Origin of the sequence: Ravibacter arvi (assembly GCF_039540405.1) — a bacterium.
Lineage (GTDB): Bacteria > Bacteroidota > Bacteroidia > Cytophagales > Spirosomataceae > Ravibacter > Ravibacter arvi.
Genome location: NZ_BAABEY010000020.1, coordinates 1 through 57,671 on the forward strand (window position 1 = coordinate 1; position 57,671 = coordinate 57,671).

A 57,671-nucleotide genomic window follows, 5' to 3' on the forward strand; every position below is an offset into this window, starting at 1 on the left:
GAGAGGGTGTATTTATATCAACAGGAGATCCTTCGACTCCGCTGCGCTCCGCTCAGAATGACCATCCGGCAGATGCGCTACCATTGACAACAACAGGTTTAGCGCCGCTCCAACCGGAGGGTCATCCCGACCGCAGCGGAGGGATCTCCCGCTCCCTGCACCAAATCCCTCCGGTTAACCGTTTACTTTTCTTTCAGAAGGAAAACCTGCAGATAAGTTTTACCGTCGGCAGCCGGCAGATGGCGGTTATACGCCAGCGTCTTGCCATCGTGCGACCAGGACACCGCCCCGGTAGGTGCGCTTTCTTCAGGATATTTTTGACTCACTCTCTCGGTAGCGCCCGTTGCAACATCAGTCACAAAAACACTATTACCCGAAAGATAAGCCACACGCTTGCCGTCGAAGCTGAAATTAATAGGACTGGTAATAGAAGATTCCAGGCGGGTTACCTGCTTCACAGGCCCGCCATTGGGCGATACCGTATGGAGTTGGATAATTCCCTGGTCATCGGCCGCCAGGAAACCGATCAGGCTGCCGTCCGATGATGAGCGAAGCCAGTGGCGCGGCGTATTGCTCACGCCCTGCTTCAGATCGGTGATACGTCGAGTTACCAGTGCCCCGGAAACCGGCAGCCGGGTACCGGAATCAGGCGAAATCTCAAAAACGTCGGCCTTTTCGACGATATCTTCCGGAATATCAACGACAAAAATCTCAGTTTTGAGGTTCCCGTCCTTGTCCCGCGTGTTTCCCTGGTAAGCAATGGCATGACGCTGCCTTGCACCATCGGGCCGCAGGTAACCGTTGCTTCCTATCCAGCACTCGTCATACGCCTTGTCAATTTCGTCGGAACCCGGCTGGGGATTGTCCTTTACTTCTGCAACAATCAGGGAGAACATTTCCCCGCTATTGTTTTCACCAGTGCCGTCGTCAGTCACCGATACCGGTTTTCCGGGGACCGAAATACCGATGGTTCTCAGATCCTTCGCAGCGCCGCCATTTTTTGCGCTTTGTTCCAGCAGGTAATCATTGTAGGTGTAGCTGATCCATCCGTCGCTGCTCCACGTATGGGCGTGAGTCCCACCGCGGAGCGCTCCGGACGTATAGGGGGGGGTTATGTTTCTGGCATCGATAAAGATGGGCACCATCGGCCGGTTGATGTCCACGGCAACTCCGGTACGGCGCGTGAACGAATAAGGTTTCTCTTCATTCGCGTTGCGCACACCGTGGATGAACAGCACACGGTCGCCCTTGGGTGAAAACGTAACCGCCCCAACTCCGGGCCCGAAACCTGTCTGATTCTTTGTTTTATAAAGCGTTTTTATTTCGCCGGTCTGCGTATTCACCATAGCAACTTCACCGGCAGCGCCGATACCGGAGTCAACGAGCCTTGAATCGTATACGATCCATTGATCATCTGGCGAAAAAACAGCCGTGGAGTTGATACAATGCCCCGAAAGGTCATTGGTCAATTGAATTTCCTGATAAGACTTCATACTCGGTTGCGTAGTGCAGGCAGTAACCAGCAAAGGCAGAACGGCCTGCACAATTTTAAAATTTCGGGTGAAAGTCATGGCGCTGACTTTGAATGGGTCCTAAGCAAACTGGATGTCTGTCAATCCGATTTCGGCTTTCAGAGCCTGGTACCTGTCGTAAAACGCATCCAGGTCGCGGGCTATTTCCGGGGTAAAAACACCTACGTCGCGCCGGGTAGCAAGACCGATATCGAAACCTCTCTTCTGAAGGAAATACTTGGCAATAATGGGGTATACATGGTGCATTACGTCCATGTTGTCCACAAAGAACCGCTGTACGATATCCACTTCCTTCTGTTTCGCCGCATCGGCAAAATGATCGCATATCCATACCACCAGCTCCGGGACAAAATTACCCTGGATACAGGACAGACCCGCTGCACCCGCTACCTGCGATGATACCGCATTCACCATATAGGCGTCATAGAGCTCAAATGATTGGCCTTCGGTAAGCTGTACCTTCCGGGTTACGGACGCTATATCCAGCGAAGTATCCTTGTGGTACACCACGCGACCTGTGTCGACGTACTTTTTCAATTGCTCAGGACTCAGCACGCGCTTATAGGGCACCGGGCATTCATAAAATCCCAGGGGCACGGTTTCGGTACGCTCAATCAGCTCTGCAACCCGCGCGTCGAGTACGTCGTCCGATTCATTTTCGGCGGCAAGCAAGCTGGTAATGGCAATGACCGCATCGGCTCCTGCTTCATGAATTTTCTTCACGAAATCTGCCTGTTTGCTGATCTCGCCCCCAAAAGTACCCGTAGAGACAACGGGCACGGCACCGGCGGCCACGTCCACTACATGCCTGGTAATCTGAATCCGCTCCTCCTCCGACAGCTCGAACATTTCGCTCGATAGACAATTGGCAAACAGCCCTTTTGCCCCGGCGTTCAGGTAGAACTCCGTCAATGCCGTCAGCTGTTTGTAATCGATTTCCTTGTTCTCCTTGAACGGAGTGATCATTACGGGGATATATTTTCCTTTACGCGACATAACTAATTAACAATAGAACCTTTTAAAACAATTACTTGAAACTTTTATGCGGACGGGCATCACGCCTTCCTCCTCATTTTTGTCAGGATCACCCCTACCAGGAAAATGGAAAGCGTACCGACCACGATGATCATGTTGACATGAAGCGGATTTTTGAACTGTGCATATTCTTCGGGCATATACTTGGACAAAGTCATCCAGAGAATGACGAGGATACCGATCAGGGCAGCCGTGAGACCTTCATGACTGTTGGTTCGCTTGCTGATCATCCCCAGGAGGAAAATCCCGAGCATACCGGCCGCAAAAATCCCGGAGAGCTCCCACCACATATCCAGGATACTCTTCGCACCGATCATTGCGATGCCGGTGATCATACCTGCCAGGCCAAACAATACCGTACCGATGTAAAGCACCCGCATTTTCTGGCTGTCATTCGCGCTTTTGTTGAAATACCGCTGATAAATATCTTCCGAGAACACGGTAGCAGACGCGTTCATACCGGAGCTGATGGTGCTCATGGCTGCCGCGAGAATTGCCGAAACGATTAATCCTACCAGCCCGGTCGGAATTTTATTAACCATGAAATAGGGCATTACCTTGTCGCCGTAGTCGGCCGGTTGAAGCGTAGCCGCCAGTTGTGCTATTTCCTGGGCGGACGCACCCGCAGGCAGCCTTTCGGCCGCTGCCTGCCCTTTTACTACCTCCAGCAGCTCGGGATGTACCTGGAAGTAGGCGAATAAACATGCGCCAATAGCAAAGAATACGAGTGAAACCGGGACATACAGCCACACGCAAAGCCAGATGGAAGAAACCGCTTCTTTTGGGGAACGGGCTGTATGATAACGCTGAACATAATTCTGGTCCATCCCGAAGTTGTTAAGGTTGATAAAAAAACCATACAACAAAATCACCCAGAACGTAGAGCTGGTAAAATCGGGAGAGAAGCTGCCCAGGCTGAATTTATCGGCCGATTTGCCTATTTCAACAATTTTGGAAACCCCGCCCGGCACACCCTGTATGACCAGGTACATGATCAGCAATGCGCCGAGTGTTTTCACGACGCCCTGCACCACCTCAGTCCAGATAACTGCCTCAATTCCACCCAATACCGTATAAATGATAATACAGATCCCGACCACGATCATGATGGTGCTCATGGAAATCCCGGTCAGGGCCTGGAGGCTCAGAGCGATCCCGAAGAAAATTGAACCCATTCTCGCCAACTGCGTCAAAAGGAAACAGGCCACCGCGTAGGTTCTGGCCCAGGGGCCGAAGCGGTGTTCCAAATGCGTATAGGCTGAAACCTCACCGGTGGTCCTGTAGAAAGGCACGAAATACTTGGCCGCCACCCAGGCGGAAAGCGGCATGGACAGACTAAAAACAAAAGCATTCCAGTTGGAACCGAAGGCCTTTCCCGGAACGCCGAGAAAAGTGTTGCTGCTCAGGAACGTTGCATAAATAGAAAGGCCGATCGCCCAGCCCGGAATAGCGCCTCCGGCCTTGGTAAACTGCTCGGCCCCTTGTGATTTCCTTGAAAAATAGAAACCTACCAGCACCATCGAAAGCAAATAAACACCAATGATCGCCAGGTCAATAAAGGGTAAGTTATTCATACTAAAAAAATGAGAAGATGTCTTATGGAAAGTATTACCCGGATTGGTCCACAAAAGTACCTCTCTGCCGGGGTCTTTTATTTTATCTTTTTTGCAATTTATTGTAGGATACTATCATAGATCATATTGAACAAAAGCATTATATTAAATTAACATATCCGGAGGCACGCCTGTAGTAAATGTCAATCCATTCTACAAACGACAATATAAAATATTCATTTTCAGTTAAATACATTCAATACAATTAACCTATCACTTAAAACTATGGAAGAATAGACAGCAAAAACTGTTATTTCAGAATTCTGATAAGATTTTGGTATAGGTATATCGAAAATGAACGAAACGGTCGGGCACAACGCAGAAAGGAGGCGAAGCGCACAATAAACACTATCTTAGCAGCCTTCAAAAAAATACAGTTCCAATCCCAAAAAACTTACCCATCGACACGATCTTTATGACGCTCACCGGTTTTTTCAAAAAACTCCTGTTCTTTAGCTGCTTTTGCCTGTTTTATCAACCGGCTCTTCGGGCGCAAAGCACAATACACAATCAAAAGATAAACGGCTATAAAGGCATCTGGTTTGCACTGGGGCAACGCTCGGATTATGGAGACAAATATTCCGGCGGCCTGGCTACTTACACGGCCAAGCATATCCCGCTGGCGATTTATGCCGAAAAAGTCAATAAAACCTTTTTCGTGTACGGCGGCACCACTGGTCCGCATGACAAGTACCTGCTTTGTATGGCGGGCGTTTTTGACCATGCAACGGGCAGGGTGACGCGCCCGACGATCGTTTTCGACAAACTGGGAGTTGAAGATCCGCACGACAACCCGTCGATCGCTATGGACGACAAAGGCCATATCTGGGTGTTTGTAAGCGGCAGGGGACGGTCGCGCATGGGTTACAAATACCGCAGCAAACTCCCTTACTCCGTAGATGGCTTCGACCAGGTCCGGGAGGAAGAAATGACCTACCCGCAACCCAAATACGTAACGGGCAAAGGCTTTCTTCACCTTTTCACCAAATACACCGGCACGCGGGAACTTTACTTTGAGACCTCGCCCGACGGTATGACCTGGAGTGAAGACCGGAAGCTGGCCGGCATGAAGCGCCCCGGGGATAAAAACAGCGGGCACTACCAGATCAGTGGGCAGTGGGGCGAAAAAATCTGCTTTTTCTTCAACTGGCACCCGGACGGTAATGTGGATCTGCGAACCAATATTTACTACATGCAGACCACCGACTTCGGCAAAACCTGGACCACCATTGAAGGAAAAACCCTGCCTCTCCCCCAGGACAAGACCGATTCGCCTGCGTTGGTAATGGAATACTTCAGCAAAGGCAAAAATGTATACATCAAAGACGTCAGCTTTGATGAAAAGGGAAACCCCGTAGCGCTTTACCTGGCAGGGCCGGGTCATGAGCCGGGCCCTGTCAACGGTCCGCGGCAGTGGTACGTATTGCATTGGAACGGAACCTCCTGGGAAAATCACCCGATCACGACGTCGGACCATAACTACGACACGGGCAGCCTTTTCACGGACGGACCGGCCTGGACCTTCATTGCACCTACCGAAAATACACCTCAGCAATGGGGCGCCGGCGGTGAGGTCGTGATGTGGACGAGCACCGATAAAGGCAAAAGCTGGACACGAGTGAAGCAGATCACCCGGCGCAGCGAACGAAACCACAACTACGTACGGAAAGTGATGGGCGGCACCGACCCTTTCCGCTATTTCTGGGCCGACGGGAATCCCGACAAAATGAGCGAATCGCTCCTGTATTTCGGCGACAGCAAGGGCAATGTATGGCAGCTTCCGTATGACATGGTGGCTGACGAGCAACTTCCGGTGAAGGTCAAGTAAAAAAAGTCAGAAAATTTTTTTTGCGGTAACTTTAAGTACACCAGACTTTTACCGGACCAGCCAAAAAAATACCTCAAGTTTTTTCGCAACGCCGCTTGCATCTTAAATTAAAACCGCACACCTTTGCACCGCGTTTGAACGAAACGCCTAGTGAATTCAGGAGAGCGTCACAAATCGCTACGAAGTAGGAGTACCAGTCGGCCCATTCGTCTAGCGGTTAGGACACGACCCTTTCACGGTTGAAACAGGGGTTCGATTCCCCTATGGGTCACAAAGCCTCGCAGCAATGCGGGGCTTTTGTGCTTTTTGGAGTGCCCGCTCTATTCTCCCAAAATACGGATCAAGCGGGATCAAGCGTAATTTCTGGGGGGAGGTTTATACATATATCTTAGCCAGCCTGAACATGAAGAACGGAATACTTCTGACTCCCCTGAACTGACTCCTCAGCGCCTTTATTTTTGCATTGAAAGATTCTGCCGAGGCATTGGTTGATCGATTATCAAAATAATTAAGGATGTTCGTGTAATGATTCTGAATCGTTCTGGCCAGTGTTCCAAATGACTTTAAACCAGCTATTTCGACCTGATTATACCATTGTGCCAGCCGTGTAAAAGCAACTCCTTTTTCTTTGGTTGTCGTGAAAATATTCGACAAGTTCCGACTTAAGCGGTAGGCTGTTTGCAGTACCGGGTACAATCGGAAGAGAATTTCAGCCCTATGAGACTGGGAGGGTGTCCATTTTGATTCATCCTTAAATAACAAATGACGACTTCTGGCTAGTAGTTGTTTTAAAGAGTCTCCGTTGGCAAATACTTCCAGAACATGCTGATTTCCAGTTTCCCGGGCAAGCTCCATTTCCTGATTTTCCTGTTCAATGCGCCTTGTTATTGACGGAGAAACGAAACAACCGGTTTCGGATGGAAAAAACTATGGCATAAAACTATCGCTATTCCCTCCCGCCTCCAGAGGGAAGTTCAAACTCGCCACTTATATATTATCTCCTGATCCACTTGTAGATGCAGCAGCTGTCCTATTGGCCAAAGGGGAAAACACAATTCCTCTTCCCGGTCGGGTTGATTCGGGCACCTTGGAAATTACCAGCTTAACACAGAGTGAAGTCGCTGGTACATTCGAATTTGACGCTGTAGCTCTTGTTGAATACGGCCACCCTATCAAGTATGACACCATAACCGTCAGAAATGGCAAGTTCAGAGTTCCAATAACATCTTATGGAGAAGAGTAGCTCCAAATAGCCACGGCTTGTTGCTCTCACCTTGAAAAAAGACTAGCTTGAAGTATAGAGGATGTTGTTAACCCAATACCCTCTCAATCATGTCGCTAAGAAAATCGTAAACTACCAGGCTGCTGTCTAGCTAGATGGAAACAGAAGGTTTGAAATTATTTTGGGCCGGGAAAACAAGGATGGTCCGACTCTTCGTATGAAGATGATAAACTGACAATGAAATAGGATTACGCTCACACTCAAATAGTGTTTGACTTGACGAACAAGCGATGGAAAGCGATGTAATCGCCCTGCACGATTTCCCGTCTTCATTCGGTGTCGATTATTGTAGTTTGAGACTCGTTTATTGTCGATTGGGTTAGCAGATCCTCGACCAAACATAATCGTGTAATTACTTTTGGAAATCAATGTCACGTTATTAGCCAAAGATTACATGTCGTTTAATTATCAAAAAGCACTTTATACAGCAGCGTTCCTATATTCAATATTTATACTCGTAGGCTGTACTTCATCAGCAGAAAAACCCGCCGAAGAGGCCGCTCCGCAAACGCGGATTGTAACAACTTTACAAGACACCTCAGTAACCGTGAGCCAGGATTATCCGGCCCGCATTGAAGGGAAAGTCAATGTCGATATTCGCCCGCAGGCTGATGGTTATCTGGAAAAAATCTTCGTCGAAGAGGGTGCATTCGTAAAAAAAGGTCAGCTGCTGTTCAAGATTGCGGACTCGCCTTACCAGGAAGCCCTGAATTCCGCAGAGGCAGGCCTGGCCGCTGCCAAAGCGGAGGTGACCAGCGCCGGTTTACAGGTAGAAAAATTCCGGGAGCTCAGCCAGAGCCGCGTGACTTCCGAATTTCAGCTGAAAACGGCAAAAGCTGCCATGGAAATCGCAAAAGCAAATGTCGCCTTACAGGAAGCTGCGGTGGCTTCGGCAAAAATCAATCTTGGGTTTACGCTGGTCAAAGCGCCGGTGAGCGGCTACATTGGCCGCATCCCGAAACGAATTGGCAACCTTACTTCGAGGACCGACGCCGAACCGCTGACTACGTTGTCGGACATCAGCGAGGTGTACGCCTATTTCTCTCTGACCGAGCAGGACTTTCTACGGCTCAGCCAGACTTCCGACCAGTCACTCACGGCTACCATTCAAAAATTGCCGGACGTAAAGCTCGTTTTGGCCGACGGGAATACCTTCAAAGAACCTGGCAAAATCCAGATGGTTGACGGGAAATTTGACACCGGGACGGGTAGTATCAGCGTCCGTGCTGCGTTTAGCAATCCGCGTTATCTGCTGCGCTCGGGCAATACAGGTAAGATCATTTTGCCGGAAACCCACCAGAAAGTACTACTGATTCCCGTACAAGCCACAACGGATATTCAGGACAAAATCTTTGTTTTCAGGCTTAACAAGGCGAATCAGGCCGAGCGAATTGCCATTCAAACCAACGGAAAAAGTGGCGACAACTTCATCCACGCAGGCGGCCTGAATGCAGGCGACCGCATTATTGCCAAAGACGCCGCGCTGGTGCAGGAAGGTGAAAAAGTACAGCCCGCTAGCCGGTAATTCCCATTTAGTTTTTCAGGATTATGCTTCAAAATATCATACACAGACCGGTTTTGGCAACCGTGATTTCCATTGTACTGGTGCTGCTCGGGCTGATTTCGCTCACGCAGCTGCCGGTCATGCAGTTCCCGGACATTGCTCCGCCCACGGTTTTCGTCGCCGGTACTTATCCCGGAGGTAACAGCGAAAGCGTGACGCGCTCGGTGATCACCCCACTCGAAGAGGCTATTAATGGCGTCGAGAAAATGCAGTACATTAAATCGACCGCAGGTAGCGACGGTTCGTTCTCGATCCAGGTGATTTTCAACCAGGGAACTGACCCGGATCAGGCGGCGGTGAATGTGCAAAACCGCGTGGCGCAGGTCAACAGCCAGATCCCGGCCGAGGTAACCCGCGCCGGGATCACCACCACCAAGCAGCAAAACAGCAACATCATGTTTTTCAACGTCCTGAGCGAGGATTCGACGAAATTCGATGAGCTTTTCCTGCAAAATTATGCGAAGATCAACCTTACGCCCGCGCTGAAACGGATTCCCGGAATCGGGAATGTGCAGGTCTTCGGGGTGAAGGATTATGCGATGCGGATCTGGCTGAATCCGCAGAAAATGACTGTGAACAGCCTCGTTCCGCAAGACATTGAGACTGCGATTTCAAACAGCAGTCTGGAAGCCTCGCCGGGAAAACTGGGCGAAGAATCCGAGGCGCCTTTACAGTACATTATCAAGTACAAAGGCAAGCTCAACCGCCCGGAGGACTTTGAACAGATCATCCTCAAAGCCAAGCCCGATGGCTCCATGCTCCGCCTTCGCGACGTGGCGCGTATTGAATTCGGCTCGGCATTTTACGACAGTAATAATAAGGAAGATGGTAACCCGGCGGTGACGCTCGCGATCCAGCAGGTTTCCGGTTCTAATGCAAACGAAATAGAAATTGCAGTTCGCAAACAGCTCGACGAAAGTGCCAAAACTTTCCCGAAAGGCGTTAAAATCGACATTATCCAAAGCGTAAAAGAGCGGCTCGACCAGTCGATCAACCAGGTAAAAGCGACGCTGATCGAAGCATTTATCCTGGTCTTCATCGTCGTATTCCTCTTTTTGCAAGACTGGCGCTCGACGCTGATCCCGGCCATCGCGGTGCCGGTAGCGATCATCGGTACTTTCTTTTTCCTGAATGTGATTGGTTTTTCAATTAATGTGCTCACGCTCTTTGCATTGGTACTCGCGATCGGGATTGTGGTCGATGATGCGATTGTGGTCGTCGAGGCGGTGCATTCCAAAATGGAGAAGGAACATCTGGGCGCCAAAGAGGCGACGGTTTCGGCCATGCAGGAAATTACCGGGGCGATTTTGTCGATCACATTGGTGATGTCGGCGGTGTTTTTGCCGGTCGGATTCATGAGCGGTCCGGCGGGGATTTTTTACAAACAATTTGCATTTACGCTTGCCAGCGCGATTTTAATTTCCGCGGTTAATGCATTGACGCTCAGCCCGGCATTGTGTGCATTGCTTTTGAAACCGCATCACGAAGGCGCCGAAAAGCAGACTTTCGCCAGGCGTTTCAGCACAGCGTTTAACACTGGTTTTGAAAGTTTTACATCCAAATATGTAAAAAGCATCCAGTTCCTGATTGCCAGGAAATGGCTGGGATTAGGACTGTTGGCCGTCGTCACTTTTTTTGCCGTTTTCCTGATGAACCGCGCTCCGAAAGATTTTGTACCGAATGAGGACGACCGCTTTTTGGTGTATGCGCTGTCGCTTTCGCCGGGGAATAATTTAAAATTTACCACGGTTGCATTGCATCGTATAGACGCAGCTTTGAAAAAAATGCCGGAAGTCGAATCAGTGACCAGCATTTCGGGCTTTAACTTGCTGAGCAACAGTGCCGGGCCGTCTTACGGAGTTGGTTTTATCCGCTTGAAAGCCATTAATGATCGTGGCGACATCAAGGATATGGATAAGATTATCGAAGCGATGACGGGGCGGCTGCAAAGTGTGAAAGAGGGCGACCTGACCTTGTTCCGCTTCCCTCCTGTGGAAGGTTTCGGGAGCGTGAACGGAGCCGAACTGGTGTTACAGGACAAGACGGGCGGCAGTCTCGACGCATTTAATGCGAAAGCACAGGACATTATCGCTGCTTTGAATCAAAATCCTGCGGTAGGCGCCGCTTTTACGACTTTCCGCAGTGATTTTCCGCAGCTGGAAGTGGTCGTGGACGAAGACAAGGCATTCCAGCTCGGCACCACGCCACGCGAAGTGATGACTACCTTGCAGCTCTTTTATGGCGGCGCCCAGTCGGGTGATTTTGTTCGCTTTGGTAAATTTTATCGGGTTAATGTGAAGGCGGAAGGTCAGTATCGCATGGACGAAGCTTCTCTGAACCAGGTTTTTGTCAAAAATAGCAACGGCGAAATGATCCCGGTTGGAAACCTGGTGAAGCTTCGCAAAGTATATGGGCCGGAGGTAATCAACCGCTACAATTTATTTAGCAGCATTACAGTGAATATTCTAAGCAAAGACGGTTTCAGCAATGGTCAGGTAATGCATGCGACGGAGCAGATTTTGAGCGAAAAACTGCCCGCGGGCTTTGGTTACGAATGGAGCGGCCTGAGCCGGGAAGAGAAAGAATCGGGTGGACAAATGGTCCTGATTTTCGGGATGTGCGTGATTTTCACCTACTTCCTTTTGGCCGGACAATACGAAAGCTACCTGCTGCCGCTGGCTGTCATTTTCTCGATCCCGACGGGTTTGCTCGGCGTATACCTGGCGATCGGTGCGGCGGGCATTACCAATAATATATATGTGCAGATCGGTTTGATCATGCTCATCGGTTTGCTCGCCAAGAATGCGATCCTGATCGTGGAGTTTGCATTGAAAGCGCGGAAGTCCGGAATGGACATTGTCGAAGCAGCCGTTGAAGGTGCACGCCAGCGTTTTCGCCCGATCCTGATGACTTCGCTGGCATTTATCGCCGGTCTGGTACCGCTGATGTTTGCCACTGGCGCGTCTGCGGCGGGCAACCGGTCGATCAGTACAAGCGCTGCAGGCGGAATGTTTACGGGCGTAGTGCTTGGCCTGCTTGTTGTCCCGCTGTTGTTCGTGGTTTTTCAAACGATTCAGGAAAAATTCAGCAGCAAACCAACGCCGGTGGCTCCGGCCAAAGCTTAATATCTGACATTCATGAAGTACAATCCTATCATATCCATTACCTTGCTCGTGCTGGCAGGCTGCCGGCCCGGTAAGGAGCAGCTGAAACCGGATGTGGCGTTGCCACAGGAGTTTCGGGTTCCCGCGGGGCAGGAGGCCCGATTGGAGGGCGGCGCGGATTCGCTCAACCGGACGCTGCCTTCGCTCAGTAGTTTTTTCAATAATCAAACTTTGCGCGCGCTGATTGACAGTGCATTAGTCAACAATAACGACTTGCGATCCGCGATCAAAAACATTGAGCTCGCCCGGACGACCATGCGCCAGGTAAAGCTTAATTACCTGCCTGATATTGATGCTCAGCTTGCAGTCACACGTAACAAATCTGCCCGTAATAGTTTCGCCGGCCTTGGAAATGAAGCATTTATCGGGAGGCTGAGCGTCAATGATTTTAACTTAAATCTTGGCGTGAATTGGGAGATCGATATATGGGGAAGAGTAAAAACACAAAAAGAGGAAGCGCTTTCTGTTTTTTTACAAAATCAGGAAATCAAAAAAGGCATTCAGACGCGCCTGGTAGCGGATATCGCCAGCGGCTACTATAATTTGCTGATGCTCGACGAACAACTGCGTATTGCCCGGAACAGTCAACAGCTCGCAGACAGCACGTTGACGATCATCAACGCGCAGTACCGCGTGGGCGAGGCTTCACTTCTGGCGATCCAGCAATCCAAAGCGCAACTCGACGCCGCGCGGCAGCTGGTCCCACAGATTGAACAAAGCATTGTCCAGCAGGAAAACGCGGTGGGCCTGCTCGCCGGACAATACGCGAAGGCGATTATTCGCAATCCGGAGCAGGAAGGCGAATTTAACATCGATCCAAAGTCCGGCTACGACGTGTCGCTGCTCGCGGCCCGGCCGGATGTGCAGCAGGCGGAATTCAACTTTCGCGCAGCCAATGCGCGGGCCGGGCTGGCGCAAATTGCCATGTATCCGCGGCTGACCATCACCGCACAAGGCGGGCTTACTTCTTTCAATGTCGCCAACTGGATTGCGTTTCCCGGATCGGTTTTCTGGAATGCAGCAGGCGGTTTGACACAGCCTGTTTTCCAGCGCAGACAGTTAAAAACAGCGTACGAACAAGCTGTCATTGAACAGGAAAAAGCCGCCATCGGCTTCAAACAGGCGGTCTTGACGGGCTATGCCGAAGTGTCCAGCGCATTGGTCGCCAACCGGAAACTGGAAGAGCAACTGGCGATTGCGACGGACCGGAGGCAATCTTTGAGTGAGGGAATCGGTTCTGCGAAAATTTTGTTTAAAAATGGCGAGGCGAATTATCTGGAAATAATCGCCGCGCAAAGCAGTTATTTGCAGTCGCGACTGGACGTGACCCTGCTCGAACGTGAAAAAGCAAATGCGATTATCGAACTGTACCGCGCCCTCGGCGGCGGCTGGAAATAAGCGGAAATGAAAAAGCGAGTGCCCACTTTCTTCCTCAATCTCGACCGTAAGGTGTACCGCCGGTTTATCCGGCTGGCGCTCACGCCGGTAGTCCTGCTGGGGGTACACGGGTTGTACTACCTGATCAATCCGGGGAACGTGTTGTGGTCGGCATGCACGATGCAGACGACCGGGCAATTCACGCTCGACCTGTTGGCGAGTTTCTTTTTCAGTTGGCTGATCATCGAATCGAGCATCGGTATTGCGGACGGGTTGGAAAAGTACTTGCCGTGGTCAAGCTCCCCCTTGCTGCGGTTTTTGATGCAGGTCATGCTGACGCTACTGGCCAGCGCGAGTATCCTGCTCGTTGAAAATCAGGTGTATACCTGGATTTATCCCGGCAAACTCACACCGAAGGAGGAGCTTGAAACCTGGCAGTTTTTTGTGATCAGTCTGCTCGTATCGCTGATGATCAGCACGGTACATACGGGCTATTTTTTACTGACCCGCTGGAAAAATACGCTTGAAGAAGCTGCCGAGCTGAAAGTGAGGGCGATGGAATTGAATGAAGTCGCATTACAAGCCGAGCTGCAGTCTCTCAAATTGCAGCTCAATCCGCATTTTTTGTTCAACAATTTCAGTGTTTTGTCGGAGCTGATTCTGGAAGATACCGCCAAGGCTTCGCGCTTTCTGGATAAACTCTCGAAAGTGTACCGCTACATGATCCAGAACCTGAAACAGGACCTGGTACCGCTGAAAGACGAACTCATATTTGTAAAGGCCTATCAATACCTTATCCAGATTCGCCATGGCGAGCAGGTTTATATTCAGTTTGAGATCGATAATGGACTATTATCCAAATGGATACCGCCGATTACCTTGCAGCTTTTGATCGAGAATGCGATCAAACACAACCGCGCAACCCGTACCGAGCCACTTACCATTTATATTTCGCAGGTAGAAAACCATTTACGGGTCTCGAACAATTTGCAGCCGCTGCCCAATCCACTGCCCTCCACGGGTTTAGGTTTGGGAAATATCAACAACCGCTACAAGATTCTCTCCTGCGAAATGCCGAAAGTTGGGGCCGATGAAACCCTTTTCTGGGTGGATTTGCCTGTTTTCGATTATCCTCAATATGATCCACAGGATGGGTGACGCTTTTTTCATATGAATATATTGTCGATACTGATCGTCGAAGACGAACAACCGAACTCGAACCGGCTGCAACGAATGATCCAGTCTGCCCGGCCGGATCACGAGGTGCTGGCTGTGTTAGGCACAGTGCGGGAAAGTGTGGACTGGCTGCTGAGTAATCCGGCGCCTGCGCTTATTTTTATGGATATCCGCCTCGCCGACGGCATTTGCTTCGACATTTTCCCGAGGGCGAAGGTGACCAGTCCCATCATTTTCACGACGGCTTATGATGAGTACTTAATGCAGGCTTTCAAGGTCAAAAGCATTGATTACCTGCTTAAACCGGTGGACAGTGAAGAGTTGGCGCAGGCGCTCGACAAGTTCGATCAGTTGTACCCGAGGCCCGTCGCACAACCTCCCATTCTTTATGAAGACATTCTCAGTTTTTATAAAAAACAGGCAAAATCTTACCGGCAACGCTTTTTGTTACCGTACCGGGACGGTTACGTAACGCTGCTGGTGCAGGATATCGAATATTTTTTTTCAGAATCAAAAATCACCTATGCCGCACTTAAAAACGGCGAGCAGACGATGGTGCCCTATACTTTGGAAGAACTGGAAGAAGAACTTTCACCTGAATACTTTTTCCGTGCGAACCGGCAGTATATCATCCATGTAAACGGCATTCAAAGTATTCATAACTTCTTTAACAGCAAGCTGAAAGTATGGGTCTGCAGACAGGCGCCGGTGGAAGTCATTATTAGTAAAGATAAAGCTCCAATTTTCAAACAATGGTTGAACCGATAGGTTAATCGCCTCTCGCGAAACGACACCGCGGGTGCGGGACCCGACTTTAATCTGTTATTCAGCCCTCAAGCTCTTCACCGGATTGGCTATCGCGGCGCGCATAGCCTGGAAGCTTACGGTAAGCAAACAGATCAGCGCGGCAAGCACCAGGGTAGCTATCAAAATCAACGGGCTTACGTTGGTGTGGTATTCGTATTTCATCAACCATTGCTTCATGAAGTACGCGCTCCCTGTTGCACCGATGAAAAAGGCTATACCCACCAGGCCTACAAATTCTTTGGAAAGGCCCAGCCAGATACTACCGATGCTGGCGCCCAGTACCTTGCGGATGCCTATTTCCTTTTCCCGCTGCTCGGCAGAAAAGGTAGCCAGGCCGAACAGGCCCAGGCAGGAAATCAGGACGGAAAGAACAGTAAATGCCAAGGCCAGGTTCCCCAGCATTTGCTCGGCGTGAAACTTCCCGGCAAAAATCTCATCTGTAAAACGGTAGTCAAACGGATAGCCCGGATTCATTTTTCCCAGAATTTGATCCAGTTTTGCAAGGCTCTCGGAAACCGGGAGGCCAGGGTTAAGCTTCAGCGTGATATTTTCGGCCCAGTCCTTCCTGAACCCGATGACAATTGGTTTTGAAAGATCAAAAGGGCTGTTGTAGCTAAAGTCTTTTACTACGCCTACTACATACCGGTTGGTCCCCTGCCATTTTATTGTCTGGCCCAGGGGCTGCTCCAGTCGCATCATCTTAACAGCCGCTTCGTTTAAAATAAGGGCAGCCGAGTCCGACGGATAGGCTTCAGAAAAATCACGGCCCTGTGTGAGGGTCAATCCCATCGTGGAGACAAAATGGTAATTAGTTGCCATCTGGCTGATCATGAGCTTTTCCTCTCCCGGCAGTTGGCCCGGCCAGGTAACTCCCCAGGTCGAACCGAACGACTCGTTGATACCGCTTGCGGAAAGGGTTCCGTCCACAATGGCGTTAGCGTTAATCGCTTCCCGGCGAAAAGCTTCGAAGTTCTGATACAGGTTACCCTCCGGAGAAAACTCGATGAGCCCCTTGTTTTCATATCCCAACGGACGGTTTTTTACATATTGTACCTGCCGGTAGATGACTATACTGGAAAGGATCAGGCATATTGCGAAAGAAAACTGGACAATTACCAATACCTGTCGCGGCCGTACCGACGCCCTTCCTGCGCCGGTTATGCTTCCCTTGAGCACTTTTACCGGCCGGAACGAAGAAAGAAAAAATGCCGGATAGCTGCCGGCTATAAAGCCGGTAAATACGATCACCCCTGTTGCGATAAGCCAGACCCAGGGATGGTCGTAAGGAATGGACAGCTCCAATTGCAGCAGGCTGTTAAAAGCCTTGAGCAAGACTATGGTCAGTAAAAGCGCAAATATGAACGAAATAGCAGCCATCAGCATGGATTCACCCAGGAATTGTGCGATCAATAAGTTTCGCGGTGCGCCGACGGTTTTACGGACTCCTACTTCCCTGGCACGCTTCATAGAACGTGCGGTACTCATATTCATGAAATTGATGCAGCCGATCAGCAAAATAGCGCCGGCCATGATCAGCATGAGCCGGACCATGCGGATACGCCCTCCTTCGGGAAGCCCGTTTTTGAACTCATCATACAAATGGGAGTCCGCAAAGGGGTAAATGAACAGCTTGTTGTTTTTGTTATCGTCGTACTTCAACAAGATCCCCCCGACTTCTTTGTTAAGCGCCGCTATGTCCGTATTTTCTCTTACCAGGAGATAGTTGGTATAGCTATAGTTGTACCAGCCCTGTCCTTTCACCGAAGGCTCCTGTGCGATTAACACTTCCAACGGGATAAAGGCCTCAAACCGGAGGGATGAATTGGCCGGCAGGTCTTCCATCACCGCCGCCACTTTCAGGAGGTACTTGTTATTATGCTTGAGGGTCCGGCCGATCACATTTTCATCGCCGAACAACCTTTCAGCGGCAGACCGGGTAATGACTACCGATGAGGCATCGGCCGGTATATACTGCGGGCTGCCCGGTAAAAACCGGAAGGTAAAGATCCCCGACAGTGAGGCGGAAGCTGCCATTGTCTCCAGTCTGACCTGCTTGTCGCCGACGCTGAACAGCGTTTTCCAGGGGCCGACACCAACAGCAGCTTCCTCCACGGCAGGAAAGTCTTTTTTCAGCACGCCGGCAACCTGGAAGGGACTGTATTTGCCCGTCGACCATTCATCGTTGTTCCGGAAGTTGGTGTATACCTTATAAATACGGCCGAGCTTCTCGTTCTGGTGATCGTAGCTGACCTCAAAATAAACGTACAGCAAGAGTACAAAGCAGGCCGCCATGGCCACACCAAGTCCTATGATATTGATCAGGCTGTAGAACCGGTTGCTTGCCAGGTTTCGCCAGGCGGTTTTGAAATAGTTTCTTATCATGGGCCGGTAAATATTAAAATGGGCATACAAGCGAATTGCTACCAGATAAATCAGTCAACGCTTGGCGCGCTCACACTCCGCTGGAGTATATTCAAAAAAATACTGTGCCATCGTAAAACATGCGATAATCGCAAAGAATTACGGTTATTGAGAAGGCTCCGGCTGTACGGAACCATACAGTTTTGTTCGGAACCGTACAGTTTTTTGGACTGGAAAGGGAAGGTTAGCAGGGCTTGGTGATATTGGTATTTATAAGAATATACCAATTACGGGCAGCCTCCGGTTTAAGGCTGATTCCTCATAGTTTATTATATTTACCCTAGAATATACACAGATGCTATGATTAAGATTTTTTTAGGGGCGATAATACTTTCCTTAGTTTTAAGTGCCTGCAACGACAATAAACAGAACTCAGCGGAGCAAGCTGACGGGCATTCGCGCGAAGAAATGCACAGCCATGTAGATCCGGATGGAATTGTTAAAAGCACTGCCCTGAGCAAGGAAGGCATCCCTTTGGAACTGACCTTCAATAATACCGAAAACACCGCTACGTTGCAGTTCGAGGGGGAAACCATAGAATTAGCTGGTCAAAGGGCGGCATCGGGTATCTGGTACAAAAATGACCACTATGAACTGCGCGGGAAGGGCGACGAGGTTGAGCTGACCAGGGACGGCAAGTCGCTGTTCAAGTCGGTTAAAGCCATCCGTTATGGTGAGCAAACCTTGGTTATTGCCGCTGCAACCCGGCCCTGTACCGCAGGTGTGCAGAAAAAAGATTGTATGCAGGTGAAATTCGATAAAGAAGGGGGCGAATGGGAATTGTTTTACGATACTATCGAAGGATTCAACTATGAGCCGGGCTATGAGTATGAACTTGTGGTAAAAAGCGAAAGGGTGGACAATCCTCCTGCCGATGCCCCGGGGATAAAGTATACCCTGGTAAAGGAAGTCTCCAGGCTAAAAAAATAACTGTTCGTCCGATCTTTCGGGCTAAAGTGGTAGTAAATACCCCCGGATAATCCTGACCAGGCGCCAAGTCTGGTAGCTAATTCAGAAAAATATTTCCCTAATGTCGTCTGCTGCGTCTGCCTGGTTATAGCCCGCTAGCGGTCCAGCCATTTTTTGAAAGCCGAAGCCTTCTCCCTGCTGATATCAATCTGACGGTTGGCGGGCTGACTAAGCGTAACGACCAGCTTAAAGTTATCGAGCGGCCTGACGGTCTTAATGGCTTCGGAGCTGATGATCCACTGACGGTTTGCCCTGTAGAACCGGCCAGGGTCCAGTAATTCCTCTATTTCATCCATGCTCTCGAAGCTGAGAATAAACCGCTCTCCCTTGAAAGTATGCAGATAATACAGGGTGTCTTTTTCAAACGCAGCCACAGCATCGGTATTGACCGGACGCCAGCCGTCGCGGGTATGTACAATGAATTTTTGTTTGTACCGGGTGTAGCCTGACCGACCTTCTCCCTGGAGGCTTTTCAGCAAATCCTTTACCACAGCCGGGTATTGCTGCCGGGTGTTTATAATGTCCCGGCATTTCCCGACAGCCTTTGCAAGCTCATCATTTTCAATCGGCTTCAGCAAATAATCTACGCCGTTGACTTTAAAAGCCCTGACGGCATATTCATCGTACGCGGTTGTAAACACAACCGGTGCGCCGAGGCTGAACTCCTCGAAAAGCTTGAAGCTGACTCCGTCTGAAAGCTGTACGTCCATCAGCCAAAGGTCGGGCTCGGCATTTTGCATCAGCCAGCGGCGCGCCACCTTCAGGCTCGGCAATGTCGCGGCTATTTCCAGGTCAGGCGCCACTTCCCTGACCTTTTGCTTCAGCTCATGTGCTATAAGCTCTTCGTCTTCTATGATTACTGCGCGCATTTTCATCGTTTTCATTCGTTACTTTCGTCTGTCGCTACTCCGCTGTTTCCCCTCCTATCAGGGGAACCTTCACCCGGTAGAAGCCCTCCCGGCTCCCGGCGGCAAGTGGTTGGTCCGACAGGTAGGCATACAGTGAATGCAGGTGCTGCAGCCCCTGCCGGTTGCTCGTCTCCACAAATTCTTTAGGCTGCAGGTTATTTTCTACTATTATGTAATTGTCCTTGGTAAAGATATTGACCACCAGCGGCGATTCTGCGTCGATAAGGTTGTGCTTGATCGCATTTTCCACCAGGTTCTGCAGCGTTACCGGCGCGATCTTGCGGTCGAGACAATCCGGCCGGATACGCATATTGACATAAAATCCCCGTGGGAAACGGGTCTGTTGAAGCTTTATATAAGTTTCAGTAAAACTGATTTCCTCACTCAGCAGCACGGTTTCTTTCTCTCGGTTTTTCAATATATACCGGTAAATGCGGCTTAAGCCGTCCAGGAAGTCGCCGGCCATTTCCGGCCGCCCCCGGATCAGGCTTCGCAGGGAGGTCAATGAATTAAACAGGAAATGCGGGTTGAGCTGTTGCTTCAGGTTCTCATACATCACCAGTGCCTTTTCCTTTTCCAGCATTTGGGACTTTCCGCGCAGCTCGAGCATCTGCTGCTGTTGTTGCAGCCTGTAGCGATAGACGCCGTACAGCAGCATGCCCGCCATCAATACAATCAGGGTCAAAAACCACGCCGTTTTGTAAAAAACGGTATCCACAGTTATCGCAAGGACATTTTCGGGCACATCCCAACCTGCCGGGTTGACGGTAGCTTTATAGCGGAACGTATAATTCCCCCCCGGAACCCTGGTATAATGCGCGCGGTACTGCTGCGTATAGGTCCATTCCTTATCGAATCCGTCCAGCTTGAATGCATACCAGACCTGCCCCGGATTTTCATAGTGAAGCGCCGTAAGCTCCAGTGTAAAGGTATTTTCATCCGGGCGAAACCTTAGTTGCTTCAATTCACTCGGCTCTCCTTTCACGGGATATTTTTCGTTCAAAACCCTTACTTCCGAGAGGTAGCAGCGCAGTGGGCTGTTATCTTCCCTGAACTTCAGCGGGTCAAACCTCACGTAACCGTTTACAGACGGGAAGATAAAATCACCATTTACAGCCCGATATCCTGAATGTTCATAAAAGGTGGCGGCGGGCAAGCCGTCCCTGACCCCGAACGTAGTAAACATGCTCCGGCTACTGTCGATCATCGTAATCCCACGGGTAGTCCCCACCCATATCCGGTCCAGGCTATCTATTCTCAAGGCGGCCGTGGTGTTGGCGGGAAGGCCGGTTTTTGCAGTAAAAGTCCTGTAATGATTCAGGTCAGGGCTAATACCCGTAATTCCCAAATCAGTGCTTACCCAGACCCATCCCAGCCTGTCTTCCCGGATCTCGATCACCTTGTTGCCTGAAATAACGGGTGTACTGTCGCCGGTCGTCCAAAGCCTCGTCCGGCCGGCCGAAGGATCGTACATGCCAAGCCCGCCGCCATTTGTCCCCAGCCAGTAACGTCCTTTTGAGTCTTCCATAAAATAACGGCCGCCCAGGCCCGAAAACACCTTAAGATGGCGATGCGCTGATATTCCGCCGCTGGAATCCGTGTCCGGGTCATACCAGTAGAACCCGTCTTTGTCCCGCCCGCAGAACCACAATCTCCCCTTCCTGTCTTCGCTGATACCGAAGTAGAATACGGTGGGCAGTACCTCGTTCCCGATAAATTCCATTTTGCGTTGCCCGGTGGAAAAACGATTGATCCCGCCTCCTGTCGCTATCCAGATATCGCCTTTCTTATCCCGGTGTATCCCCCTCACGGAATTATTCCACAGCGCTGCGGGTTGCCCCAGCCTGTTGTTCCACTCCGTATACGCACCAGTCTCCGGAGAATAGCTGCTGACCCCATCGAGCGTGGCAAACCACAAATTGCCGTTTCTGTCCTCTGTCAGGTCACGGGCCATCCGGCGGTGCCGGGTATCCAGATCCCGGCTGAAGGGCATAATGGTGGTAAAGAACGTCCTCGCCGGGTTAAAATAATTCATCCCCTGGTTGCCGCCCAGCCAGATCAGGCCATCCCGGTCGCGGAACATACAACGGTGCAAATCGCCTGAGGGGCTTCCTTTCAGCTCGGGTTTATGAACATGCTGCCTGAAGCTATCGGTTTCGGGCATGTATTCCAGCAAGCCGTCGATCGAAGTCGCCACCCATATTTTGCCGTGTATGTCGGTCTCGATAGCATTTACATTGTTGTTAATAATCTTTTCCGACGACGAAAAGAACCGGTCATAGCTAACGGCTTTCTGCCCGGCCTCTTTCTGATAGTCCCCGGTCAAAGGTATCTTCAGCAACTGTATCCTCCCATATGAGCCCAGCCAAAGGTTCCCCCGGCTGTCTACCGCTACCGAACTGGTGAGCACGCCTTTCAACTGCGGGATATCTATTTTTTCCAGTCTCTCCGTCACCGTATCAAACACGAATATCCCTTTCCAGGCGGAAAGGTAGAGCAGGTCGCCATGGCTTGCCATCGAAAACACCCTGGTACGAAACCACTCCTTCTGCTCCGGGTCTTTTGCTACATCGCGGTAATACTTTACCATTCCGGTGTTTACATCCATCACCCCCAACCCCTTATCCGTAGCCATATACAGCTTTCTCTTCCCGACGGGCAGCAGTTTATCGATCCTGGTCTCGCCCGCAGCGGCAACCCGCCGGAAAGAGGACGTTCCGTACCGGTATTCAACAAGGCCGGTTTCAAAGGCTATCCAGAGGCGGCCGCTGCTGTCGAGCGCCATACTCAGGGCGAGACTGCCGGGAATAGAGCTCGTATCGCCGGGCACGTGCGTAAACCACTCCATATTGCGGCCGTTGAACCGGCTTAGCCCGCCCAGTGACCCGAACCACATATACCCGTACTTATCCTGGCCGATCGCGTGCATATCGCCATCGTTCAACCCCTCCTCTACTGTGAGCTTATTAAAATGATAGATCTGGGCAGGCAGTATAGCTTGTGTTACGACAATAAACAGTATTGCTGAAAGGAAGATTTTCATGATGTGGAAATAGGGCGATGGGTATTATGTTTTCTTTTTCATGTGGGAATTCGGGCAATTTTCTGATTTTTCGTATAGTGCGTCCAGCAGCTTCTCCGGCTTCTTTGGCAGACTTCCTGAGCTTATGCACAATCAGTGCGGCTCTCAGCGCTTTTTGGCGTCTCTCACATTCGTACCAATCGAAGTGCCGGATCTTAATAACTGATGCGCAACCACCTGTTTTGACCCCTCTTCCAGGAGGGCACAATAGGCAATAAGCGGCAAAGAGAAATCAGTACTTAACTCAACAATCTCGTTCTTCCTTTCCAAAAAAGTATGCAACAAATCTCACAATAGTATGTAATGAACCACTAACCGGCACCGGTTATACCCGGCTCATCAGCAGCCCCACCCACCCGATATCACGCCGCCAAATATAATATTTTTTCTACGGGCAACTCCCCACAAAACCACCCCCATATCTATCCATTCCCACATTAACTTATCAACAAATCACCACATCCATTCCTCAACTCATCACTACATCCTCCCATCCCCCACACTTCCGCAGGAAAAATGCATGCTTCAATCAGGTAAATTAGGACAAACCCTGTACGTCAGAAGAACTTTACCAAAAATCCCAACTATCAAGCAAGCATTAAGATCCTTTATGAAAACGATCATTACCCTTTTTATTTGTCTCCTTTCCGCCGGCATAGCCGTGGCGCAAATGCCCAAGGCTATCAATTACCAGGCCGTGGCACGTAAGAATACCGGGGAGGCAATTGCCGGTCAGAGTATCAAGGTAAGACTCAGCGTTATCAATAGCGCGAGCGGCAATGCCGTTATTTATTCCGAAACCCGGCAAGTCACGACCAACGCGCTGGGACTTTTTAATGTACAGATCGGCAGCGCCGGAGCGCTTGCTACCACCGGCAGCTTCAACGCCATCAACTGGACCAACAATACGACCAGCGTCGAGTCGCTGAAGGTAGAACTGGACATCAACAACAATGGCACGTTTGTAGACATGGGCGCCCAGGGCCTGGTAACGGTACCTTACGCCTTCGCTGCCGACGAAGCGCTCAATGCCATTAACATAGGCGGGCACTATATCGACACCAATACGCCTAAATCAGGGGACCTGCTGAAATGGGACGGCAGCGCGTGGAAGGCGCAGCCGGCTGCACAGATTATGTACGTTGCAAGCCCCCTCTCCAACACGTCAGCCAGCAATTTGGGGTTTCAAGCCATTTATGAGTCACCCGAAATAACAGTATATCCCGGACAGACGGTTGTTGTTAATTTAATGGGAGTTTTAGGTGCTACCATTTCCAGTAACGGGGTAGGAATAGGCCCGGTCTATAGACGAATGTCCGACAACCTTGTCGTGTCATTTAGCCCCGCGGCTTATAATTCAGTCGCCTCCGTACAAGCCAGGCAGCTGTATACAGTAGCCGGTGCATTGAAAGTAGTCCCTCCGGGAGACCCGCTATTGGCATCAGGAACCTATGGCTACATCGCCGCCGGCAACTATAAGTTCGGCTACGGCGTGCGGAATGTAAGTCCCAACCCCTTAAACGACAACGAGAATGTAAACGGCTATATCGTGATCCAGTAATCCGTGGTTAGCAAAGACTGCCCCCGCACCATTAACCTATCATGAGGATGCCTTACAAATTATTTTTTCTGTGCTCCTGGCTGACCTTATGCGGTCACCTGTACGCGCAGCAGCTTTTTCCCCAAACGGTCAGCACGGCCGGGCAATCCTACAGCCAGGGCACCGTGCTGCTTGAAAGCAGCACTGGCGGCATTGCAGTCGCCTCGCCCGGGATAGGAAGTCTTCTGCTCTCGCAGGGGTTTCTCCAGCCCTTTGCGGGTATCGCCGGTTCGGTTTCGGAGGTCGGCGCACCGGTTTTAAGCAGCGCCGGGCCGGATAATGCCGGTACCACCTTTAGTACAGGCAATACCACGCTCGAATTTACTGTAGGCGAGGTCGCTTCCATTACGCGCTCCGGCGCGGGATATATGCTTACACCCGGTATCCTGCAGCCTTACCGCTTTGAGCCTCCCCTGCCGGTTACGCTCGTTGATTTCCAGGCCAAGCGCTCCGAAACCGATTTCACCCTCGTTACCTGGGCTACAGTCGAGGAGATTGATAACGACGGTTTCGTAGTCGAAAGACGGCTTTCCCATGAAGCGGATTTCACACCGGCCGGCTTCGTTGACGCAGCCGCGCCCGGCAGGTACAGCAAGGGTTTGCTCAAGTATACGTTCAGGGATTACAACCCGTTCAGTGGTATTTCATACTACCGGCTCAAACAAGTGGATATCGACGGGACGATTTCCTATTCCGTCATCCGGTCAGTAAATGGCGTTCGCAATGCTGGAGTGTCGCTAAAGGCCTGGCCGGTGCCGTCGGACGGGCATGTACAGGTGGAAATGTCGGGGGCGGAGCGGGATATGCTGCTCGTTTATGACCTGAATGGAAAGCTGATCAGGCAGCTTTCCATCTCCGGCAATCGTGCCCAACCGATCGATGGGCTACGGTCGGGAATATACCTGCTCCGGCTTGCGGAACAGAAAACAGGGACGAGGGTCATTGTGCGGTAGACGGGAATTATCTTACATCAAAGATGCATAGCATCGACCGATACGATGGCTCCGGGTTTTAACCCGATGGGTGTGTGTAAATCCCGAATAAATCCACGAGAGCTGTAGGCTCGGCACATATATGATTATGGATAATATATGCATCGAACCTACGGCTCTCTTTTTGAATCAATGACGATTATTTCCCGGTCGAAACCGGGTGCTACCATATCAATTGAGCCTACGGCTCTGTATGGCAGGATTGTTGTCGATTCTCCCTAAGTGCTACCATATCAATCGAGCCTACGGCTCTGTATCGCAGAAATTGTTGTCGATTCTCCCTAAGTGCTACCATATCAATCGAGCCTACGGCTCTGTATGGCAGAAATTTTTGTCGATTCTCCGTAAGCTACCCAACAAGGGGTGTCAGGCTTGCTTGATGGCGCATCATCCCTCCGAAAATCCCATATTCAATCATTGCACATCAAAGATGCGTAGCATCGGCCGATGCGATGGCCCCGGGTTTCAACCCGAGGGACTATGATCTTGTTTTAATTTGTTTTAAAAATTATTATACTTGTTCTGAAACAATTATTCATTCTATACAACTACTGTTCAATATGGCTAATACTTATTCTCAAATCTATCTGCATCTTGTATTTGCAGTGAAGTACCGTAGGGCGGCTATCCTGAAAAAATGGAGTCCTTCCTTGTACAGCGTGATCGGGAACCTGATCAATGAAACCGGATGTAAGACCTTCATTGTAAACGGTGTGGAGGATCACGTGCATTGCCTTGTTGGTCTGAAACCGGCTATTTCGGTGTCAGAATTAATGAAGTCGGTTAAAGCAAAATCATCTAAATTCATTAATGAAGAAAGGCTAACACCGACAAGGTTTGAATGGCAAACCGGATACGGAGCATTTTCTCTCCATCGGTCAAGAGTAAACCAGGTCTACCGATACATTCAAAATCAGGAGGAACATCACCGGAAAGTAGCGTTCAAGGAAGAATATACTAACATTTTAACTGATTTGGGAATAAAATTTGATCCGCAATACACTTTTCAGAATTTATCATGATGCGTCATTGCGCAATAGCCGGCCTGACCGCGAAATACCGGGCCGCCGTCTTCCAGTCGTGACCGTATACGTCGTTTCCGAAATCAAGCTTCCCATCCGCTCCGACCCATTCTGTAAAATAGCCAATCACGACGGGTAGCTGCTCTTCGTATTTTAGCCGAACCGTACGCTCCTTTCCTGCATGCATAGCGGCCACAATTTTTTCAGTGGTCCAGGTGGATAGCACGCCTGGCGGCCCGGTTCGTTGATCCCGGGTTCTACGCCTTAGTAGGTTAGAATCAGGTTTGATCATTCTTTTTATCAAAAGCTATGAGTGGTGAGATTTGGGATACAAGCCCTTCCTCACACCTCATCGCTCACACCTCACCCCTTTTTCCCAAATGAAACCAGCTTTAAAATCAATAGTAAATTGTTTGGTTCTGCTCTCCGCGATGCAGTCATTTGCTCAGCAACTCCCCGTCAGGCTCAAAGTAGGCACCTACAATGTCGGCCATTTTAACCAGGGCGAACTCGGCGGTTTCCAGGGCCGGCACTCGGAAGCCGAAGCCTTGAAATGGAAAGCCTGGGTAGGCGCCCAGGCACTCGACATTTTCGGTGTGCAGGAGTGGAACGAAGGATTTGACAAAGACAGCACCATGAATGCCGCAGAGCATATCCTGAAACCGTACTATGACCATGTATACCTGGGTGATCGCAGAACCTGGATTTACAATGGTATCGCTACCCATTACAAGCTTGCCAATATACGTATAAAATACTGGGCAGGAGACTATTATGCACTAATGGGCGACCTGAACCTGGGCGGCAAAACGATTACGGTCATTTCTACGCACATACCCTGGCAGCAAAAATGGCATGCCGACGCGCTTGACCTGTTTGTAGCCGAGCTCAAAAAGCACGAATACTTTATCTGCCTGGGCGATATGAATGCCAAAGACGAGGAACAATTGCGTTTTCGGAAAGAAGGCTTCAACATTGCCAACGGTGGCCACCAGGGATGGTTTGTTACCGCAGCTACGGGTAAAGTCATGAACAGGGCTGAAAACCTGCATATTGACAATATCCTGACCAGCCGCAACATTAAGATCATGAACGTTGCAGCACCCTATACCGGGCTGAATGACCAGGACCACCTACCGGTCACGGCGGACCTCATTATCACAGACTGAAAAGACAGGCTATTAAAAGAGCTAAAAGCCCTTACCGTTCTTCGACAAAGGCTTTTATGCATGATCAGTAACCCGACGGGCTATCTTTACGAAGATATTAAATGTTTATGCCCTAATTTTAGCGGCGTTTTGAAAACCTCCACGCTACATAATAATAAGAAGGGTCCGTCCGGGGACTACCCGCCTGAGAGTTACCCTTTTGGTGACTACCTATCCGGAACTTCATTTTCATTTGCCGTCGCTAAACGGCACTACGCGTTGTGCGGGCTGCTTCTGCTGATCTTTATCTGTCATTCCGTCTGCGGTCAGAATTCTAAAATCGATTCGTTGATTGAAATTTATGCAGCCGGAGATGCCGGGTGTATCCGGCGCGAAGCGCAATTGCTGTCTTCTGTCCGGCTGTCGGGAGGATTTCTTTTTGATACGCTCATGCCTAGAGTCGCCGCCAAACAGAAAAAAAAGAAAAACCCTTACCTGCAGATCCGTCTGCTGAGGCTTCAGGCCAACGCGGCCTCCTATAAAAATATTGATTTTGAACGGGGCATCGCCCCCGTCTCGCTCGAGCTGACCAAAGAAGCGATCCGGTTATGCATGCTGGAAAAAAATGATCTGCTGCTGGCGGATACCTATTTCGACATGGCGGAGCTGTATAATTTTTACGGTCAAAACGAAGAATACCTGACCATGCTCGCCCGGGCATTCGAAATTGCGGACAAGATCGGGATCGGCCTGTTCCCCGAAAACCTGTTGTATCACAAACTCGGAGGCATGAGCAAGGCCGCCTATGGGACGCAAGCCTACCGGGAATGTGTGTCTTACGGACGCAAAGCGCTCGGTTTCAGAAAAAACATCACACTTTCCGAAGCTTCACCGGATGTCTTTTTGTTCGACCTCATAGGCGCCAGTTATAAAAAAATGGGCCGGACTGACAGCTCGGTTTACTTTTATAGCCAGCTCCTCCAGACTTTGGAGCATCTTCCCTCCCAACCTTCTTTCCGGAAGTTCTGGACCGCCATAGCCCGGGGAAACATCGGAGAAAATTTCATAATGAAGGGGGATATGAATGCCGGTGAGCCCCTGTTACGGGAATGGCTGGCGGCGGCAATTGAAAACCGGGACCAGTGGAATGTCTGCCTGTCCCGGAATGCGCTCGCCCAGGGGTATTATTTACAACGCAACTACCGCGAGGCCGCCCGGCTCTGGAAGGAAGTGTATATGTGGAGTACGGCAAACAAGATGTACGAATACGCCGGTAGAGCCGCCACGGGGCTCGCATCGGTATTCAGGGAAGAAGAGCGGGCCGACAGCGCCTATTTTTACTATGCGCAGGCCTATGCTTTCCGCGACAGCGTGACGGCCTATATCAACCGATCCGGGCTGCGGGCCACCCGCGCAAAGGTGAGGCTCGATCACCTGCAGCTTTCCCTGGAAAGCACCACGTTACTGCTGAAAAAGGAAAAAGAAAACAAAAGATTGATACTGCTCGGGATTGCGCTGCTGGCTGTCATCGCGGCGCTTGGGTACAGCCGCCAGCAGCTCAAAATCAAAAACCGGCTTGAATGGACCATCCAGAAAAAAAAGGAAGCTGAAACAGAGGTAACCGAAGCCCGGAGACAGATTAAGGAGTTCGTGGGTAACCTCCGCGAAAAAAACGAACTGATTGAATCGCTCCGCAAAAAAGTACAGGAAGACGAGGCCTTCCATACCAGGCAGGATATCTTTGAAAGCCTGGATTCCTATACGCTGGTAAGCGACGAGGAATGGATTAAATTCAGGGGCGATTTCTCGCGGGCCTACCCGCTTTTCCTCACAGAACTCGCCGCCAGGCTTCCGCAGTTGACACCCGCTGAAGAACGGTTGTCTATCCTTATTTTCCTTGGGCTTACCGGACCCCAGATCGCCGCCACGCTGGGTATCGGGCGGAAAAGCGTCACCCGTGCGCGGCATCGGCTGGCCAGGCGGCTCGACCTTCCCGACGCTGCAAGCCTCGATCCTTACATGGCCACGCTCCTGAAACTATAGGCTTACGCTTTCCGGATCTGCATTGGGGTCGGCGAGGCAATTTTCACTACCTGTTCGTTCTATACCGTATCAGGATATACGAAGGCTGGGCAAAAGGCATTAAAGATTCCCGGTGGATTACAAACCCATTGCTCTTAAAAAACGGGACCAACGGATCATCCTGGTGTACCTCTAACCAGATTGCATCCAGATTCGTACTTATAGAAAGGCACTTTTCCCATAAAGACCGTCGCGATTCTTCCGTATCGTGTTCCGGAAGAATGTAGAAAAGAGCAAAGGTCCGAATTCGCCGTCCTTCAAGCACTTCCGGAAAAACATTGCTCTGTTTGATCAGAGCCACGCCTACCGGTTTTTTGAGGTAGTCCGTATCCGGTCCGTCTTTGTCGCGAACCGGGATTTCAACCGCTTTTAACCGGAGGTTGGCAATCACTTCAAGGATAGAAAATACGCAAGGGCTTTCCACAGCTATTACGTCACCAGGAGCCGTTACGCTTGCCAATGCGATAAACAACGCCTGTAAAGCGCCATCGGTAATCAGCAATTCTTCCGGCTGAATCAACGCGCCGTGGACGGCAGACCGCCGGCATAGCAAACCCCTCAATTCTTCAGAACCGTTCGCGGGATAGTACCGAAGTAGCGCTGCTCCTTTTTCGCGGATTACTCCCTGCATGGTTCTCAAAAGCAACTTCTGCGGGACCAGGAAGTCGGACGGCGCCGCTTCATTCAGCGCCGCATAGTCAAAATGCAACCGCCTGTCCGAAGTAGCGGTCACTTTGCCCTCAAAATCCGGGTCGCGCTGAACGGGTGGCCTGGCAAGCGTTTCTTCAGGCGCTTGTCCGCTCCGGGCAGCCACAGTATACCCGGAACGGGGATTGCTATTGACAAGGCCTCTGAAAACGAGATCATCATACCCGCGTTGTACCGAACTGGTGCTCAGGTGATATTCCCGTTTTATGCTTCTTACCGAGGGCAATTTGTCTCCGGCTATGAGAATACCTTGTATTTATAGTCTTTCATTCTTTCAACGGTGGACAGGAACAGCAAATTTTTTGATAAAAATAGCGCCATCAGGCAAGATTCCCTAGTTTTACCGGAGCTTAACACGTTATGAGAGTATCGTTCATCTTTTTTTGCTGCATTTTTATACTATACGATTATGGCTTTGCACAAGGTGATGAAACAGGGAATCTTGTAAAAGCCTGGTCCGAAACCGGCAGGACGCAGACCCAGAAAGCAGAGACCACCTACCAGCCGCTGCGAACAGCCTACGACGCCGCAAAATTCCGCGATGTCTCGCAAAAACTGGACACCTACCTGGAAAAGCACCCGGATGACCGGCTCATGGCCCGAGTATACATGTTCCAGGTTATTGGCAAGCACCTTCTACATATCCCGTTGCTGCAACAGGATACGCTGAAGATTACCAAGGCGATCAAAAAGGCCCGCTACCTGGAAGACGAACAACTGCTGGCCGAAATCTACGCACTTGCCGCCGACATCAATTTTGAAGGCGGCTACCTGCTTTACAATCTGAAGGCGTTGGAGCTGCAGGAAAAGATAGGATTTGAATACTTTCCTTATGTGCACAACCGGTTTTTGGGCATCAGTATCGCGTTGTACCGGGCCCACGACTACCAGGAAAGTATTGCCTACGGTAAAAAATGCCTGCAATTTAAAAACACAGATGCCATTGACTGGGATCCCATGACCTACGTCTTTGAGTTGGATATGATGGGCGCCTCCTACATGGCATTGAAAGATTACGACGAGGCGATCCATTGTTACCGGCAGATTGCGGATACGATCGTTACAACCACCTACGCGCACAGGCCGCAGGAGCTCTGGAAAGCCATCGCCGAAGGGAATATTGGCCGCTGCCTTTTTTACAAGGGAGATAACGGCCAGGCTACGCCGCTGGTAGATGCCCACCTGGCCGCCGCCAACAAGTACCGGCAATGGAACAACGTGGCCATTGCCGAAAATGCCAGGGGACAGATTTTACTGTCGCAGCGGAAACTGCCGCCCGCCATTACCGCTTTCAGGTCGGCTTTTGCCGCGGCGCTGAAGAGCGGCAAACTGGAAGACAGGCTGGAACAGAAGGTGAAAGCTACGGACGGACTCTTATCGGCTTATGGACAATTGGGTAACCCCGACAGTATTTTGCTGTATAAAAACCGGTACAGCCAGTTTTTGCTGGAACATGAAAAGGTAGTCAGCAACAGCAAACTGTCTGCCATGCGCGCCCAGATGCTGTTTGACGAGACCCGCCGCAACCTTGAAAATGCGCATGCCGGTATGGATCGGCTAAAACTGACTCGAAACATTATCTTAATCGCGGTACTTGTCGTTGCCTGCTTTGCCTGGCTGCTGTACAGCCGGAAATCGCTTCAGACAAAGTTAACCATTCAGCAAATGGCGCTGGAAAATGCACAGACGAAGGCCGAAACAGCGCTCGCTAAAAACAATCTGCAGCAGTTTGTTCACCAGATAGCGGAAAAAGACCGCCTGATCTCGAACCTTCGCCAGTCGCTGAATAAAACCATTATCAAAAACACGCTTAACGACGAGCAGCTAAGTCGTAAATTGCTGGAATACGTTCTGATAAAAGACCAGGAATGGGAAAAGTTCAAGGAAGATTTCAACAAGGTGCACCCGCTTTTCTTTCCGCGTATCCGGGCCGTGCAGCCTCAGCTGTCCGCCGCCGAAGAGCGACTGGCCAGTCTTATATTTCTCCAGATGAACAACAACGAAATGGCCACCACGCTGGGCATTAGCCTGGAAAGTGTAGCCAGGAGTAAGAGACGGCTGAAGCAAAAACTGTCGCTGGCCGGTGATCAGAGCTTGGAAGAGTACATCCTTACATTGCTCTGATGCACGCCTCCCGTTTCTACTGACCCGGATGCCCCGAAGCATGCGCTGTCCGCTTTTTGTCCGCCCGAAAAAAGCCTTTTTCAGCTTGCACACGGTATTTCTGCATTTTCGCCCCCCCACTTTTCCTTTTTTTGTCCGCCCCTGGACAAAGGCTAAAAGACACGTGTTCCAGAAATTTGCGCAATGGAACAGCGCGGAAATCAACCACAGATCAATTGGCCTGTCATTATCACAGTTTTTGCCGCGCTGCTCATGATTCTGACCTGGATCTATTTTGACCAGCGTATTGAAAACCTGCAAAATCAATGAAAATAAAAGGACCACACCACCCGCATCTTAATCGTCACACATCGGTTAATCCCATAAAAAGTACACCCCTTACCTCCCTGAAAAGATTGCTGTTTGCCATTTCGGTACTGCTCACTGCACCGGAGGCACAGGCACAAATGCCTGACGCCTCCGGTGTATTACATGTTCGGAAGGGTGCGGCCGGTAACGGCAGTTCCTGGTCCAACGCGCTGGGCGAGCTGGCCGATGCGCTTAGATTTGCCAAGCACAACAATGCGTTGCCCGGCCCTCTTGCCGTCACCCAAATCTGGGTAATGGCAGGCACTTACAAGCCTTTATACAGCCCGGCCGACAATAACTTCGGCAATCCCGGCGGCCGGGACAATGCCTTTTTGCTGGTACCTGACGTAAAAATTTACGGCGGATTCCCCGCCACGGGAAACCCCGGTATGAACGACCGCGATCCCGCCGCAAATGTTTCCATTCTGTCGGGCGATTTTAATGACGACGACCAGGTAACAGGTTCAGGAGACAACCTGGCCATTGCCGGCAATGCCGAAAATGCCTTTCATGTTCTCCTGGCTGTTGGGAACACAGGTTCCGCCGAACTCGATGGCTTTACCGTTAAGGGTGGTTACGGAGACGACGTCAACAACCTTATGGTTAATGGCGAGAACGTGGCCAAAAACCGCGGTGGCGGCATGCACTGCGTTGACGCATCGCCGATACTAACCCATCTCATTTTCGAGCACAACGCCGCCACCCTCAATGGCGGGGCCATGTACAACTACGCATCCTCGCCTGCCGTGTCCAATACCAGCTTTATCCGTAACAAAGCCAACAACAATGGCGGGGCCATGTTTAATCTCAGCGGTTCGTCGCCCGGGATTACCAACAGCACTTTTTCGTACAACCGCGCTGTTTATGACGGCGCAGCGCTGTTCACCTCTGTATCTTCACCGGTTATTGGCAACAGCCATTTTATTTTTAACAGTGCCGGCTCCGGTGGGGCAGCCCTGTACAACAACAATGCTTCACCTGCGGTCAGCAACACGGTCTTTTCCGGCAATACCGCCAACAACGGCGGCGCGGTGTACAACAACAACAATTCGGCGCCTTCTTTCCGGAACAGCACCTTTACCGGTAACAAGGCCAATAATACGGGCGCGGTCATGCACAACACGCTCTCCTCGCCGAGTATCATCAACAGCCTGATTGCCGATAATACAGCAAATTCAGGAGCCGGAACAGCCATCTACCACGCGAGCGGTGACGATGCATTGGTGCTCAACAGCACGCTTTATGGCAACAAGAATAATATGCCGGGCCTTATTACCCCGTCCGGCCTGTATATCCTCGGCGGTAGTATAAATGTGTACAATTCCATTCTCTGGAGGAATAGCAGCGGGATCCAATATGCAGGACCGGGTCGCGTTAACCCGGAATATAGTCTTATAGAAACCAATAGCACGACCACGAACGGCAACATTGATGCCAGGGGCATCACCACGGCGCAGATCTTTGCCGATGCGCCCGCGGGGGATTTTACTTTGAAAACGGGGAGCCCGGCTATTGGTAAAGGCAGCAATGCCCTGTATGGCAATACCCTGGCCACCGATGCCGACCTGGGTGGGGATCCGCGCCTTATGTATGCGGTCATTGATGTAGGCCCCTACGAAGACCGGCCTTTTCCGGCACCCGTTGCAGACGTCAGCGACGGAAACCAGGCCGGAGAGAACGTTACCGTCAATATTCTCGGAAACGACAAGCTTGCCGACGGCAGCCCGGCTACCACAACCAATTCCACCGTTGCCCTCACCACGGTTGGCCTCCCCGAAGGCAGCACCCTGGCCGGTAATACCGTTACGGTACCGGACCAGGGTACCTGGACCTACAGTCCGGGTACGGGCAACCTCACTTTCTCCGCGGAAGCAGGTTTCACGAGCGACCCTACACCGCTGACCTATACACTCACCGACCATGTCACCGGCCGGTCGAAAGATGCGGCGGTAAATGTGGTCTATAACCCGATGCCGGTAAAGCTCGTACGGTTTACCGCCCGACCGTCGGAAGGCGTGATTCTGCTTGACTGGGTAACCTCCGAAGAGGTAAACTTTGAACGGTTCGAAATACTGCGAAGCAAAAACGGCCGCAATTTCAAGGACATAGGTGCGGTTACCGGTACGGGGACCGCAAGTACCTACGGCTTCACCGACACCGGCGCTGAAAACGGCAATAACTACTACCGCCTCCGCATGACCGACCGGGACGGAAGTTATGAATACAGCGGTATTGTCAGGGGCGTTGTATCCGGGAAGAAACCGGCCATCACCGTATATCCCAACCCAGCCGCAGACTTTGTGACGGTTACCGGTCTCAAAGGCAACGAATTGATTTCCGTCATCAACACACTGGGAATCGAGCTCATAAAAGTCAAAGCCAATTCGCAGCAGTACCAGGTCCACCTGGGCGGGCTGCCGGCAGGTGTTTATACCATCTGCATCCTTCACCCCTCGGGTGCATCGGCCGATACGCGCAACGTCGTTAAAGAATAGATATAGCAGTCCCGGCCGGGGCGTTAGCCGCTTTCGCCCGGCCGGCCTGCCCCCGATCTACGCGGTGCGGTAAATCTTAACCCTTTTGCTGCTATCCTCCTGAAACAGGGCACTTCAACCTGTTGTCTGCTTTTTGTCTACCCCCGTTTTGCGCCTTTTACAGGGCGCCTGCTATATCATTGCAGTATGCAAAACCCGACGATCAGACCCTGGCAGGTATACGCTGCAATCATTTTGCTGGCAGTCATGGCCATGGTGCTCGTCTGGTTGTATTACTAGAAAAACTGTCCTCAAAATGTCAAACACTTCTACCAAGCAATTTGCTATACTCCGTCTTCTCGGTATACTGCTCTTCCTGGCGCAGCCTTTGTACAGCCAGACCACCCTGTATGTAAAGCAGGGCGGGGCCGGAACAAAATCCGGTCTTGACTGGGCCAATGCGTCCGACGATCTTCAGGCGATGATCAGCACGCCGGAGGTAAGCGAGGTATGGGTGGCCAAAGGAGTTTATAAGCCGACCGTCGATTTATCCGGCAACAGCACCCCCACCGACCCGCGGGACAAAACATTCCTGATCCGGGGCAGCGTCAAGCTGTACGGCGGCTTCCCCGACACGGGTAGCCCGCTTATGGCCGACCGGGATGCTGCTGCGAACCCGACCCTCCTGAGCGGAGATCTCGGCGCGGCGGGCGTGGCGGCAGACAACTGTTACCATGTGATGATGATCGTTAATCCGGACCCCGACCATACGACCGTTTTTATGGATCATTCGACCCTGGTGGACGGCTTTGAAATCCGCGACGGAAATGCCAATGCCGGCAGTATCATGCCCTCGGGATACCCGCGTTTTGCCGGGGGAGCGATTTTTATCTCCAGTGGTTTTTCGGAAGTCAATTTTACCCCGCTGCTCCGCAACTGCACGTTTAAAAACAACAGCGACAAGATGGGCAGCGGCGGCGCCGTCTTTTACGATGCAGTGGCCACAGACGGCAACCAGTTTGTGATCGACGCCTGCCGCTTTGAAGACAACTATTCGGGCTTCCGGGGCGGCGCAGTCAGTATTATGCAGGAATCTTCCTACGGTGTTACCGGCACCTACGACGTCCTGGTCTCCAATTCGGAGTTTTATAACAACAGAGTAGACAATGCCTCGCAAAGCGACAACGGCGCACAACCCGCGAATTACAAGGGTGGATCAGGCGGCGGAATCGGCACTTACGGCGAGGGCAGCCTTACCGTCGTCAACTGTACCTTCGGCAAAAACAAAACCATCCTAAACACGAATGCCCTGGGCACTCCCTACAAGGGTTTGTACCAGGGAAGCGCCATCGCAGCCTTTAAGGGAGCCGGCTGCATGCTCGTCAATTCACTTGTATACGATATGGCCGCCGCAGATTCTGCGCTGGTCCACATTGCCGGTTCAACCCTCATCGTGCTGAGCAGCACATTATACCAGCCGGGAGGCTCGGCTGTAAAAATGACGGGAAACACCATAACCAGCCTGACCAATTCGATATTATGGACCAATACCCCCGGGAAGAACATTGTTTCGGCCGCGAATGAGGTACCACCGGTGGAGATTTCGCACTGTCTGTTCAACAGCCAGTACCATGCGCAGCTTTCGGGAGACACTCCTATCCACACCAATCCTGAATTCAAGGATCCGGAAAATGAAGATTTCCGTTTGCAATCCTGCAGTCCTGCAGTAAATGCCGGCCTCAACAGCATGGGACCGGGGGAAGCTGATCTGGCAGGTGCAGCCAGGATAACGCAGCGAACCATCGACCTGGGCGCCTTTGAATCCCCGGAACAGCCGGAAGCAGACCTGGCCACGGCGTCGGCTACAGCGGTAGCCGGCCAGGGCGTTTTTACCCTGTACCTTTCGGATTGTAATTCGCTGATCGCGGCGGTAGAAGGCGGGTCGGTCAGCGGGAACACCACCGCAAAAGTATGGATTGAGACGGCCCAGCCCGCCGCATACGTCCGGAGGCACTATGAAATCACGCCGGACAACGATGCGGCGACGGCTACCGGGCAGGTAACGCTCTATTTTACACAGGCCGAGTTTGACGCTTTTAACGCCCTGAACAACCTGAAACTACCCTCGGGACCTGCCGACGCGGCGGGAATTGCGGCCCTGCTGATTGAAAAGCGCAGCGGCGCATCTTCCGACGGTACCGGGTTACCGGACACCTATACTTCCGGAGTGGAGACCATTGATCCGGCCGACGAGGACGTGGTATGGAATGCCGGGGCTGCGCGTTGGGAGGTGCGTTTTGAGGTAACCGGTTTCAGCGGTTTTTTCGTAAAAACCCAGGCGGATGCGCTTCCGTTGCGACTGGTTTCGTTCCATGGAACCAGGGAAAATGGGGTAAACCTGCTGGCATGGGAAACGGCGACGGAGCTGAATGTAGACCGCTTTGAAATCGAAAGGAGTTATAACGGGCGAAACTTTTCACTTCTGGCGACGCTACCCGCACAAAACGGCATCCGCCAGAAATACAGCTACAGTGACGCCGCCAATGCCGGAGGCCCCCTGTACTATCGTCTGAAAATGGTTGACCTGGACGGCTCCTTCAGTCATAGCCGCATTGTATCGTTCAATACCGGTCAAACCCAGCTTTCTGCCGGACCGAACCCGGCCGGCCGGAAACTGACCCTCCGGGGTATCCCCGGTAATCTCGAAGGAACCGAGGCGGTTGTATACGACCTGTCGGGGAACGTGGCGATGCGATTTGTAGTAGAGCGACAACGACAGGAGCTAACGCTGGAGAGACTTCACACAGGATTGTACCTGATCAGGTTCCATAACGGGCAAGTGCTGCGGATTATTAAAGAGTAGCGCGTGCGTAGCGCGGGAGAGCACATGTCTTTCAGTCATGTGTTCTCCCCACGCTTCACGGTACGCTCCCAGTCGCCTACTCTTTGACTGTACCGATAGGCCTCCGGTTACGCCCCTGGTGCCCGGTCAGATCATCTCCCAGGTCTTCACGCGCCTCGTTGGCAATTTTGGTTAAACGGGCAACAATGTCGGGGTGGTCAAACGAAACATTGTAGCGTTCACCCGGATCCCGGCGAAGGTCGTAGAGACCACCCGTATGCATGAAATTTTCAGCACCGGGGCCGGGCTGCCCGTCTTTGCCGGGGCTGAACCCTTCATTGGTTCGCCCGGGGTGGTCAAATACCAGCTTCCAGTCGCCGTGCCGAACCGCCTCCAGGCTGTTTTTCCTGTAGTAGAACAACATGGTTTCGCGCGGCCTGGCCGAGATGTCGCCTTTCAATATCCCCAGCAGGCTCACACCATCGATTTTCCTGGCGGGCAATTTAGCGCCGGTTGCCTCTACGATTGTAGGCAGTATATCCATCCCGGAAGCAATGCTGTTGGATATCACTCCCTGGGGGATAACACCCTTCCATTCCATCAGGCACGGCACCCGTTGGCCACCTTCGAATGACGTCCCTTTTCCTTCTCTCAAGCCCCCCGCGCTACCGGCATGATTTCCGTAGGCAAGCCACGGTCCGTTGTCGGAGGTTACAATCAGCAATGTATTTTCCTGCAGGCCGAGATCTTTCAGGGTTTTCCTGATCTGGCCAATGCTCCAATCCAGTTCCATAATGACATCACCATACAATCCCTGCTTTGACTTCCCTTTAAACTTGTCGGAAACCGCCAGCGGAACGTGAGGCATCGGGTGGGCCAGATAGGCAAAAAACGGCTTGTCCTTGTTTTGTTTGATAAACTCGACGGTCCGTTCGGTAAAACGGGTGGTAAACTGTGACTGGTCCGGGTTGGTCTCTACCGTCTCAGTCCCCTCAATCAGCGGCAACGGCGGATAGTAATTTTTATTGACCGGGTGATTGGGCCACATGTCATTCGAATAGGGAATGCCGTAGTAGGAATCAAAACCGTGGTTCGGGGGTAAAAATTTCTTCTGAAAACCCAGGTGCCATTTTCCGAAGGCGGCCGTTTTGTAGCCCCTGGCTTTAAGCAATTCTGCTATCGTCTCTTCTTCCGGGTTAAGGCCGGTTTTGGCCGTGTGATCAATAGCGCCGGCAAACCCGATCCGGTTGGGATAACAACCGGTAAGCAAACCCGCGCGCGAAGCCGTACAAACTGCCTGAGGTGCATAATAGTGGGACATAAAAATCCCGTTGCGGGCCATTTCGTCAAAATTCGGGGTACGGTACCCGGCCGCGCCGGTCAGCGCAAGGTCGCCATAGCCCATATCGTCTATGTACACCAAAACGACGTTAGGCGGCCGCTGCTGAGACGAAAAACGGAACGCTGCGCCAAACATTGCGGCGCATAAAATTACGAATACCAGAAACTGCTTTTTCTTCATATTTCTATTGGGGATTACCGGTGGTTTTCAACTGGCTGTACTACCATGATTTTTCCAGAATTTCGTTTATTATGGGGTTCGTTTCCCTAGCGTCACCAGAGGTAGCTTTGATGGTTTTCAACCTCTTTTTCAAACGGGCAATAACAGCGCGGTACTCCGGGTCATGGATCGCGTTGTGGTTTTCACCCGGGTCCTTCGCCAGGTCGTAAAATTCCCATCCCGGCGGGTAAGGCATCGAATCGCGGGTGGCATGCGTCCTGTCCTGCCCGTAAAATAATGCCAGTTTATACCGGTCGGTGCGTATGCCGAAATGTGCAGGCCTCCGGGGTTCGTTGGCCCAATAACGGTAGTACAGGTCCTTACGCCAGTCCGGGGGCGTTTTTCCCGACAGGTTGGCCCGGAAACTCCTTCCCTGCATGGACGCGGGTTGCTTTGCGCCGGCATAGTCCAGGAAAAGCGACGGGAAGTCGATGTTCAGTATAATATCCTTGTTTCTCCTGCCGCCTTTCAATTCCCTGGGGTAGTAAATCACAAACGGCATCCGCATGGACGGTTCATAAATAAACCGCTTGTCAAAAAAGCCGTGTTCACCCAGGAAATAACCCTGGTCGGAGGTGTAGATAATAACCGTATTGTCCAACTGCCCGCTCTCACGCAAATAGTCGATCAGGCGGCCGATATTGTCATTAATGCCGGCAGCACACCGGATATAATCCTTGATAAATTTCTGATACACTTTTTTGCGGGTGTCGGCCGCACTGAGCCCATCCAGGGAAACAGGGCTGCCAGGGTAAAAGGCGGCCGACTGTACATAACGCTTCCCGAGCAGATCGAGCGGCCAGCCATCATGTGTACGGCCTGTAGTTGCCGCCCCCGTGTCGCCGAGATTATCGGGATAGGGAATTTCAATACCTTCCAGGAGATCCTTGTATCTCTCCGCGTAATCGAACGGTTCATGCGTTGCCTTGAAATGGACCGAAAGGTAGAATGGCCGGTCAGCATTGAGATTTTTGAGCCACGCAATAGATTGATCGGTGATCACATCCGTTGAAAACCCCTTGTAAACCTTCCCGCCCCTTTCATTATCTTTCCAGTCCTGTTTCGTTTGAAGAACCGGATCACGATAAGCGCCCTGCCCCGGCAAAACCATATAATGATCAAAGCCGGAAGGTTCTTTTTTCAGATGCCATTTACCGATCAGGGCAGTCTGGTAGCCTGATTCCCGGAGAAGCCGGGCATAATTCAGGCTATCCGGGGGAAGGGCCCCGCCCAGGTCGTAAACGCCGTTCCTGTGACTGTATTGGCCTGTCATAATGGCGGCCCGGCTGGGCACGCAGATAGAATTTGTGCAAAATGCGTTTTCAAGCACTACTCCGTGCTCGGACAACCATTTGATCCGGTCGTTCTTAACATAATCAGCCAGTATTCCGCCGTAAATCCCCCACGCCTGCGACGTATGGTCATCCGACATAATAAAGAGAATATTGGGCTTTTTGTTCCCACCGGCATAGCCCGCCAGTATAAAAAACTGGAAGAGCAACAACAGGTACCATTTTCGTTGTTCGAATAACATAGCTAGCGATAGTTTCGGGTGATCCGGCTACCAAATATATAACTTCTCCAAAACTATTCACGGTCAGCTTGTACCAGCTGTGCTTTTCCCCGAAAAAAGTCCGGTAATATTTCAGGAATGGATAGATTACTTTGACAGCTTCCGAGCAGGCTGGAGAAACTCGAAATGTTCCCGGCTGAGAAGTCGCGAAAAAAGCCACGAATTCACGAATAGACTATTTATTCGTGAATTCGTGGCCCCTCCTCTCATTCCGACCGGAACTGAGGAATCTACAGCCCCGTTTTAGTTTTATTACATTCGCACCCGTTAATATCCCTCGTTCTGGTACATTTTTTCGGGATCCAGCTTATGTTCATCAAAGGGGATCGGGAAGTAGATATCCTTTTTTGATACATTGTTCAGGTCGGAAATCCCGTAGTCAGCGGCTTTCTTCGCCTTGAAATAATTCACGAATTCCTGCGGGTTATCGCCGAAAGCGCGGAGCAGGTCAAACAACCTGTGGTTTTCAAAAGCCAGCTCCGACCTGCGTTCATGGAGGATCGCCAGCTTCAGGGTAGGATATCTGGCGTGGTAATCTGCGTTCGCATCCGAGGTCCGATAGTCCGGCAGGCCAGCGCGTGTGCGTGCCTGGTCAAGGTAACCGATTGCCTCTGCGGTGTTGCCCAGCCTTTCGTTTACTTCGGCAAGCATCAATACGATGTCGGCATAGCGCATCAGTATAAAATCATTGCCTCCCCAGCCGTTCGCACCGGCGGTTTCACTTGCATCGCGGTATTTCGTAATGAACCAGGTTTTTGCACTGGCATGGTTCGCCCATTTTACCGAGAATTCCTTTCGAAGGTCGCCGGCCTCATAATCATTCACCAGGTCAGGATTGACGAAGAAACCGCTCCCGGTGGAAGTCCGTTTTGAGTTAAGCGTTTCGCCGATCGCCTGGTTGCGGAATGCAACATTGGAAAAGTAGTTCTGATCGCCCTGCCGGTAAACAATCTGGAAAATAATTTCCGGACAGGTGTTCTTTTTGGCAACGTCAAATACGTCCTGGTAGGGTATTTCCGACAATTGGCCGAAGCCCCGCATGGCATAGGCAGCCTCCAGGTATTGTTTCGCCCTGGCAAAATTCGCCTGTTTGTTGTCTGGCAGCACAGACCCCATGGTAAGGTAAACCTGCCCGAGCAGGCCATTGATGGCAGCTTTTGAAGTACGGCCCTTGCCCGCTGCGGGTTGAATATCGGGAAGATCCGAATTCAGGGCATTCGAAAGATCTTCAGCAATCTGCTGGTAGACAAGCTCTCTTTTTACACGGAAAGTACCGGCAAGAATATCTTCGTACGCGGTCATGAACCGGGTTACCATCGGCACGTCGCCCCATTTGCGCACCAGATGGAAATAGGCAAGCGCGCGGAGAAAGAGGGCTTCCGACTTATAGACCGCACGGTTGCTTTCGTTCGTGAACCGGATGGACGGGTTGTCTATATTCGACAGCACATAATTGGCGCGTGAAACCACCGAATACAGCGCGTTCCAGTGGTTGGTCATTTCAGGATTGGTAGGCACCAGCGTGAAGTTCGTGAACTGGAACGGCGTACCTGCTGCCGATTGGTTATCGGTACGGCCGGCATTGTCCGAACGCTCCTCGCTGTACAGATCACTTGTTTCACCGAGGCAGGCGTTGCTCCTGATTGCGTTGTAAATACCCGCTACGGCCTTCTGAACGTCTGTTTCTGAAGAGAAGAATTTGTCACTGACGATGGCATTCGGGTTCTCCACTTCCAGGTAGTCGCTGCACGAGGAAAATATTGTGGCGACTGCGATTAATAATACACTTATCTTTTTCATGTGAGTAATGGGGTTGAGCGGTGAGGTGTGGACGGTGAGGTGCGGCCGCGAAACCTGACACCTCAAACCTCACAGCTATTAAAACTGAACTTTTATTCCGGCGTTGAAAGACCTCATCAGCGGATACTTGCCATAATCTACACCGGGGGTCAGGTTAGAGCCGTTGTTATAGTCTACTTCAGGGTTGTACCCCCGGTATTTTTGAGCCGTATACAGGTTGTCGGCAGAAACATAGATGCGTACCGCCGATATAGCATTGCGGGTGAGATCGGCCGTATTCCAGTTGTAACCGAGTGTAATGTTGGTAATCCTGAAGAACGAGCCGTCGTTCAGGTAGAAGGTAGACAGACGGGTACTATTGCTCTGCGTACCGCCGCGGGCCGCGCGGTAAATTTCACCATTACCCGGGTTTTCCGGTGTACGGAAACGCTGATCGACGATCGCATACTGGTTGCCGGAGCCTTCCATATTCAGGTTGTAGTAGTTTTGACCGTCCAGGATTTTGTTGCCCTGGGTACCGTTGGCCGACACCGAGAGATCAAATTTCTTATAGCGCCCTGAAACGCTGAAAGCATAGATAAAGTCGGGGTGCGGGCTGCCGATGATCGTTTTGTCCAGATCGTTCACAATCCCGTCCTTGTTGGCATCCTCGAAATACAAATCGCCGGGCTGTATTTTCGTGCTTTGCGCCGCCGACCGCGCCGGAATGTTATCGTGCACATCAGGATTTCCATTGATCGCGTCCGCCTCTTCCTGTGTTTTCACCATACCCGCCACCTTAAACCCGTAGAACATCCCGATGGGCTGACCTTCCCTGGTAATATGGGTATCATATCCCCTCTCGGCGCCCCGGGTAAGAATGGTCGATCCTCCGCCCAGGTCAAGCACCTTGTTGCGATTCACGGAGATATTTCCGCTGGCACGCACTTCATAGTCGCTTGCGGACAGAACAACTCCATCCAGCTGCAAGTCAAAACCGCGGTTGTTGATTTTGGAGTCAGGCAGGTTGGTCAGCATCGATGTGGAACCGGACAGTGCCGTGATGGATTTTGAGAACAGCAGGTTGTAGGTATAGCTGTCGTAATAGTTGGCGATTACCTGCAGGCGGCCTCTGAACAAACCTAAATCCATACCGATGTTGGTTTGCGAAGTAGACTCCCATCCGAGCTTGTCATCGCGGAAGGCGCCCGGGTACATGGCGGTTTGCACAGCGCTGCCGATGGGTACGCCGCCCTTACCCATTACCTGTTGGAAATTATAGGTACCGATACCATTGTTGCCGCTTACGCCCCAGCTTGCACGGAACTTCAGAGAGGTTTTTTCGCCCGCGAGATTCCGGTAAAACGACTCGTCGGAAATCGTCCAGCCGCCCGATACGGAAGGGAAATAAGCCCATCGGTTCTTAGGACCGAAAAGTGAAGAACCGTCTCCGCGGAAAGAAGCTGTTACGTGGTAGCGATCGAGATAATTTACGTTGACCCGTCCGAAACCGGAAGACATCGCATGCTGGGTAATTGCCGTCGCGCCGCCTCTCGAAAAGTTGGCGGGATCTGAGCCGCCGCCTGTAATATAAGGGACCTTGTCGTCGGTGAACCCGTTGGCCGTTACGGCAATCACATCGGTGACGTGCGACTGCGCCGAGGCACCCACTACACCGTTCACACTGAAATCACCAACTTTTTTGTTAAAATTCAGCGTAAATTCGGTCAGGTAATCTCGTTCATCCGCCCGGGTATTCTGGGCGTTTGCTGCAGTAATGGCCTGGGTAGAATACGGCGGGTTCACACCCGAAGTAATACTTGTAGGCCGGTAGTACTCCCAATTATTGGTATAATTGTAGGTACCGAAGGACAACTTGGCCACCAGCGGCTCAATGATTTTGTATTGTCCGTACACATTATAGGTAGCCCGCGTGGTTTTCCGGAAGTTTTTCACCATTCCGGTATAGGCCATCGGGTTTTCAATATCGCTTTGAAAGGCATAATCGCTGGATTGTGCCGCCATGGCATATTGCGCCGGGGTACCATCGTCGTTGTAGGGTTTCAGGAACGGGAGGTAAATCAATGCAGCCAGCACCGGGCTTTGGTGAAACCGGCCTTCGGTTACTTCATTCCCTTTTGTATCCGTATAGGCAAGATTGGCGCCTACGGTAATTTTTTTCGAAATATCGATGTCAATGTTCGAACGCAGGTTGTATTTCACCATGTCGGTATTGAGCATAATGCCATTCTGGTTCTGGTACCCTCCGGAAACTGCGTAGCGCACACCGTTACGTCCGCCGACAATAGACAAATTATGCCTGTGGTTGCCTGCATTGCGGTAAAGCTCGTTTTGCCAGTCGGTGTCGTACTCAGGCTTTTTGATCGTCCCCGTGGCGAAATCATACATATAATCGGGAATCCTGATCGTATTGGGGTTTACGTTGTTGGTACGGGAGGTACGCGTAACGTTGTCGTCGCGCAGGTATTCATCCGACCATGCCTTGCCCTGCGAAATCATCAGGTCTTTGTAGGTCTTGTTGTGCGCATCAACAAAAAGGTCAAAGAATTGTGCGGCATTCAGCACATCAACCTTGCGCGCCAGCTGATTCACGCCAAACTGGTAATCGTAGGTAACCGAAGTTTTTCCTTCCCGTCCTCTCTTGGTCGTAATCAGCACCACGCCTCCGGATGCTCTGGAACCGTAAATGGCCGCTGATGCCGCATCCTTCAAAACTTCAACCGACTCGATATCTTCCATATTCAGGAACAGATCGCCATTCGCCGGGTAGCCATCTATGACATACAACGGATCAGAACTTGCGTTGATGGAGCTTGTACCCCGCACCCGGATTTTCGTGGTATTGTAAGGAGCGCCGCTCACCTGCGAGATCTGCACGCCCGCCACCTTACCTACCAGCGCCTGGCCGACCGTCGGCGTAGTAAGGTTGAGCTCGCTCGATTTGACGCTGGCGATTGCCCCGGTAATGTCGCTTTTGCGCATGGTCTGGTACCCCACCACTACTACCTCCTGGAGTGACAATATATCGTTTTCCAATGCCACGTTCACGACCGCGCTAACGGGCACCTCAACGGTTTTGAAGCCGATAAAAGAGATCGTGATGGAAGTGGCTTCGTCAGGAACGGTCAACACAAACTCTCCGTTCACGTCGGTCATCGTAGCTGCTGTCGTCCCCTTTGCCTGAACCGTAACCCCCGGCAGCGCCTGCCCCGTGGCCGCCTCTGTAACGCTGCCTTTTACCTGTCTGCGTTGCGCAACGGCAGGCAATGTACAGCAGGCAATCAATGCAAAGCACACCATTGCTTTATAAACTGATTTGAATAGTTGCTTCTCCATATAAAATGTTTTGAAATGAAATCAGCCGCGAAAGTGAGGAAATGCTGTTATTGCCAAATCACCGGTCTGTTATGCTTTTGTTATTTCGGGAGCGGAAATCAGAAATCAGAAATCAGAAATCAGAAATCAGAAATCGGAAATCAGCCCATGCGATCCGGCTGATTTCCGATTTCCGATTTCCGATTTCCAATGCTTTTAAAGAAGACTACAGGAATGAATCCCTCCGAATATCTCCATTTCCCGCAAAACCGTAACTAATGATTGGGGCGGCAACTTTGTCCAGTTTCATAAAACTGGACAAAGTTGCCGCCCCAATCATTATCAGGACAAACGCGGAATGCTTACTTTGCGAAGTAAACCCAACTCTTTCTTTTGCAGGCAATATTTTCTTTAGTTGTCCTGCAAAAGATTTTTTCAGATAATTTTTGCATTTCGAAAAGCGGCCCGGACCTGTGCTTCCGTCGCTCCGCCGATTTGGATGTACCGGCGGCTGCCGGCAGGAAGCGTGATATGGTCGGAGCGCCTGGAAAACTTCACCGGTGTTTGCTTTTGCAAATCTTCTGTCACCACCACGTCTTTAAAAGGCAGGGAAAGTTCCAGCTTTCCTGAGCCTGATATATGCCAGTATACCACATACAGCCTGGTGTCCCTTTCAAAAATAAACGCCCGTATCTCCCGACGATTGCCACCTATGTTTTCAATCTGGCTGTAAGGATGCAATTCAAATGCTCCCTGTTCATTGATAAGCAGAATATGCTCCTGCTCCAGGTTCTGAAGCGCCGACTTCTGCTCGCCGGTAAGCCAACCGCTGATCCTGACCTCCTCCCATCTTCGCATTACTTCAAAATTATCGGGCGTCCTGGGGTGGCTGTCAAACTTCTTCAGATCGGACTGTATCCCAATGGGACAGTCCCACGCCGCAGCCCTGCTGGAAACGTACTCCAGCATATCGGGTTGTGTCCCCACCGTATTTTTATCCGGCGCCCAATACCCCAACCATCCGAAATTGATATTCGTAAAATTTTGCTTCATCCTGGGCGCCTCGGCGGCCGGGTATAACCTTACGGATTCCTTTATCTCCTCCGGCATAAAAATGTCGAAGGCGTTTCCGCGACTCAGCATATGCCAGCTAAAATGGGTTTTGGCAGCTCCCTCCTAGAACAGCGGCTGCGGCTTCAGCCGTTTGTGAACCCGCCACTGGGCCCTTGCAATATTGCACCAGAAAGGAGCGTTCACCCCTTCTGACCCGTCGTAGTAGCAGAATTCGAAACCTGCGTCGTAGATATCGGCCAGCTTTTCGGCAATTTCGTCCTGCAGGTCGTTGTCCTGGTTAATATACACGCTTTGCGCACCAAACTCGCTCACATCCAGCACGCCCAGCATAAAACCGGCGGGATATTGATCCACTTTCGTTTTGAATGCTCCTCTGACACACCCGGTAAGCCGGTAGGGCCTGGTGTCGGTATAGCCTTCGTAAGTGATCAGCTCGGTTCCTATTTTCAAAACACGACGGCCCTCCGTCATCTCGATCGCGAACGGATCCTGGTCAATATAAATCGTGGTATCGCCTGTGTTTAACGGTGCGGCCAATGTCAACTGCTTAATCAGGTTGAGCCGGTGATCCGGGACCGGTGTAACATACGCGCTTTCAAGTCCTATGAACGTATGCAAAAAATGGAATCCTGATACAATGCCTTCCTGCTTTATCCTGGCCAGCAACCTGCGGAGATCTTCTTTCCCGTTCGGGTAATGCGACGAAAGCCAGTCGAAGCTGCCGGTAAGCAGGTAATAGCCGCTGCTTTTTAAAAAGGCGGAGTAATAAAGGCTCATCGCCCGGAAACCACCCATTTTCGCATATTTCAGGTGCTGCTGAACATTGCCGGGGTGGATGTCGCCGGAAAAATAATAGGAATAACGGTAAGCTTCACTTCGCCGGCTCTTTACGCCGGGCGGCAGATTAAAGTCGTCTTCCACCCTGCCGATGTTGTCCAGCAACCGGCTTGTCTCGCAGGTAATCAGGACCGCACTGGTCCCTTTCAACATCACCTCTCTTTCTGCCCCTGCTTTTAACAGGTAGTAATTATCTCCTTTCTCCGCGGCTATCCGGGTATAAGGATTGGTGGCCAGAAGATTAGTGGCCATCTTTTCGTCCCAGACCACTTCGAGCAGGTCACCGTAGTAGCTGCGTTCACGAACCGGCAATTGCAGAAACCATATCTTCCAGACCGGGGCTGTCCTGATCAGTTGCCCGTAACCACCCTTATTGATCACAAAATCCTCCAGCCTGAACTCAATATACGCTGGTTTTACAATGACCCTCACCACGGCTTTGTACGGAATCAGCTCATAACCAATAGTCAGGAGGTCTCCTTCCCGCCGTAGCGAGGTGGCTTTAAATTCCGATTCCTGGCAGGGATAGGCGAGCTTTATCTCATTTTGATACGGTCTTTCCTGCCTGATGGTACTAACCGGGATTTTGATATTACCGGCCAGGCATTCTTCACCCGTAGGTTTAAACTGTAAGCTCCGGGCTACGGCATCCGGCCCTATCACCAGCCGCACCAGTTCATTTTCTATCACCACGTCATTTTCCGTGATGGTTATGGGTTCTTCAGGCTGCTTCGCCGAATTTTTCTCCTGAGCGCCGGCTGCAAAATTTTGAGGTACGACAGCTCCGCCTATGGCAAGTTTCCCTATTCCCGCGGCAGATTTGCGAACAAAATCCCTGCGACTGAAATTATCTTTGGACATCTACTGAGTTTACGAATTTAGAGACTGGTCAAAAAAGAGGTTTAGTCAATGGGCCTGCCCCCCGGTTCAAATGAGGGGAAGCATAATCCACCCTGTGGCATCCGATGCAGTGGTAGGAGGGCGCCTGGAAGTATCTAGAATTTTTCAAATAAAAAACATAATACAACTACTATTATTACTATCTTTATTTTAAATTTAAATCAAGTTTGGTCGCCGAACCGACAGACTTGTTCATGTATCGGTTGCCGTATACCGGGTATTAAATCGCACACTTACCATTCGGAAATTCAAACATTCAAATACGATATAAACTTCAGGTACATTTTAAAAAACGAGACTTACGGAACCGCCGAACACCGTATCACAAAGTAGGCGCTGCAAATCAAAGAGGTAATACCATGGCCAATTTACTGAATGCGTTTACCAATTCCGTCAAACATTGGTATATCCCTTTAATCCTGGGGGTTATCTTTATCTTATGTAGCTTCTACATATTTTCCGCGCCGCTTGAAACTTACCTCACGCTCTCAATCCTGTTTAGCCTGTCTTTTATAATTTCGGGTATTCTCGATATATTTTTCTCCATTCAGAACGCCACAATACTGAGCGGATGGGGCTGGTATCTCGTGAGCGGCCTTCTTTCGCTCGGAATGGGTATTTACCTGATCATCTATCCTGAAATCTCAATTGCCGTTCTTCCCTTTGTCGTCGGATTTACAATGCTGTTCCGTTCCTTTCAGCTGCTTGGATTTTCGCTGGATTTAAGGGATAAGAATCTGATTAACTGGGGTAACCTCGCGTTGGCGAGTGTGCTGGGCATTCTTTTCTCCTTTATGCTCCTGGCCAACCCGTTGTTTACCGGCATCTCGCTCGTCACGCTCACGGCCCTGTCTTTCCTGTTTGCAGGCGTCTCCGCCGTTATACTGGCCTTCGATCTGAAAAAGGTTAAAAACTACCCCGCCAAGCTCAGTAAAACACTAAGAGAAAAAATAGAGCACCTGCAACAGGAAATACATAACGAAGCAAAAGGCTGATATGGCCCTCTGTGAGCTTTGTGCGCCCTGTCGCCTATTTTTAACAGCGCACACAAAGGTTCTTTCTGTGAAACTTATCGTGAATTCTGTACAACAGACTTACAGATGCGTGATAATGGAACGCACGGCTTCTATTGAATGGGTATCCAAAGATAAGCCTTCGACAGGCTCAGGCGCCGTCCGGATGGTGCCGTCCGGATGGTGCCTGTCGGCGTCGTCCGGATGGCGCCTGCCGGATGGCGCCTGAGCTCGTCGAAGGCTGCCTACCGGAGGCTGCCACCCGGATGGCGGGTGAGCCCGTCGACCCCCTTTAACACAATCTGCCGGATGTCTGATCCTCAACCAGGTCAAAAGCTAAGCGTTGTTTATTTAAATCAAAGCACCAAACATGCTTCGCTGGAATTCGCGGCCATGTAAAAGACGTGGCGGCTTAACATCAACTCATCCTATTCATCCAACCTGAATACAAAAATTATGACCGCCAGGCGTTTTTTACCGAAGACGCCTGTAATGACAAAAGGGACAGTATCTCTCCCTGCTATAAAATATTCCCCTCACTAGCAATGCCGGCAAAACCGTAAAAGCCCGTGAGGGGAATAAGTAACCGGTCACCAGGTGGTGCTACGGCTCCCAAATGGTAGCGCGCAGGTGGTGAAGATTTTCTTTTGTCGAGTAATAATACATCGCTACCATTTTGCCGTCGCTGCGACGAACGACGCGCGGATAGCCTAAATCGTTGAGCTCCATGTCTTCCGACCAGAAACCATCCATCAGGATCAGCGGTTTGCTCCAGGTTTTTCCCTCATCGGCGCTGTAAACGACGCGGATGGAACCTTTATCCCGCTCACCAAACACCACGCATAAGCGCCCGTCTTTGGTAATCGCCATTGCCGGAGGGTTACCGTTCGAAGCTCCGGTATCGGCCACTTTAGAAAGAAAGCTCCATGTCTTTCCTTCGTCAGTGGAGTGGTAGGCATCCACCCAGTGTAGCTCCTCTTTGTCCTTGGTAATATATTTTCGACGTATTACCGTCACTATCGTGCCGTTTTCCAGCTTTTGAGACTGCGACATCACCGCCCGGCATTCATTGGCGCCCGGATTGAGGTCAGCATTTTCAAATAAATTAACTTTAACATCATTGCCTGCCATCTCCGGTGTCCCTACTATCCAGCCCTGGAAAGCAAATGTTTTGCCGCCGTCGGTCGTTTTGATACAAAAAAGACGGTCAGAACCGAAGGTTTCCTTCTTCCTGGCCGAGAAAACCAGCAGGCATTCCTTTTCACCCGTTGCAATATAGTCGGTACGCGGCGTCAGCTCATCGAATCCCGTACCGGCCAGTTCCGGCAAGGTCAGCAGATTTCCAAAACCGTAAGGCCCCTGCCAGCTGGCGCCCTTGTCGTAGCTGTAGAAAAAATGTGCCCTGCCGTCTTCGGCGCCGTGATATCCGGCACCGATCACCCTCATCACAAATCCCGGATGGGTAAAATTGATCGTGCTGTCGATCGTTTTCAGCTCCGGCTGTGCCCCGAAATCTCCTGCATAATGCTCCGGGTCGGCTGCAGTCCAGGTTACACCACCGTCTTTGCTCCTCGCCAACCAATTCAGAAAGGGCTTTTCGGCGTTATGGCTATCCCCTAATAAATAGGCAGCCTCTGTAAAACCTACTATAATTTCATCGCCGTCAAAAACAAAAGCACCGTTATTAGCCGGCCAGCCGGCAAACCTTCCGGGTTGTGAATAGATAATGGCGTGCTGAACGTTCTTAACATGCTCATCCGAAGACTGTTCTCCTGAAGGAGTTGCACATGAAACGAACAATAGCGGAAGAGACGCCAGCATAACCGGCAACAGGATTTTTTTCATTTGGTAAAAGGTTTGGGCAATGAGCCGCGGCTCATTGCCATCGTTTATTTCTCTTAATACTGCAAACCCCCACTCAAATGACTACTTTGCTTTCAGGATCACTGCCGGTTATGACCGGTCACTCCTTAATCACCCTGACCACCCGGCCATCGAATGTACATAGCATATAAATTCCGGGCGGGTACCGGTCCAGGTGAAGAACAAGCACAGGTTCCCGGACGGTCAACTGTTGTAAACCTACGCCTGCTGCGTTTACAAGACGCAATGACGTCCCGAGATATTCCGTGCCGACACGAACGGTTACCTGGTCCCGGGCGGGATTAGGATATGCTTTCAACGCGCTTTCCGCCCGCCCCTGCACACGTTCAATTCTGCTGTAACCCAGCGCGCCGTCCAGGTCCGTCTCACGAATGCGATAGTAAACCAATCCCACCACCGCATGGGGATCGGTGAAACTATATTGCACAATACCGGTGCCGCCGGCTGCCCTTGTTCCTATCACATAAAAATCCCGGGCGTTACTGCTTCTTTCAACCTGGTAGCCGGCAACATTGGCTTCGTCTGCCTTCCATTCCAGCACACTGTGGCCGTTGTCATTCAAACCGGCCGTAAAGGAAATCCACCGAACCGGCAACGGCCCCGCCAAAGTTTTGACAAAAAATCCGCTAAAACCGGTGGTATTGAAGCTTACCTCCCACCGTTGCTGCATACTGTTCCACACGACTGTAACATTTGAAATGGTCTCAGGCTCTCCCGGATAGGTATGGGGCCTACCGGTGCCGTCCGAGCTGGTCCCGCCGCGCTTTTCGACCAGGAGATTGGCAACATTCCCCGAGGGGCCATCGGGAAGCGGCAGCGCCGGATTCGCTGCGTTAAATGCATCGAAATCGCTTTGGGTGAAATACAGGATAACTCTTCCCGACGCCGCTGCCGCATTGCCTGCCGGCGTAATCTCGTAGTGACGCCTGACATATTGCGCAGCCTGTACACCGTCAATCCAGACCCTGGCAGTGGTCAACCCTTCGATGTTGTCGGCTGCACCGGTAGTCTCTACAGAAGCCAGCATTTCATTACAGGAGTTGTAGTAATTTGTGGTTCCGTTTTTTTTCTGCCATCCCTTTACTTCAGCAGGGAGCGAGGCTATTCCCGGGTTCCCGGCTATATGTATATTTTCGTGTGCACCTAAATCGACCCGGCCGGCAAACAAGCGGGGCTTCCCTCCGAGATCAAACGCCGGCAGGTTTAGTCCCGAAACATCAAATGCTCCCGCGTTTGTAGCCGGACTGCAGGCTGCCAGTGTAAAATCGCCGGCAGCAGGATCTGAAAACAGGTCACCGGGCGTAATACCGGTGGCGTCGGGGTTCCCCTCACCACCCGGCGTATTGCCTTCTACCAACGAATACCGCGCGTTATAGCTCCCCGTCACCCCGCCATATACAATGGAATTATTCAGGTTTACAGTTCCCGAAACAATCGCAGCCGCCTCGCCGGGATAATTAGCGGCCAGGGTTACCTGCGTAAACGTGGCGATTCCACTGCCCGTATGAAACCAAACTCCGGCTCCGGCCGGGGCCGAATTGCCCGTAATCTGTACATTGACCAGTGAAGGTGACGAAGTCTCTACATTGAGGATACCGCCGCCGCCGATCCCGGCGGAATTTCCAGTGATCGCCACATTGACAATCGCCGGCGACGAGTAAAGATTTGAAATTCCGCCGCCGCCATTGGTCGCATAATTTGCTTTGATAACCAGGTTCCTGAGCGTAGGCGAAGCATAAGCGTTCATAATGCCGCCTCCATTGGTACTGCTGGCCCCGTCTTTGATGGTAAAACCGTCGAGGATAGCCGTTTCGGTTAAACCATTCTGGTTGTTCCAGATCACCGGGCGTTCGCCCTTTCCGGCCAGAACAGACCCTTCCTCCGTTCCGTGGGCAGGCAGAATCCTTTGGTCGTCCAGGTCGTCTATACCATTGACCGGGTCGAAACCACCATAAATGGCCACGTTATTTTTCATCACAAAACTATTGGGCGACGGAACATTGTATTTACCCGTGGCTACCCATACCGTATTGGCCCCGGCCGCATTGATGGCCCCCTGGAGATCACGGGTGGCATTGGCCCAGCTGGAACCGGTTCCATTACCGGCGCGGGCAGTCTGCACATAGACCACACCGTTCACATCAGGCGTGATAGTGACTTCATAACTGCTTTCATAGGCGCCCATGTCAATAGCGCCGGAACCGGCAAAGTTGTAAACCCGCGCATTTCCTGCCAGGTCTGTCGTGAGATTGTTCAGCCCCGGATACAAATCGTTGCTTCCGCCATCGACAGCCGGCGAAGTTGGTTTTAACCTGTAGTCACCATTTGCAGGATCGGCAAAAACATCGGTAACGGCGATTCCCGTAGCGTCTATATTCCCATTTGCTGTACTGGTACTGTTTTCAACCAGCGAATAACTGGACGTATATTGAATATCGTCTATAGCGCCATACACAATTGTATTGGCCAGCGAAACGTTGGAATTGTCTGACCGGAACGCATCCGGCAGGTTGCCGGCCATCGAGACGTTCAATAACCTAGGCGCTGACGAACTGCTGTTATACATGCCGCCACCGGTAGCTGACGCCGTGTTTCCGGTTACGACGACGTTGGTCAGCACCGGCGATGAATTCCGGTTGTATATACCGCCGCCATGCCGGCCGCTGTTACCGGTAACGTGTACGTTAGTCATCAAAGGAACCGACGAAGCATCGTTGTACATGCCGCCGCCATCGGCGCTGGCGCTATTGTTCTTAATTACCACGTTGGTCATTACTGGTGAAGCATTCCGGTTAAAAACGCCGGCGCCATAAACGGCCGTATTTCCCTTAATAACCAGGTTACGCAGCGTAGGCGATGCATATTCGTTGTTGATGCCCGCTCCATCCGTTTCGCTGTCGCCACCGGTCAGGGTAAACCCGTCCAGTACAGCTGTATGATCCAGGGCAGTGGCCTCGGTAAAAATATTCCAGACCCCGGGAACCGCATTTGAACCGTTGATAATAGTTCCCTGCAAATTATCTGCATCGGGAAGAATCCGGGCGTCGTTGAGGTCGTTGACGCCATTGCCGGGATCGAAGCCGCCATAGATGGCCACATTGTTCTTCATGGCCAGGCTACTGCCGAACTTGTACAAAGCCCATGACCACGGCCAGGTACCCGTTTCGACTTCAAAATTGTAGATTCCCTTTTCTACCCACACCTGTCGTACCCCGTTGAGATGAGCCGCGCCCCGCAAATTATCGGTGGCATTCGCCCAACTGTTCCCGCTTCCGTTGCCGCTTGCGATGGTTTTCACATAGATCACCCCGTTGGCATCAGGAGTCCCCGCTATCTTCCCGGTTTCATAGGCGCCCAGGTCAATGGTACCGTTGATTAGCCTGGCATTTCCGGCTAGGTCCCTCACACCGGAATTCAGGTCTGTATATAGAGCATTATCCCCGGCGTTAATGGCCGGCGAACAAGATCTTAGCGTGTAGTCCTCTGTTTGGGGACTATTAAATAAAACATCGCGGTTAAGACCGACGGCGCTGAGATTTCCGTCTGAGGTTTCTGCATGACCTTCAATCCCGGAATATTGTGCCTGGTACGACCCGGATTTAATTCTGATACCTCCCAGGATGATCGAATTGCGGATAGTCCTTGCCCCGCCGTTAAGGAATATTGCATAGCCATAATTATCCGCCATGGTCACGTTGGTAAAAATAACGTCACTGCGCGTATCGACAACCCCGGTTCCCCTGATGGTGACGTAGCTGTATAACGCTTCATTTTTTATAAACGAGACATTGGTCAGCGTCATAGGGACGGCGGCGACGGTCGCATCCCAGATAGCACCGCCCTCCTGGGCAAAGTTTTTGTAAAATATAGTGTTCATAATTACAGGCGCAGCGTATTCATTGTAGATACCGCCGCCTCCGCCGTCTGCTATATTATTTTTGATCAGCAGGTTACGGAAAGTAGGAGAAGCGTACACGTTGTAGATACCGCCACCGCTGTAATGGTGACCGTTGGCAACCGTAAAGCCGTCCAGTACTGCTGTGTGGTCCATTTGTTGGTCGGAAGCGCAGACGTTCCATATGACCGGGCGGGTATCTTCACCGTCCAGTATTGAGCCGCCGGAAAAAGTAGTTGAGGTGGGTATGATGCGACTATCGCTCAGGTCGTCGATTCCGGCGCCCGGATTGAAACCGCCATAGACCTCCACACCGTTTTTCATGATAAAGCTGTGAGCACCTACCTTGTAAGTACCTTCAGCTACGAACACTTTTTGCACATTTGCCGCCTGAATGGCATTGTGCAGGTCGGAAGTGGCATCTCCCCAGCTGGAGCCGTCGCCACTACCCGTAGCAGTCGGCTTTACGTAGACAATGCCGTTGGCATCGGGCGTTTGGGCTATGGCCTGCACGCCCGCCAATATACCGGTCAGAAGCAACAGATATTTCATAAGAGTAGGGAAAGTTGGTTTCATGAACGCCTTTTTCCGATAAACTTACGCTTGTTGCCCGACGTCCCCGGAAAACATACCCTTACAAAATGCTTACATTCAGCAACGCGCTAACAAACAACCATTTACAACAACCTTCTGCCAGAGGCTGAAAACAAGCCTGTGTAACAATAGTAGCGGAGACTGACTCGAAAAAGCGGTAATTTTACTGCATGATTAAAAAAGCAACCATCGCCATACCTCATCGGTACGTGTTTGACGCGGTCATCTCCGGTATTGCGGCGGACTTTGCGGGTGTAAAATTGTGGTATGACTGGTTGGAGCCGTTACGGTAGCTTCCGGCATTGTGATAAACTCAGAACGAGAAATAATCCTATGAAAGCGTTCATTGCTAAAAACATCTTTACGATAGCCGGTCTTATTGTCGGCGCTGCAGCAGGTTATTTTTACTGGCTGTATATCGGCTGTAGTTCCGGAAGTTGCGCTATCACTTCCAAGCCTGTTAACAGCACGTTGTACGGCATGGTAATGGGCGGACTTCTGTTTTTCCGGCCGAGACGCGCGTAATGTGGTCGGGATGACCCTCCGGTCAGCCCGACCGTCAATAGCGTTTTAGAATGGTAGCGAAACGCAGTGAAGCTGAAAGATCTACTGTTGTCGATTAGCCGCCACGTATTGGTCAGGTCAGCGCTTTCCCGGCTTGCCGGATACACTCACAAGATCAGATAAAAACGCGAGATTGCCTCTTCCCGAAAGCCCTCGGTAATGTTTTGAAATAAAATCCTTTACTGCGGCATCATCTGATTGCAGCATCCCGTAAATATTTCTGAAAATAAGGTGCAGGGTAGGGTTATACGCTCCCCAGATCGGGTAGCCGCCGTCGGCTATAGATACACTGAGTCCATAAGGAGGGTACCCTGCGAATTGCCTGCCGGTTTGGTTGGCATACGCCACTCTATACCAGCCGTTGTCCCCGCTCCAGAAATTGGAGAACAGCGGATACTGGCGGTCACCGTTCCATATTTTATCGGTTATCTGGCGGGCGAAAGCCTGCCGGAGCGCCACAGGGTCAAAAGTCGGGCTGCGGTACCCCCATACTTTTTTAATGTTTTGGCGGTTTCTTGCAAAAGTCTCAAGTGCAGGCACCAGTCTTCTCGAATGACTGATGT

General features: G+C 51.2%; 37 protein-coding genes and 1 tRNA gene (1 of these 38 running past the window's edge). 20 read left to right on the top strand and 18 right to left on the bottom strand.

From position 1 onward, the window contains the following. Nucleotides 1-182: 182 nt before the first annotated feature. Genes ABD852_RS10100 through ABD852_RS10110 form a run of 3 tightly spaced genes read right to left on the bottom strand, consistent with a single transcriptional unit; the run spans nt 183 to nt 4,141 of the window. The gene (locus tag ABD852_RS10100) at nt 183-1,571 is read right to left on the bottom strand and encodes a DUF3748 domain-containing protein (RefSeq protein WP_345028363.1); all 1,389 of its coding nucleotides are present in this window, start codon (nt 1,569-1,571) and stop codon (nt 183-185) included. Between the two features lie 21 nt (nt 1,572-1,592). Next, nucleotides 1,593-2,528: a dihydrodipicolinate synthase family protein gene (locus tag ABD852_RS10105; RefSeq protein WP_345028365.1), complete on the bottom strand. Its 936-nt coding sequence runs from the start codon at nt 2,526-2,528 to the stop codon at nt 1,593-1,595. 59 nt (nt 2,529-2,587) lie between these two features. Beyond that, complete coding sequence (locus tag ABD852_RS10110; RefSeq protein WP_345028366.1) at nt 2,588-4,141, bottom strand: sodium:solute symporter family protein; 1,554 nt, start codon at nt 4,139-4,141, stop codon at nt 2,588-2,590. Nucleotides 4,142-4,595: 454 nt separating this feature from the next. On the opposite strand from ABD852_RS10110, the gene ABD852_RS10115 reads away from it, so the two are divergent. After that, the gene (locus tag ABD852_RS10115; protein WP_345028369.1) at nt 4,596-6,008 is read left to right on the top strand and encodes a BNR-4 repeat-containing protein; all 1,413 of its coding nucleotides are present in this window, start codon (nt 4,596-4,598) and stop codon (nt 6,006-6,008) included. A 199-nt stretch (nt 6,009-6,207) separates the two neighbouring features. Further along, nucleotides 6,208-6,279: transfer RNA gene (locus tag ABD852_RS10120), tRNA-Glu, on the top strand. A gap of 104 nt (nt 6,280-6,383) precedes the next feature. Here ABD852_RS10120 and ABD852_RS10125 read toward each other — a convergent pair. Then, nucleotides 6,384-6,863, bottom strand: coding sequence for a transposase (locus ABD852_RS10125; RefSeq protein ID WP_345028370.1), 480 nt, complete (start codon nt 6,861-6,863; stop codon nt 6,384-6,386). Nucleotides 6,864-6,882: 19 nt separating this feature from the next. Between ABD852_RS10125 and ABD852_RS10130 the strand changes: the two genes are divergently transcribed. From ABD852_RS10130 to ABD852_RS10155, 6 genes are all read left to right on the top strand, one after another. Next, nucleotides 6,883-7,251 (top strand): hypothetical protein, encoded by a 369-nt coding sequence (locus tag ABD852_RS10130; RefSeq protein WP_345028371.1) that lies wholly within the window; start codon nt 6,883-6,885, stop codon nt 7,249-7,251. A gap of 433 nt (nt 7,252-7,684) precedes the next feature. Further along, nucleotides 7,685-8,815, top strand: coding sequence for an efflux RND transporter periplasmic adaptor subunit (locus ABD852_RS10135; RefSeq protein ID WP_345028372.1), 1,131 nt, complete (start codon nt 7,685-7,687; stop codon nt 8,813-8,815). A gap of 23 nt (nt 8,816-8,838) precedes the next feature. Further along, entirely contained in the window at nt 8,839-11,979 is a 3,141-nt protein-coding gene (locus ABD852_RS10140; protein ID WP_345028373.1) for an efflux RND transporter permease subunit, read from the top strand. Between the two features lie 12 nt (nt 11,980-11,991). After that, entirely contained in the window at nt 11,992-13,416 is a 1,425-nt protein-coding gene (locus ABD852_RS10145; RefSeq protein WP_345028374.1) for an efflux transporter outer membrane subunit, read from the top strand. 6 nt (nt 13,417-13,422) lie between these two features. Continuing rightward, nucleotides 13,423-14,553 (top strand): sensor histidine kinase, encoded by a 1,131-nt coding sequence (locus ABD852_RS10150; RefSeq protein ID WP_345028375.1) that lies wholly within the window; start codon nt 13,423-13,425, stop codon nt 14,551-14,553. Between the two features lie 12 nt (nt 14,554-14,565). Next, a complete protein-coding gene (locus tag ABD852_RS10155; protein ID WP_345028376.1) occupies nt 14,566-15,339 on the top strand; it encodes a LytR/AlgR family response regulator transcription factor in 774 nt (257 codons plus the stop codon). A gap of 54 nt (nt 15,340-15,393) precedes the next feature. Here the strand turns inward: ABD852_RS10155 and ABD852_RS10160 are convergent, their stop codons facing one another. Then, nucleotides 15,394-17,760: an ABC transporter permease gene (locus tag ABD852_RS10160; protein WP_345028377.1), complete on the bottom strand. Its 2,367-nt coding sequence runs from the start codon at nt 17,758-17,760 to the stop codon at nt 15,394-15,396. Nucleotides 17,761-18,099: 339 nt separating this feature from the next. On the opposite strand from ABD852_RS10160, the gene ABD852_RS10165 reads away from it, so the two are divergent. After that, nucleotides 18,100-18,729, top strand: a complete 630-nt coding sequence (locus tag ABD852_RS10165; protein ID WP_345028378.1) for a DUF4377 domain-containing protein — start codon at nt 18,100-18,102, stop codon at nt 18,727-18,729. Nucleotides 18,730-18,863: 134 nt separating this feature from the next. Here the strand turns inward: ABD852_RS10165 and ABD852_RS10170 are convergent, their stop codons facing one another. Both ABD852_RS10170 and ABD852_RS10175 read right to left on the bottom strand, forming a co-directional pair. Further along, nucleotides 18,864-19,652, bottom strand: a complete 789-nt coding sequence (locus tag ABD852_RS10170) for a LytR/AlgR family response regulator transcription factor (RefSeq protein WP_345028379.1) — start codon at nt 19,650-19,652, stop codon at nt 18,864-18,866. A gap of 19 nt (nt 19,653-19,671) precedes the next feature. Further along, on the bottom strand, nt 19,672-22,719 hold the full coding sequence (locus ABD852_RS10175) for a two-component regulator propeller domain-containing protein (RefSeq protein WP_345028380.1): 3,048 nt from the start codon (nt 22,717-22,719) through the stop codon (nt 19,672-19,674). A 649-nt stretch (nt 22,720-23,368) separates the two neighbouring features. Here ABD852_RS10175 and ABD852_RS10180 point away from each other — a divergent pair. The 3 genes from ABD852_RS10180 (at nt 23,369) to tnpA (ending at nt 26,372) form a co-directional block, all read left to right on the top strand. Then, on the top strand, nt 23,369-24,319 hold the full coding sequence (locus tag ABD852_RS10180) for a hypothetical protein (protein ID WP_345028382.1): 951 nt from the start codon (nt 23,369-23,371) through the stop codon (nt 24,317-24,319). A 47-nt stretch (nt 24,320-24,366) separates the two neighbouring features. Then, nucleotides 24,367-25,311, top strand: coding sequence for a T9SS type A sorting domain-containing protein (locus tag ABD852_RS10185; RefSeq protein WP_345028383.1), 945 nt, complete (start codon nt 24,367-24,369; stop codon nt 25,309-25,311). Nucleotides 25,312-25,910: 599 nt separating this feature from the next. Continuing rightward, nucleotides 25,911-26,372 carry an IS200/IS605 family transposase gene (gene tnpA / locus ABD852_RS10190; protein ID WP_345028384.1) on the top strand — a complete coding sequence of 154 codons (462 nt, stop codon included), beginning with the start codon at nt 25,911-25,913 and terminating at the stop codon, nt 26,370-26,372. 4 nt (nt 26,373-26,376) lie between these two features. Here tnpA and ABD852_RS10195 read toward each other — a convergent pair whose 3' ends face one another. Next, nucleotides 26,377-26,664 carry a hypothetical protein gene (locus ABD852_RS10195; RefSeq protein WP_345028385.1) on the bottom strand — a complete coding sequence of 96 codons (288 nt, stop codon included), beginning with the start codon at nt 26,662-26,664 and terminating at the stop codon, nt 26,377-26,379. Between the two features lie 139 nt (nt 26,665-26,803). On the opposite strand from ABD852_RS10195, the gene ABD852_RS10200 reads away from it, so the two are divergent. Together ABD852_RS10200 and ABD852_RS10205 are read left to right on the top strand one after the other, a co-directional pair. Beyond that, nucleotides 26,804-27,541, top strand: a complete 738-nt coding sequence (locus tag ABD852_RS10200; RefSeq protein ID WP_345028386.1) for an endonuclease/exonuclease/phosphatase family protein — start codon at nt 26,804-26,806, stop codon at nt 27,539-27,541. A gap of 327 nt (nt 27,542-27,868) precedes the next feature. After that, on the top strand, nt 27,869-29,563 hold the full coding sequence (locus ABD852_RS10205) for a helix-turn-helix transcriptional regulator (RefSeq protein WP_345028387.1): 1,695 nt from the start codon (nt 27,869-27,871) through the stop codon (nt 29,561-29,563). A gap of 46 nt (nt 29,564-29,609) precedes the next feature. Here the strand turns inward: ABD852_RS10205 and ABD852_RS10210 are convergent, their stop codons facing one another. After that, a complete protein-coding gene (locus tag ABD852_RS10210) occupies nt 29,610-30,566 on the bottom strand; it encodes a GntR family transcriptional regulator (protein ID WP_345028741.1) in 957 nt (318 codons plus the stop codon). Between the two features lie 104 nt (nt 30,567-30,670). Between ABD852_RS10210 and ABD852_RS10215 the strand changes: the two genes are divergently transcribed. From ABD852_RS10215 to ABD852_RS10225, 3 genes are all read left to right on the top strand, one after another. Then, complete coding sequence (locus ABD852_RS10215) at nt 30,671-32,434, top strand: hypothetical protein (protein WP_345028388.1); 1,764 nt, start codon at nt 30,671-30,673, stop codon at nt 32,432-32,434. Nucleotides 32,435-32,739: 305 nt separating this feature from the next. Then, entirely contained in the window at nt 32,740-35,277 is a 2,538-nt protein-coding gene (locus ABD852_RS10220; protein WP_345028389.1) for a T9SS type A sorting domain-containing protein, read from the top strand. Between the two features lie 295 nt (nt 35,278-35,572). Then, complete coding sequence (locus tag ABD852_RS10225; RefSeq protein WP_345028390.1) at nt 35,573-38,119, top strand: choice-of-anchor Q domain-containing protein; 2,547 nt, start codon at nt 35,573-35,575, stop codon at nt 38,117-38,119. 76 nt (nt 38,120-38,195) lie between these two features. Here ABD852_RS10225 and ABD852_RS10230 read toward each other — a convergent pair whose 3' ends face one another. The 6 genes from ABD852_RS10230 to ABD852_RS10255 all read right to left on the bottom strand — a co-directional run bounded on the left by ABD852_RS10230 (nt 38,196) and on the right by ABD852_RS10255 (nt 49,119). Then, entirely contained in the window at nt 38,196-39,620 is a 1,425-nt protein-coding gene (locus ABD852_RS10230) for a sulfatase family protein (RefSeq protein WP_345028391.1), read from the bottom strand. A 40-nt stretch (nt 39,621-39,660) separates the two neighbouring features. Further along, nucleotides 39,661-41,193 (bottom strand): sulfatase family protein, encoded by a 1,533-nt coding sequence (locus ABD852_RS10235; protein WP_345028392.1) that lies wholly within the window; start codon nt 41,191-41,193, stop codon nt 39,661-39,663. A 306-nt stretch (nt 41,194-41,499) separates the two neighbouring features. After that, nucleotides 41,500-43,032 carry a RagB/SusD family nutrient uptake outer membrane protein gene (locus ABD852_RS10240; protein ID WP_345028394.1) on the bottom strand — a complete coding sequence of 511 codons (1,533 nt, stop codon included), beginning with the start codon at nt 43,030-43,032 and terminating at the stop codon, nt 41,500-41,502. Between the two features lie 78 nt (nt 43,033-43,110). Beyond that, a complete protein-coding gene (locus tag ABD852_RS10245) occupies nt 43,111-46,368 on the bottom strand; it encodes a SusC/RagA family TonB-linked outer membrane protein (RefSeq protein WP_345028396.1) in 3,258 nt (1,085 codons plus the stop codon). A 414-nt stretch (nt 46,369-46,782) separates the two neighbouring features. After that, nucleotides 46,783-47,490, bottom strand: a complete 708-nt coding sequence (locus tag ABD852_RS10250) for a hypothetical protein (protein ID WP_345028398.1) — start codon at nt 47,488-47,490, stop codon at nt 46,783-46,785. A 33-nt stretch (nt 47,491-47,523) separates the two neighbouring features. After that, nucleotides 47,524-49,119 carry a hypothetical protein gene (locus tag ABD852_RS10255; RefSeq protein WP_345028399.1) on the bottom strand — a complete coding sequence of 532 codons (1,596 nt, stop codon included), beginning with the start codon at nt 49,117-49,119 and terminating at the stop codon, nt 47,524-47,526. 398 nt (nt 49,120-49,517) lie between these two features. Between ABD852_RS10255 and ABD852_RS10260 the strand changes: the two genes are divergently transcribed. Both ABD852_RS10260 and ABD852_RS10265 read left to right on the top strand, forming a co-directional pair. Further along, nucleotides 49,518-50,153, top strand: a complete 636-nt coding sequence (locus ABD852_RS10260; protein WP_345028402.1) for an HdeD family acid-resistance protein — start codon at nt 49,518-49,520, stop codon at nt 50,151-50,153. A gap of 115 nt (nt 50,154-50,268) precedes the next feature. Next, nucleotides 50,269-50,400 carry a hypothetical protein gene (locus tag ABD852_RS10265; protein ID WP_345028404.1) on the top strand — a complete coding sequence of 44 codons (132 nt, stop codon included), beginning with the start codon at nt 50,269-50,271 and terminating at the stop codon, nt 50,398-50,400. 374 nt (nt 50,401-50,774) lie between these two features. Here the strand turns inward: ABD852_RS10265 and ABD852_RS10270 are convergent, their stop codons facing one another. Together ABD852_RS10270 and ABD852_RS10275 are read right to left on the bottom strand one after the other, a co-directional pair. Beyond that, the gene (locus tag ABD852_RS10270) at nt 50,775-52,016 is read right to left on the bottom strand and encodes a sialidase family protein (protein WP_345028407.1); all 1,242 of its coding nucleotides are present in this window, start codon (nt 52,014-52,016) and stop codon (nt 50,775-50,777) included. A gap of 118 nt (nt 52,017-52,134) precedes the next feature. Next, entirely contained in the window at nt 52,135-56,502 is a 4,368-nt protein-coding gene (locus ABD852_RS10275; RefSeq protein ID WP_345028408.1) for a choice-of-anchor Q domain-containing protein, read from the bottom strand. Nucleotides 56,503-56,877: 375 nt separating this feature from the next. On the opposite strand from ABD852_RS10275, the gene ABD852_RS10280 reads away from it, so the two are divergent. Beyond that, nucleotides 56,878-57,069, top strand: coding sequence for a DUF6132 family protein (locus ABD852_RS10280; protein WP_345028409.1), 192 nt, complete (start codon nt 56,878-56,880; stop codon nt 57,067-57,069). Between the two features lie 117 nt (nt 57,070-57,186). Here the strand turns inward: ABD852_RS10280 and ABD852_RS10285 are convergent, their stop codons facing one another. Next, a protein-coding gene (locus ABD852_RS10285; RefSeq protein ID WP_345028410.1) for a hypothetical protein crosses the window boundary here: on the bottom strand, nt 57,187-57,671 show its 3' portion. Its footprint extends 1,003 nt past the window's final position; only the last 485 of its 1,488 coding nucleotides appear in the window; its start codon lies beyond the right edge, outside the window; the stop codon is at nt 57,187-57,189.

Excerpts from the sequence above, each read along its gene's own strand:
- ABD852_RS10115 (WP_345028369.1), top strand. The coding sequence starts at position 4,596 with ATGACGCTCACCGGTTTTTTCAAAAAACTCCTGTTCTTTAGCTGCTTT.
- ABD852_RS10220 (WP_345028389.1), top strand. The coding sequence starts at position 32,740 with ATGAAAATAAAAGGACCACACCACCCGCATCTTAATCGTCACACATCG.
- ABD852_RS10255 (WP_345028399.1), bottom strand. The coding sequence starts at position 49,119 with ATGTCCAAAGATAATTTCAGTCGCAGGGATTTTGTTCGCAAATCTGCC.
- ABD852_RS10105 (WP_345028365.1), bottom strand. The coding sequence starts at position 2,528 with ATGTCGCGTAAAGGAAAATATATCCCCGTAATGATCACTCCGTTCAAG.
- ABD852_RS10180 (WP_345028382.1), top strand. The coding sequence starts at position 23,369 with ATGAAAACGATCATTACCCTTTTTATTTGTCTCCTTTCCGCCGGCATA.
- ABD852_RS10240 (WP_345028394.1), bottom strand. The coding sequence starts at position 43,032 with ATGAAAAAGATAAGTGTATTATTAATCGCAGTCGCCACAATATTTTCC.
- ABD852_RS10150 (WP_345028375.1), top strand. The coding sequence starts at position 13,423 with ATGAAAAAGCGAGTGCCCACTTTCTTCCTCAATCTCGACCGTAAGGTG.
- ABD852_RS10100 (WP_345028363.1), bottom strand. The coding sequence starts at position 1,571 with ATGACTTTCACCCGAAATTTTAAAATTGTGCAGGCCGTTCTGCCTTTG.
- tnpA (WP_345028384.1), top strand. The coding sequence starts at position 25,911 with ATGGCTAATACTTATTCTCAAATCTATCTGCATCTTGTATTTGCAGTG.
- ABD852_RS10225 (WP_345028390.1), top strand. The coding sequence starts at position 35,573 with ATGTCAAACACTTCTACCAAGCAATTTGCTATACTCCGTCTTCTCGGT.
- ABD852_RS10160 (WP_345028377.1), bottom strand. The coding sequence starts at position 17,760 with ATGATAAGAAACTATTTCAAAACCGCCTGGCGAAACCTGGCAAGCAAC.
- ABD852_RS10185 (WP_345028383.1), top strand. The coding sequence starts at position 24,367 with ATGCCTTACAAATTATTTTTTCTGTGCTCCTGGCTGACCTTATGCGGT.
- ABD852_RS10230 (WP_345028391.1), bottom strand. The coding sequence starts at position 39,620 with ATGAAGAAAAAGCAGTTTCTGGTATTCGTAATTTTATGCGCCGCAATG.
- ABD852_RS10260 (WP_345028402.1), top strand. The coding sequence starts at position 49,518 with ATGGCCAATTTACTGAATGCGTTTACCAATTCCGTCAAACATTGGTAT.
- ABD852_RS10270 (WP_345028407.1), bottom strand. The coding sequence starts at position 52,016 with ATGAAAAAAATCCTGTTGCCGGTTATGCTGGCGTCTCTTCCGCTATTG.
- ABD852_RS10110 (WP_345028366.1), bottom strand. The coding sequence starts at position 4,141 with ATGAATAACTTACCCTTTATTGACCTGGCGATCATTGGTGTTTATTTG.
- ABD852_RS10125 (WP_345028370.1), bottom strand. The coding sequence starts at position 6,863 with ATGGAGCTTGCCCGGGAAACTGGAAATCAGCATGTTCTGGAAGTATTT.
- ABD852_RS10135 (WP_345028372.1), top strand. The coding sequence starts at position 7,685 with ATGTCGTTTAATTATCAAAAAGCACTTTATACAGCAGCGTTCCTATAT.
- ABD852_RS10170 (WP_345028379.1), bottom strand. The coding sequence starts at position 19,652 with ATGAAAACGATGAAAATGCGCGCAGTAATCATAGAAGACGAAGAGCTT.
- ABD852_RS10265 (WP_345028404.1), top strand. The coding sequence starts at position 50,269 with ATGGAACGCACGGCTTCTATTGAATGGGTATCCAAAGATAAGCCTTCG.
- ABD852_RS10165 (WP_345028378.1), top strand. The coding sequence starts at position 18,100 with ATGATTAAGATTTTTTTAGGGGCGATAATACTTTCCTTAGTTTTAAGT.
- ABD852_RS10215 (WP_345028388.1), top strand. The coding sequence starts at position 30,671 with ATGAGAGTATCGTTCATCTTTTTTTGCTGCATTTTTATACTATACGAT.
- ABD852_RS10250 (WP_345028398.1), bottom strand. The coding sequence starts at position 47,490 with ATGCTGAGTCGCGGAAACGCCTTCGACATTTTTATGCCGGAGGAGATA.
- ABD852_RS10195 (WP_345028385.1), bottom strand. The coding sequence starts at position 26,664 with ATGATCAAACCTGATTCTAACCTACTAAGGCGTAGAACCCGGGATCAA.
- ABD852_RS10145 (WP_345028374.1), top strand. The coding sequence starts at position 11,992 with ATGAAGTACAATCCTATCATATCCATTACCTTGCTCGTGCTGGCAGGC.
- ABD852_RS10275 (WP_345028408.1), bottom strand. The coding sequence starts at position 56,502 with ATGAAATATCTGTTGCTTCTGACCGGTATATTGGCGGGCGTGCAGGCC.
- ABD852_RS10280 (WP_345028409.1), top strand. The coding sequence starts at position 56,878 with ATGAAAGCGTTCATTGCTAAAAACATCTTTACGATAGCCGGTCTTATT.
- ABD852_RS10130 (WP_345028371.1), top strand. The coding sequence starts at position 6,883 with ATGCGCCTTGTTATTGACGGAGAAACGAAACAACCGGTTTCGGATGGA.
- ABD852_RS10245 (WP_345028396.1), bottom strand. The coding sequence starts at position 46,368 with ATGGAGAAGCAACTATTCAAATCAGTTTATAAAGCAATGGTGTGCTTT.
- ABD852_RS10140 (WP_345028373.1), top strand. The coding sequence starts at position 8,839 with ATGCTTCAAAATATCATACACAGACCGGTTTTGGCAACCGTGATTTCC.
- ABD852_RS10200 (WP_345028386.1), top strand. The coding sequence starts at position 26,804 with ATGCAGTCATTTGCTCAGCAACTCCCCGTCAGGCTCAAAGTAGGCACC.
- ABD852_RS10175 (WP_345028380.1), bottom strand. The coding sequence starts at position 22,719 with ATGAAAATCTTCCTTTCAGCAATACTGTTTATTGTCGTAACACAAGCT.
- ABD852_RS10155 (WP_345028376.1), top strand. The coding sequence starts at position 14,566 with ATGAATATATTGTCGATACTGATCGTCGAAGACGAACAACCGAACTCG.
- ABD852_RS10235 (WP_345028392.1), bottom strand. The coding sequence starts at position 41,193 with ATGTTATTCGAACAACGAAAATGGTACCTGTTGTTGCTCTTCCAGTTT.